This is a genomic window from Methanoculleus sp. UBA430, assembly GCF_002506585.1.
Lineage (GTDB): Archaea > Halobacteriota > Methanomicrobia > Methanomicrobiales > Methanoculleaceae > Methanoculleus.
The window spans coordinates 1-56357 of the sequence record NZ_DAXW01000002.1 but is presented as its reverse complement, the minus strand read 5'-3'; the positions used below and the strand labels follow the sequence as shown (position 1 = coordinate 56357).

The following is a 56357-nucleotide window of genomic DNA, read 5'->3' as shown; positions in this document are numbered from 1 at the left end:
CTCAAACCTGACTGACCCCGGCGTCTGGATCGCAGCGTTCGGGCAGGCCTTCTTCTCGCTCTCCGTGGGCATGGGGATCCTGCTCACCTTCGGGAGTTATCTCCGCAAAGAGAGCCTCTTTCGGAGCGGCATCATCATCGCCGCCGCCGATACGCTGATCGCGATCCTTGCCGGGCTCATAATCTTTCCCCTCGTCTTCACCTCGGGCCTCGACCCCGCGGCCGGGGTGAACCTCGCGTTCGTGACCCTCCCCTCCGCTTTTATCCGGATCCAGTTCGGTATGATGCTCGGAGCGCTCTTCTTCCTCATGCTCTTTGCCGCAGCCCTCACCTCCGCGGTCTCCATGCTCGAGGTTCCCGTGGCGGCGCTGATGGACTCTTACGACTGCCCGAGAAGGCGTGCGACGCTCCTTGTCGTTGCCGCAATCATGCTCCTCGGCCTGCCGTCCGCCCTCAGTTACACCGCCCTGAAGTTCTCAGTCTTCGGGATGCCGTTCCTCGACCTCGCCGATTATGTCTTCGGGACGATCGGCCTCATCGCCGCAGCACTGATTGTCGCCATCGTCGGCGGGTGGTTCATGAACCGCATCCGGATCTGTGCGGAGATCGGCGGGTGCGGATGGCGGCAGAGAGTGTATATGGCGCTCATCCGCTACGGGGTTCCTGCCGTCCTGCTGGTCACGCTGGCAGGCAGTCTCCTTCGGGGTGCAGGATGAGCGGGGCCGCCTTCCCCGGCCCGTACTCCCCGAGAACCCTCGTCGGAGCGTCGGAAAAAGGGTTAAAACTTCGGCACCTGCTCTTCTTCCCGCCTGCTCGCTTCCTCTGCGCGGAGGATCTCAAGGACGTCCTGCATATCGGGAACCGTCGTCGTCGGATACTTCTCGACGAATATGACGCGCTGGAACTCATCGATGACGATGTTTGCCCGCCGGGCATAGCCCTTCGTGCCGTCAAAGACGTCGTACATCTGCGCAACCTCGCCGTGAGGCCAGAAGTCTGCAAGGAGCCGGGTCTGTTTGATGCCGAGACTCTCCGCCCACGCCCGTTTGCAGGGGACGGAGTCCACACTGATGCCGAGGGCAACAGCATCCAGGGCATCGAACGCCTTCCGGTTCGTCTCCAGCGCCTGCATCTGTCGTGCACAGATGCTGGTCCAGGCCAGCGGGTGAAATGAAAGGATAACCCGCTTTCCCGAAAAGCCCGATGAGCGGATCTCGTTTCCGTTCTGGTCGGGAAGCGAGAAGTCCGGTGCCAGTTCGCCAAGTTCGACCATCGTGCATCACCCGGTGAGAATCGGGCCCGTCGATGATAAACATTTCTCATGGTCGACCCGGGTCGTTCCCGGTGCCCGAGGGCTTCATCTGCCCCTCCGCGAATCCCGCAAGTTTAAGACTTCTGCCATTGAGAGTAATACGATGCCCCTGGCTACCGATATCGCGATCATCGTCCTGCTGATACTTGCAAACGGCTTCTTCTCGATGACAGAATTTGCGCTCATCTCTGCGAAAAAGTCACGCCTGCAGAAGAAGGCAGAGGACGGCGATGCCGGGGCGGCGACCGCCCTCAACCTTGCCGAGGACCCGACACAGTTCCTCTCCACCGTTCAGGTCGGGATCACCGTCATCGGGATCCTCTCCGGAGCTTTCGGTGGGGCGACGCTCGCGGGCCCTCTTGCGGAGGTATTCACCGGAATCCCACTGGTTGCCCCATACAGCGGTCCGCTTGCGGTCGTAATCGTCGTCGCCGTCATCACCTACCTGACGCTCGTGATCGGCGAACTGGTGCCGAAGCGGGTGGCGATGAACAACGCCGAACGGATTGCATCGTTGGTCTCGCGCCCGATACGGCTCCTCTCCCTGGCCGCCGCCCCGCTCGTCCGGGTGCTGACCGCCTCGACCGAGGCGATCCTTATGGTGCTCGGGGTGCGCAAGCCCTCGGGCCCGGAGGTTACTGAAGAGGATGTCAGGGTCCTGATCGGTCAGGCCACCCAGGCGGGCGTGTTCCAGGAGGCGGAACAGGATATGGTGGAGAGCGTCTTCCGCCTCGCCGACCGGCGGGTCAGCGTACTGATGACCCCGCGTCCCGACATCGTGGCCGTAGACGTGGAGGATTCCCTCGAAGAGAACTGGCAGATGATGGTGGCGTCGGGGCACATCTACTTCCCGGTCTTCCGCGAGCACCTGGACAACCTGCTCGGCATCGTCTCTGTCCGTGACCTCTGGGCGCGGATGATCGCGGGCGAGACGCCCGACCTTACGAAGGCTATCAAACCCGCCCTCTTCGTGCCCGAGAGCGTTCCTGCGCTCTCGGTTCTCGATGAGTTCAAGACAACCAGAGCGCGGATAGCCCTTGTCACCGACGAGTACGGGAGCATCCAGGGGCTGGTCACCATCCACGACATCATGGAGTCGATCGTCGGCGGCATCCCGTCGACCGGGGAGGTGCCGGAGGGCCAGGTGGTTCGCCGTGAAGACGGGTCGTGGCTTCTCGATGGGATGCTCCCGGTCGACGAGCTCCACGACCTTATCGGCACCGATACCCTGCCCGGAGAAGGGCACGGATACTACCAGACGCTCGGCGGGTTCGTGATGATGTATCTTGAGCGGACACCGAAGACCGGAGACAGGTTCACCTGGAAGAATCTCCAGTTCGAAGTCCTCGATATGGACGGCTACCGGGTCGACAAGGTGCTCATCATGCCGTTGGCCGCCGGCGAGGAAAAAAGTGAGTAGATTTTTACCCGATCTCAACGAGCGTGACGGTGAACGTGAGGTCAACACCTGCAAGGTGGTGGTTCGCGTCGATGGTGACCGCGTCGGGAGATACACCGGCGACCCTCCCGGGCAGCACCTGCCCGCCTGAGAGGGTTATCCCGACCTGGTCTCCGACGGTCAGGTTCTCGCCCCCCGGGATCTCGGCCGGGTCGGCGACAAAGACGAGTTCCTCCCGGTGCGGCCCGTAGGCCTGGTCGACAGGAACATGGATGGTCTTCGTCTCTCCGACCTGCATCCCGACGACACCCGCATCAAACCCGGGGATCACCGCATTGCTGCCGACGACAAACTCGAGCGGCTCACGTCCGGCGGAACTGTCAAAGACCGTCCCGTTCTCGAGTGTTCCGGTGTAGTGGACCCTCACAGTATCCCCGGGCTTCACCACCGCCTGCCCGCCGTCGCTCGCAACGCAGCCTGAGGCAAGGATCAAGGCGCACGCGATCAGGAGGACGGAATACACCTGCTTTCTCCTCATAATTCTCCCCCGCTCTCGAGCGCCTTGCCGAAGCATTCCACTGCCTCTGCAAACCTGCCCTGTCGATCAAGCGCTCTTCCTTTCAGGTACCATGCCCGGGCATGCCGGGGGTCCATCTCCAGGACCTTATCGAAGCATGCGCCTGCCTGATCGTGTCTGCCCAGGTGACCGAGAGCGAGCCCCTTGCAGAGCCAGGTGTGAATGTCCCCACCGCCCAGTCCGATCGCCGTATCGAACGCACTGACGGCATCGGCATGTCGTCCGAGCGTATCCATGAGCATCCCGGTGACGTTCCAGATAGCCGCGTTCTTCGGGTCGATCTCGACTGCCTTCTTGTAACTCATCAGGGCGTCATCGTACCTGCCCGCCTTTTCGAGCACCGCTCCCCGCATAAAGAGAGCGGCGGGGTTATCAGCCTGGATGACGATGATCTTGTCGATCGACCTGACCGCCTCCCCGTAACGGCCAAGATGGATGAGGGCCGATGAGCGGGCATGGAGGGTCTCGATGCTGGCCGGTTCCCGGTCGAGCACCCGCGTATAGACGTCGAGCGCATCCTCGTGCCTGCCGGCCTTCTCGTGCGCCTCCCCGAGTCTCCGCAGGGTGAGGGTATCCGCCGGATCGGCCCTGATCACCTTCTCGAAACATTCCACCGCATCGACGTAACGCCCGAGCCACATGAAGATCTCCCCGCGCCGCTGCCAGGCAGCCCGGTTCTCCGGGCTGGCTTCGATGATGCCGTTGGAACACTCCAGCGCCTCGTCATACCGGCCCATATGCACAAGGGCGCTCTCGAGGGTGTACCACGCCTCAGCGTCGCGCTCATCGCCTTCGAGCACCAGCGCATACTGTCTGATTGCGTCGCCGAACTTCCCGTCCCGCTCAAGCGCCATCCCAAACGCCATTCTCGCATCCCGGTCGTCGGGAGAGATCTTCAGGTAACGCTCGTACGCTTCGGCCGCCTCCTGGTGCCTGCCGACGGCCTCCAGCATATCCGCCCGGATCTTTGTGACCGCCGCATTCGAGGCGTCGGAGGCGAGCACCCGGTCGCAGCACTCGATCGCCTCCTGGTGCCTGCCAAGCCGCGCGAGGGCGACGGCGAGGGCAAAGAAGGCACCGATATCTTCCGGCCGCCCGGCGGTCACTTTCGCATAACACTCCGCTGCATCCGCGTACTGCCCCATCCTCTCCAGGGCCCGGCCCCGGTTAAGCCATGCAAAGAGGTCTTCCGGGTCGGCGAGGGTGACCTGCTCAAACCGCTCGGCGGCCTCCTCGTACCGCCCGAGCGCCGCGAGGGTGATCCCGAGGTTCATCAGGTCTCCCCCGGCATCCGGATTGGCTGCAAGGAGCGTCTCGTAGCAGTCGGCGGCTTCCGCATAGCGCCCGAGACCCTCGAGGATCCGGGCTTTCCGTGTAAGTATCCCGGGACCTGCCTCCGCCACCCGGTTGATGGACTCGAGCGCCTTCTCGTATTGTCCCAGGTGTTCGAGCGCCGTGATTCGGCCAAGGAGGGCAGCCCGATCGGCCGGGGCCCCGAGGAGCGCCCGGTCAAAACAGGCGAACGCCTCCTCGTACCTGCCAAGGTGCATGAGTGCGTCTCCCCGGTTCTTCTCCGCTGCCGTATCCCCGGGGTTGGCCGCAAGAAGGACATCAAACGTCTCCGCCGCCTCTGCATACCGTGAGAGGTGCATCAGGGCATTCCCCTTCCGGTGCAGGGTGTGCGGGTCGTCGCCAGCGGTGTCCCGTACCCGGTCAAGAGACGCCAGGGCATCGTCGTACCTGCCGAGGTCTTCGAGGACGTCCGCTTTCATCGAGCGGGCGGCGATGTTATGCGGCTCTTTCGCAAGAATTACATCAAGGCGACGATTGGCCTCGTCATACCTGCCGAGACGGACGAGTGCGATGCTGCTCTGGAGCAGCGCGGAGGTGTTTCCCGGGTCGGCCTCGAGGAGTTGTTCGAAGTTCTCCTGCGCCTCCGCATAGCGCCCGAGGTTGAGCAGCGCAACCCCCCGGCAGTTCAGGATGATCTCGTTTCGGGTATCGATACTCGACGGCTTCTGCTTCCCGGGACCCCCAGACCCGTCTCTCTCGAAGAGCGCAAGGTCGGTGCCGCTCCCGATCCACTTCATCCCGGTCATCGACTGGTTCTCGAGCACCCGGTCGAACGACCGGATCGCCTCGGCGTACTGGCCGAGGCGGAAGAGCGCCATGCCGCGGGCGTACCACACCTGGCCCTGACCCTGATCGTGCTTCAGGATCTGGTCGAAACTTTTGACCGCCCGATCGTAGCGGCCGAGTGTATCGTAGACCAGCCCCATGGAGTACCGGACCGGGATATGATCCGGATCGGCGAGGGCGACCTTATCAAAGCATTCCATCGCGCCGGTATAGTCTCCAGCCCTGAGGAGGAGTGAACCGCGGTGATACCAGGCAGGCATATTCCCCGGATTGACGGCGACGATCTCTCCATAGCAGCCGGCGGCGTCCCTGAACCGGCCGAGATGCTCGAAAGCCAGGGCTTTGCCGTAGAGTGCGTCGAGGTTGCGAGGTTCCGTATCGAGCACCCGGCCGAACGTCTCGACGGCATCGGGGTAGTCCCCCCGGTACAGGAGAGCAGCCCCTTTCTTTGCGAGCGCATCGGTACTGTCAGGATTCGCCCTGAAGATCCTCTCGAAGGTGGCCGCCGCTTCCCGGAAGTCACCGGCCCGTTCGAGCATCCTCCCGAGTATCTCACGGAGGACGACATTCTCCGGGTCTCCGTCCAGCGCCCGCCTGTAGGCTGCTGCCGCGTCGGCATACCGGCCGAGCCGTTCAAGCATCTCCCCCTGCCAGTAAGAGGCGTCCGTGTCCGCGGGTTTTCCCTCGACGATCTTCGAAAAACATCCTGCCGCCTCCTCATAGTTGCCGGTTCGGGCGAGGGCGTGCCCAAGTGCCCGCAGTGTCCCTGCCTCGCCCGGAGCCGACTCAAGCGCCTTTCTCAGCCAGACCAGGGCTTCGTCGTCCCGGCCGAGGCAGGCGAGCGCCTGACCCATGGAGAGCCGGACCGGGCCGTTCTCCGGATCGATCTTGAGCGCCTTCTCGAAACTCTTCACTGCCTCACTGTAGTTCCCGGCCTCAAACTGAGCGGTTCCCTGCTTTATCGAGGGGTTCGCGTTCTTCCCCTGACCCAGAATATTACCGAAGAAATCCATCCGACACCATCTGCCGTTGCACGTTATATGGTCGTATTTTTCCCGCCATGCATCTCTCGACGGCACGTCCATGTTATGGTGGCCGCGTGTTCGCTAAGAAATAGTGCGTTCGCCACTATTTGAGAAGACCGGTTTGTCCTACGGATCAGCTCCTGCCCGTACTGTTGTCGCGGCCATCGAGAAATGGGTGTCGCCGCGGGAGGTATGCGGTGCTCGCACAAAACCGGGAGAGAGGCAGGTCGGGCCGCCTCAGATATCCAGGATTGGCTCGAACTGCGCCTTGCCGACCGGCCCGTGGAAACTCGTGATCCTTGGGTCCATCCCGCAGACCGGGCATACGTAGTCTTCCGGCAGATTCTCAAATGCAGTGCCTTTCGGGTAGCCACGGAGCGGTTCCCCGCGGTTTTTATCATACACGTAGCCGCAGATCTTGCAGACGTACCTCGTCGGCTCCCAGGGTTCGAACCCCCATGTTCCTATCGGCCCTTTGCCGGTCGCACCGCAGACCGGGCATACGTAGTCCTCCGGCAGATCCTCAAACGCAGTGCCTTCCGGAACGCCCCGGTGGGGTTCGCCCCGTAGCGGCGAGTAGATGTAGTTGCAGTACTTGCACCGGTATCGTTTCACTTTCTCCATACGGATCACGCTCACCCAGGGTGATCACCCTGCGCAATAACCCGGTGAGGGAGGTTCCACCAGATAAGGTTTCCGTGAATACGGGAGCCGGAGGCCGGGGGCTCCTCACTCTCCCGAACCTGCGACAGGGTATCCCCGGGACTCCTCCGGGGAGCGGGAACTACTGCCGCTTGCCGCCCGCGGCAACGCGGAAGAGGAGCGAGAGCGCGAGCATGAGAGCGATCAGGATGCCCCCGAAGAAGAGAAGGAGGGCAAGGCCAAGCCTGCCGATTCCGGACACGGGCACCTCCCCTCGCCACGAGAACCCCGGCGCCCACGCCGTCTGCCCGTTCTCCCCGGCCGCCTGGCTGCGGAACGGGTCATGCGGTGCAAAACTGGCACCTCCCCGGAGGGCGAGGTCGTAGCGCGCCCGGGCGTCCGGGTCGATCAGTGTCTCGTATGCCTGCTGGATGGCGATGAACCGCTCGCTCGCACCCGGGTCCGGGTTGACGTCCGGGTGATACTGTTTCGCAAGGTTCCTGTACGCCGCCCGGATCTCGTCGGGTGCGGCGTCGGGGGAGATGTTTAGGATCTCGTAATAGGTCTCCACAGCAGCCCTCACGCGGTCTCAGTCCGAGGAGACCTCGCCCGTATCCCCGTTCACCGTCACCCGGATGCCGGGGGCGAGACTGGAGAACTCCGGCGGGAGGCGGTCGACCATCGGGATCCCCGCGATGATCGCCCCGACCGCGATGATGGGCTCGGCTTCCGTGTTGATGATCGCCGCAGGAGCACAACCGTTCTGCTTTAACGCGTAGATCACGTAGGATCCGACCGTCGATCCCTTTCCATACGGGAACGCCAGAACGCGCCCGGCGATGGACTGACCCTCGAGCGGATGCTCGCACTCGACGACGGTACCGGTCTCGGGGTCCACACCCGAGAGGAATGATATGGGTTCGGACGAGACGAGGAGGTCCCCGCTCGCAACACCCCTGGATATACTTCTGCCCTGCATCTTCACTGCCACCACATTATAATGTGGTTGGAGATCCAACTATATGAGTAACATGGACGAAACCATTGGCAGCACTCCTGGCAGCGAACACGATATGCTTGCCCTCCAGGTTCAGGATTTAAAGGCACAGATCCTGGATTACAAACTTAAAAATGAGTTGCTCGAAAAGGAACTCCTTCAACTCAGAAAAGAGAACAGCCAGCTCAAGAAGGTGCCGTTGTTTGTTGCCGCTGTGGTCGATGTGCTTGAGAACGGCGAAGTGTATCTCCGGCAGCAGGGTAACAACCAGGAATATGTCACTGTAGTCAACGAAAAACTCCACCGCACCCTCAAACCAGGGATGAAAGTGGCGGTGAACAATACGCTCTCCATCGTCAAGACGATCGGCAATATCTACGATTCGAGGGTCAGGGTCATGGAACTCGACGAACAGCCGAACGTGACGTTCGAGCAGGTCGGCGGCCTGAAAGAGGAGATCGAGGAGGTCAGGGAAGCGGTCGAGTACCCGCTCACGAAACCCGAGATCTACGAGCGCATAGGCGTGGAGCCCCCGAAAGGCATCCTCCTCTACGGCTCGCCGGGGACCGGGAAGACCCTCATCGCAAAGGCGGTTGCGCGCCAGTCGAAGGCACGGTTCATCAGGATGTCCGGAAGCGAGCTCGTCCACAAATACATCGGGGAGGGCGCGCAGCTCGTGCGCGAACTCTTTATCCTCGCCCGCGAACGCGCTCCGGCGATCGTCTTCATCGACGAGATCGATGCGATCGGGAGCATGCGCACCAATGACGGGACCTCCGGCAGCGCCGAGGTCCAGAGAACGCTGATGCAGCTGCTCGCCGAGATGGACGGGTTTGGGAACCGCGGCAACGTCCGGATCATGGCGGCGACGAACCGCATCGATATGCTGGACCCGGCCCTCCTCCGCCCGGGCCGGTTCGACCGGATCATCGCGGTTCCGCTCCCCGACGCCGGAGCACGCCTCGAGATCCTGAAGATCCACACCGCGAAGATGACGCTTGCCGGGAATGTGGACTTGCCCGGGATAGCGGAACTCGCCGGGAACACCACCGGTGCGGAACTGCAGGCGGTCTGCCGCGAGGCCGGGATGTTGGCGATCCGGCGGGACGCCGATGCCGTCGACCAGGCAGACTTCCTCGCGGCGATCAAGAAGGTGAAGCGCGAGGTGGCGATACCCGACAGCCGCATGTATCTCTGATGGGGATTCGTCCATCCCCCAGCATTCAGGAACTCTTATCGCTCTCTCCGGCCCATCAGGTATGCAATGAACGTCCTCCTCATTCAGCCGGAGGGGGTTGACCTCTACGCCACCCTGCTCAAGTCCGAGACCAGCAGGGGAGCTCTTCGTTTTTACCAGCCTGATCGGCTGGTCTACGGCATACGCATCCGGACCGCGTCGCTCGGGAGTGCGCTTGCCCTCGTCTCCGAACTCCGGTGGTATATCCAGCGCTACGTCGAGGAAGTCCTCTTCGAGCCTGAGGAAGGAACCTTCTACTCGTCAGGGCTTGCCCGGCAGATCTACGAGCGGGACGTGAAACCCGCTCACCCGTGGCGGTACCGTTGCCTTTACCGGATCTCCGGGGACCACATGGCGGATACCATATGGATGGACGAGGGCACGACGCCGGAGGCGTATGCCGACCGGACGGAGCCCGACGATACGATGCTCGAGGTCTGGTGCGCCGAAGACGAGTACCCGGCCGGGTAGAGCGGGACGGCAGGAATTGTGCGTCACCGGACTGCGCACCTGCGATGCTCGTGCTCCGGTTCATTAGAACCGTCGCGCGTCCCGGCAGTCACACCCTTCGGCCAGTCGTTCCCCCAAAGGCAATAGCCACCATGGTCCACTGCAGGGGGGGACATGCCGAGGAAAAAGGCCGATCCCGGGGGCAAACCGGGCCCAGCACCAATCCCAGCAGGGTAGAGGTGAAGACCTGGAAATGGGTTTGAACAGATCTCTAAGTTCTGGAAAAACGCGGATTTATCTCCTGAGCCCTGGCGTAACAATGATCGGCCTCATCAGGTTTGCCCGGACTTGACAGAACCTCCCCCTTCATCCACCAGACCACAGCATACTCCGGATTAAGTTCAAGAGCCCTGTCTACGGATGGAAGCACGTCCTGATACCGTCCCGGATTGTAGGGTGCGACACTTTTACCAGGCCAGGCATCTTCAAATTCGGGATCGAGTTCGAGAGATATGTTAAAACATTTCATTGCCTGTTCCCCTCAGGAGGGTATCGACACTCGCGAAGTCGTCCAAGGCGCTTTTCCGGGAAAGACGATATTCGTTTGCATTCCATCGGTGCTCGGGCTCCCGCTCTTCCGCCGGGATGCCCTCCTCATCGCAGAACGCTCTCCTCCTATATAGGGAAAGGGCGAAGATTGATACATGCAGCAGAGCTGGATCGGCGGGGATTTGAGGTTCTCCTACTGTACCGAGCACGACCTCCCCGACATATCCCGGATGCTCGCGAAGGCGTCGGTCTGCAGGTGGATGTTCTTCGGGCCGAACACAGAAGAGGCCACCCGCTCCTATTTCCTCCCCCTGATCGAGGAGATGCAGGCAGCGCTTGCGGAGGGAAGAACGCCGGATCACCATCTGTTCACGGTAAGAATGAAGCGCACCGGGGACTTTGTCGGGCAGTGCGCACTTCTGCCGGTCGATTACAGCCCGAGATCGTTCCTGATCGGTTACCAACTCGACGATACCTACTGGAAAAGAGGTTACGGCACCCTGGCCTGCACCTTCCTGGTCTTCTTCGCGTTCACCGCGCTCGACGGTTACCGGCTGAACGGCGATACCGTCGCAGGTAACATGGCATCGCGGCGGGTGATGGAGAGATGCGGCTTTGTTCTCGAGGGTACCCAGCGGCAATACTGGCATGCCGGGGACGGATATTACGATCGCCTGGTCTTCGGCCTCCTCGCGAGCGATCTAACCCCGGAGCGTCGTTCGGGACTGAGAGAGACGTTCACGGCCGGGTCCCCGGCCATGCATTGATGATGAGTATACTTCTCCGGGAGTGAGAGAGCTGTGAAAAGTCCGGGTGTGCTGCGCGCGTGTGTATCCCGTTCCGATACCCTTTCTCATTACCGCCCCTGCAGGTTTTTTCCTCAACCGCGTGTGAACTACCCCGCGCCTCTCGGGCGGGGCTTCCTGCTTCATTCTCCTCCCCATCGGGAGCGAGTCCACAGGCTCGACGGTGCGTTCCACACCTGCTACTCCAACAAGATTCTGATCTTGGAGAGCGAATTTTTTGATATTGATCGCCGCGTTGATGTCGCGGTCGTGGTGAGTGCCGCAGTCAGGACACACCCATTCTCTATGCGAAAGGGTGAGATCCCGCTTGAGGTATCCACAGGTGCTGCATATCTTTGATGATGGTTCAAACCTCCCGATCTTCAGGAGCGTCTTGCCGTACTTCCGGCACTTGTACTCCAGCATCGTGAAGAACGTGCTCCACGATGCATCGGAGATGCTCCGGGCAAGGCAATGGTTCTTCTGCATACCGGCGACATTCAACGATTCCACTGCTATCGCTTGGTTCTCGCTCACGATTCGATTAGAGAGGTTGTGCAGGAACTCGTTCCGCTGGTTGGCGACCTTCTCGTGGCACCGGGCAAGTTGCTGGATCGCCTTCTTCCGATTCTTCGATCCTTTTACCTTCCGGGATACTCGCTGCTGCAATACCTTCAGGCGCTGGAGAGAGTTTTTCAGGAACCGGGGGTTCTCAACCTTCTCCCCGGTCGAGAGGGTGGCGAAATCGGCCAGGCCAACATCAATCCCGAGCGTCGTATCCAGAGCAAACGGTACCGGTGCGGGTTCGGGTTTCCCGTCATCGACGAGGATACTGATGAACCATTTCCCGGTCGAAGTCACCGAGACCGTTGCATACTTCATCTTCCCGGTGAATGTCCGGTGGAGAGTTGTCTTGGCCTCACCGATTTTCGGGAGTTTGATCTGACCTCGCTCGAAATCCACGGTGTAATGCTGGGGTACCTGAAAGGACTGTACCGGATTCTTCTTTGACTTGAACCGGGGAAACCCTTTCTTCTCGCGGAAGAACCGGGTGAAGGCATTGTCGAGGTTCTTGTTGGCACTCTGGAGTGATTGAGAGTTGACCTCCTTGAGCCACGGATGCTCTTCCTTGAAGGCGGGAAGGCGGGTGTTCAGGTCAAAGCAGGAGAGTTTTTGACCTTCCTGTTCGTATGCCCGGATCTTTTGTTCCAGAGAAGAGTTATACACAAACCGACAGGCATGGATGTGCTGCAGGAGGGATGCAACCTGCTCCCGGTTGGGATACATCCGATACTTGTAGGCTTGAAGCATACAAGTATTACGTGTCTTTATAATAATATCTATTTTCAGGTAATTCGTCGGGAATATGACGAAGAGGCTCCGCTTTCATCCCCGGCCTTCAGGCCGGGGTCTTCTCGCTCCGCCCCTTCAACCCCGGAAGATAAATCGCCCGGCTCCACTTCGTATGAGCCCGTTATTGTTTCGGGGCTCTACGAGGTGGCGACGAATGGTGAACATGGGACGGGGAAGAACCCTGCCGGATAATAACGTCCATAAGGAACTCCAGCACACTTCAGATGAGGAAAAATCCATGTCCGTACCCGATCTCTCCCTCGAAACCACCGTAGGTCCGCTTACGCTCAAGAACCCGTTCCTGCTCGCCTCGGGTCCGCCGACCGCATCGGGCGAGCAGATCCGGCGCGCGTTCCGGCTCGGCTGGGCGGGTGCGGTCACGAAGACCATCGTCCCGGATGCGATGGAGATCCAGGATGTTTCACCCCGTTTTGCAGCCTGGAAAGACGAGAGTTCTGGACTCCTCGGCTTTGAGAACATCGAACTCTTAAGCAGGAAGGATGAGTCCTACTGGTCCGGGGAGATCGCCGCCATTCGGAGGGAGTACCCGGACAGGGTCCTCGTTGCGAGCATCATGGCCTCGCCCGATCCGGAAGAATGGCAGGAGTTCGCCTGCACCGTGCAGGACGCCGGGGCGGATGCGATCGAGCTGAACGTCTCCTGTCCCCACGGGATGCCGGAGCGGGGGGTCGGTGCGGCCATCGGGCAGCACGCCGACCTGGTCCGCGAGGTGACCCGGGCGGTGCGGAAGGTCGCCGCGGTTCCCCTGATCGTCAAGCTCACCCCCAACGTGACGGATATCATGCCGGTTGCCGCGGCCGCGGTCGACGCCGGGGCCGATATCCTCTCGGCCATCAACACGGTCCAGTGCCTCATGGGCATCGACCTCGATACGCTCGAACCGCGCCCCTCGGTTGCCGGGGCGAGCACCTACGGCGGGTACTCGGGGCCCGCGGTGAAGCCGATCGGCCTAAAGGTGATCTCGCAGATTGCCCGGGAGCTCCCGGTCCCTCTCATGGGGATCGGCGGCATCTCCCGGTGGCAGGACGCTGCCGAGTACATAGCGGCCGGGGCGTCGGCGGTCCAGGTATGTACGGCGGTGATGTGGGAAGGGGCAGGGATCGTCCGTGAGATGGATAGAGGTCTGTCGGGATACCTTGCAGAGAAGCAGTTTGCGGGAGTCGGGGCACTCAGGGGCCGCGCCCTCCCCCGCATCGGGACACATGCATCCTTATCGAGGAGCATTTACCGGTTTGCAGCCGTAGGATTCCCCGAGCGGTGCATATCCTGCGGCCGGTGCGTGACGGCCTGCCGCGACGGGGGATACCATGCGGTATCGATAGTCGACCAGCGCGTCGCGATCGAGAGAGATCGGTGCGACGGGTGCAGCCTCTGTTCCCACGTCTGCCCGGAAGGCGTGATCGTCATGCTGCCCGGTTTGTAAACGGGTGCGGCTCACCCATAGCGCCACCCGGGTGTCGGACCATCAGCCCCGTCAGGACTCGTATCGCGTAGGGCAGCCGCTTTAACAGAAAAAAGGGATTGCATCAGGCGAGATACTGCATCTCTGAGGGATTGATCGCGACGGCCAGAGCGTATCGCTCGATTATGAGCCCCAGTTCTGAGAGAAACTTTGCCGGGTGTCTCCTCACCGGATTCAACACGACGTGCGCAAAAAAGGAAACGCCCTTCAGGCGAACATCTCGCCGAAGGTCGTGTGGAAGTGGTGGCGGTCGAAGTCCACCGAGAGTTTGTCGATTGCCTTCATGAAGTCGTCGCTGTTGACGGCGTCGCGTTCCATCCTGATGGCGAACATGCCCGCTTCCATACATATTGCCCGGAGGTCGGCGCCGTTCTTCCCCTCGGTGAGCCGGGAGACCTCCGAGAGGTTGACGTCCTTGTCAAGGTTCATGTGCAGGGTATGGATCTGCAGGATCGCAAGCCTTCCTGCGTGGTCGGGGAGCGGTATCTCGATCATCCGGTCGAACCGGCCCGGGCGGAGGAGGGCGCGGTCGAGGATATCGATCCGGTTCGTGGCGGCGATGATCTTGACGTCCCCGCGGTTGTCAAAACCGTCCATCTCCGCGAGGAGCTGCATCAGCGTCCTCTGGACCTCCCGGTCCCCGGAGGTCGTCGAGTCGTTCCGGTGTGCACCTATCGCATCGATCTCGTCGATGAAGATGATTGACGGCGACTTCTGCTTCGCGAGGTCGAAGAGCTCCCGGACCAGGCGGGCCCCCTCGCCGATGTACTTCTGCACCAGCTCCGAGCCCACCACGCGGAGGAAGTGTGCGTTCGTCTGGTGGGCCACCGCCCGGGCGAGGAGCGTCTTTCCCGTGCCGGGCGGGCCGTAGAGCAGCACGCCCTTCGGCGGGGAGATGCCGACCTTCTCAAAGAGTTGCGGCTTTGTCAGGGGGAGCTCGACAGCTTCCCTGACCTCTTCTATCTGCGGTTCGAGGCCGCCGATCTTCCCGTAAGTCTCCTCCGGGGACTCGACCAGTTCCATACCGTAGATCTGCGCGTCGTAGCTTGTTGGGAGCACATCCACTATCGCCAGGGACTGCTGGTTGAGCGTGCATCTCACACCCGGTTTGAGGAGATCGGGGTCGATAAGTTGTGACGTACGGACTAAAAATCGTGGCCCTGCGCTGCTGCGCACAATCACCCGGCTGTTGTCGATAACGTCGGTAACGGTCCCGATCACGAGAGGAGGGCTTCTGAGCTGTTCGATCTCGCTCTTGAGTTTTCTGAGCTCGCGCTCGTAACGGATCTTCTGGGTCTCAATATATCGTTTTTCGGACTCCATCTGACGGAACTGCTCGCGTAGCTCCAGGTTTCGGTTTTCGAGGTTTGTAATCCGTTCCAGGAGATACTGGTAGATGTCTTCACCGGTATCCTTCTCTGGCGCCTGCCGAACGATATCTCCCATGGGTCTCCTCGAATAATTATATAGGTTAAAATGAATATAAAGTTGTTTGCGAGACTTATGCAGTGTGAACTATGCGGCGCTCCCATACAAGGACCGTCGAAAACCATCCAGATCGAAGGTGCAGAACTCTGTGTCTGCCTCCGATGCGCAAAACACGGTACAGAAGTCCAGCAACCGCGACGAAGGGGTGCCCCGCAGACGAAACCGGGTGTCGCCGTTCCACAGGCCCGGAGGAGGCCGCGGGACGTCTTCGACCTGATGGAAGGCGAGCTCGTCAGCGATTACGCCGACCGGATCCGGGTCGCCCGTGAAGGGAAAGAATGGTCTACGCTCGACCTTGCACAGGCAATCAGGGAGCGCGAGCTCCTCGTCAAAAAGATAGAGAAGGGAGACCTCATCCCTGAAGACGACGTCCGGCGAAAACTCGAGAAAGCTCTCGATATCAGGCTGATTGACTCGGCCGAAGACAGCACCTCCGTCGGCGGGCCGGGACGGGTGACCATGACCGTCGGCGACGTTATATCGTTCAAGAAGGGCCGGAAGTAAGACCCTCTTCCATATTTTTTCCCCGGGGACCGGTTCGTCCCGGATTCTCTTCATGCACGAAGATCCGGCATATTTTTATACTTGCACGCGTAACAACATACCTAATGCGTGGTGAATGTTTTTTCGCCGGTGAATGTTTTTACCTCGGCTAACGAAGTAACCACCCCCGCAGGAGCAACCAGCCAGTTTTTTATCGCCGATGTCCGTAATTTCGGAGCGGCAGCGTTCTATCGCTATTTTACCCCGTTTTAAATCATTCCCGGGATGACGGTAATCGCTCAAATCCGGGAGGATCTTGATTATGAGAGGAAAAGAGATTCGTCTGGAACGTATCATGGATCGAAATACCGGCAGGACCATCATCGTGCCGCTCGACCACGGCGTGACGCTCGGCCCCATCCCGGGGTTGGTCGACGTCGGAAGGACCATCGACCTCATCGCCGAAGGGGGGGCGAACGCGGTGATCGGTCACGTGGGGCTTGCACTGCACGGGCACCGTGGGCATGGACGGGATGTCGGCCTGATCATGCACCTCTCGGCGAGCACCAGCATCGGCCCGGACCCGAACGAGAAGGTGCTCGTGAATACCGTCACGAACGCCCTGAAGATGGGCGCCGACGGTGTCTCGGTGCATATCAACGTCGGGGCCGACTCCGAGGCACGGATGCTTACAGACCTCGGGCGGGTCGCCGTCGAGTGCATGGAGTGGGGGATGCCGCTCCTTGCGATGATGTACCCGAGGGGCAGGAAGGTCGCGGACGAGCACGACATTGAATGCGTCAAACTCTCCGCACGGGTGGCCGCTGAACTCGGCGCTGATATCGTCAAGACCGTCTACACCGGCGATGCGGACTCGTTCCGGGAGGTGACGCAAGGGTGCCCGGTGCCGGTCGTGGTCGCAGGAGGCTCGAAGACCGACGAACGCGCGATCCTCGACCTCATCGAGGGCGCGATGGAAGGAGGAGCCGCCGGGATATCGATCGGGAGGAACGCCTTCCAGCACCCGGCACCCGACCGCTTGATCCGTGCCGCGGCGGTGATCGTCCACGAGGGGCGGTCGGCAGAAGAAGCGATGGAGATTCTGAGGACGTGAGAAGATGATAGGCAAAGAGATCCGCCTCGAGCGGATAATGGACAGAAACACCGGCCGCGCCGTGATCATCCCGATGGACCACGGGTTCACGATGGGCCAGATCGAGGGGCTCTGCAACATGACCAAGACCGTCAACGCGGTGAGCGAAGGGGGAGCAAACGCCATCGTCCTTCACAAGGGGATGGTGAAGGGAGGACACCGGAAGCACGGGAAGGATATCGGCCTCATCGTGCACCTCTCCGCAAGCACATCGATGAACCCGGACCCGAACGATAAGGTGCTCGTCTGCACCGTGGAGGAGGCGGTCGCGCTCGGCGCCGATGCGGTCTCGATCCACATCAACCTCGGCGCCCCGAACGAATCAAGGATGATCGAGTCGGCGGGCGCGGTGGTGCGGGACTGCAACCGCTGGGGGATACCGCTCCTGATCATGATCTACCCCCGCGGCAAGGGGATTGACCCGACCTCGCCGCAGGCGATCGGACACTGTGTCCGGGTGGCCGAAGAGCTCGGGGCCGACCTGATCAAGACAACCTACACCGGCGACCCGGAGACATTCCGCCGGATCACCGCGGCCTGCTCGGTGCCGGTGATGATCGCCGGCGGCGAGAAGGGTGGGGACCTCGAGACGCTTACGACCATCCGGGACGCCATCGGGGCGGGCGCGGCGGGTGTCTGCATGGGGAGGAACGCCTTCCAGCGCGAAGACCCCGGCCGGTTCATAGGCGCGATCGCGCGGGTGGTGCATGGGGGCGTAAGCCCCGCCGAGGCACTGGGGACGGAGCGATGAAGCAGTTCTGGGTCGATATCAGGCCGTGGAGGAAGAATCTTGCGACCGCCGCGATCGAGAGCGGTGCCGACACCCTGGTGGTGGACGACGCAGAGCACGTGCGGGAACTCGGGCGAGTGACGACCGTCGCAGAGAACGGCGACCTCGTCCCGGGAAAAGACGTCTTCGAGATCGAGATCGTCGATAAGGCGACCGAAGAGGAGGCGCTCCGGCTCGCGGCCCGGGGCCCTGTCATCGTCCGGACACGGGACTGGACGGTCATACCGCTCGAGAACCTCGTTGCGCAATCGAGCCGGATCATCGCCGCGGTCACGAACGCGGATGAGGCGACGCTCGCCCTGACCGCCCTCGAGCGCGGGACGGCAGGAATCCTCCTCTCGACCGACGACCCGGCGGAGATCCGGCGAGTTGCAGAGACGGTCGCCGGCGCCGGCGCAGCGGTTCCCCTCACGACGTTCGAGGTGACCCGGATCGTCCCCGTCGGAATGGGAGACCGGGTCTGTGTGGACACCTGCTCCCTCCTCACCGACGGGGAGGGGATGCTCGTCGGCAACACCTCCTCGGCGTTCCTGCTCGTCCACCCCGAGACCCTGGAGAACCCCTACGTGGCGCCGCGACCGTTCCGGGTGAACGCCGGGGCGGTGCATGCCTACATCCTCCTCCCCAACGGGAAGACGGCATACCTCGCCGACCTCGCGATAGGCGATACGGTGCTCGTTGCGGAGCATACCGGCGCGACCCATGATGCGGTCGTCGGCCGGGTGAAGATCGAGCGCCGCCCCCTCCTCCTCGTCGAGGCGAAGGCCGGCGACGCAACCGTGAGCCTGGTCCTCCAGAATGCCGAGACGATCCGGCTTGTTCGAGAGGACGGGTCGGCCGTATCGGTTGCGAACCTCGCGGTAGGCGACAGAGTGCTCGGCAGCATCGCGGAGGGCGGGCGGCACTTCGGCATCGCCGTCGCCGAGACGATCCTGGAGAAGTGACGGCGATGCTTGCAGGTATCATCGGCGGCACGGGGCAGATGGGGCGGTTTTTTGCGGGAGTCTTTGAGGAAGCCGGCTGGGAGGTGATCGTCTCAGGGACGAAGACCTCCCTCACCAACCGGGACGTCGCGGAGATGGCGGACCTCGTCATGGTCTCGGTGCCGATCCACGTCACCGTCGGGGTGATCCGGGAGGTCGCAGGGTTATTGTCGGAGGAGCAGGTCTTCTGCGACCTGACGTCCCTCAAGGTCGAACCGGTCCGTGCGATGCTCGAATCGCGCGCGGAGGTGATCGGGCTCCACCCGATGTTCGGGCCGGGCGCCGCATCGCTCCGGGGCCAGACAATCGTCGCGACGCCGGCCCGGTGCGGGCCTGAGACCCTCGAAGGCCTCCTCTCCATCTTCCGCGACCAGGGGGCGGCGATCACCCTCTCGACGCCTGAGGCCCACGACCGGATGATGGCGGTGATCCAGGGGCTCACTCACTTCATAACGCTCGCAAAGGCGGAGGCCATCCGCCGGACCGGTACCGACGTCGGAGAGACCCTGTCGTTCACGAGCCCCGTCTACCGGATCGAGCTGGGGTTCGTCGGGCGCCTCCTCGCCCAGGACCCCGGGCTTTACGGCGACATCCTCCAGATGAACCCGGTCGTCCCGGAGGTGCTCAGCGAGTTCGAGGAGGTGGTCCGGACGCTCCGCGCGATTGTGGAGTCCGGCGATGACGAGCGATTCCAGGCGTTCTTCACAGAGAATGCTGCTTACTACGCCTCATACCTCGGCGCCGCGACGGCAGAGACGGACGACCTCATCAACCATGTGGTGAACCGATGACCGTCGCAACACTCGGGCCGCCCGGGACGTTCAGCCACGAACTCGCCGCCGCACTCTATGGTGACGATATCGAACTCCTGCCGACCATTCGCTCGATCATCGAGCGTGTGGCGAGCGGCGCGGCAACTGGCCTCGTGCCGATCGAGAACTCGGAGGCCGGCGGCGTGGGGGAGACGCTCCAGGGGCTCCTGGAGTTCGGCGTCTCCATCACCGGAGAGGCCTACATGCCTGTCCGGCACCACCTCGCGGCCCGCGGGGAGCCCACACGCCTCTCGGTCATCTACGCCCACCCGCAGACGCACGAGCAGTGCTCCATCATCCTCGACCGCCTCGGTGTCGAGGTCGTGCACACGAGCAGCAACGCCGCAAGCGCGGTCGCAATGCAGAGAGACGAGGACGCCGGTGCGGTCGTCCCGGAGATGGCGGCGACGATCTACGGTCTTCCCGTCGTTGTCCGGGATATCCAGAACAGCAGGGAGAACACCACCCGATTCGTAGAGATATCCTCAGTTCCCCGCGCTTCCGCGGGATGCACGAAGTGCAGCCTCCTCGTGGACCCTGATACCGACCGGGTCGGCCTCCTCGCCGATATCCTCGGAGTCTTCGCCCGGCGCGGGATCAACCTGACCCGGATCGAGTCGCGGCCGTCGCGGCGGGGCATCGGGAAGTATGTCTTCTTCATCGACCTCGAGGTCTCGGAAGGGTTGCAGGAGGCAAGGGAGGAACTCAAAAGCATGACCAGTGTCAGGGAACTCGGATGCTACGCCCGCATGGAGGTGCCGGGTATATGATCGTCAGGGTATCGCAGACCGGACCGGTCGATGCGATGTTCGAGGCTCCGCCCTCCAAGAGTTACACCCACCGGGCGCTGATAGCAGGAGCGCTCGCCGCGGGAAAAACGCGTATCGAAGGGCCGCTGCGCGCTGTCGATACGGAACTGACCGCCCGGGGGCTCGATACCCTCGGCGTATCTCTCGAGTGGCTGCCGGGGAAGATTGCCGTCACCGGGTGCGGCGGCGCCTTCCCGGCGGCGAGAGAGGTCACCATCGACTGCGGGAACTCCGGGACGACGCTACGGCTCCTCGCCTCGGCGGCGCTCCTCTCGCAGCACCCGGTGGTGCTGACGGGGAGCCCGAGGATGCTCGAACGGCCGGTCGGCCCCCTTGCCGGGGCGCTCCGCACGCTCGGCGGGGAGGTCACGTTCACCGGTGAGCCCGGTTACCCGCCCATCCGCATCTCCGGCAGGCTCCGCGGCGGGAAGGCAGAGATCGACGGGAGCGTAAGCAGCCAGTTTATATCGTCCATCCTGATGGCGGCGCCCTACGCGGATAACGATGTGGAGCTCGCGCTCCCGGCAACCCCGGCCTCGCGGTCCTACCTCGATGTGACCGCGGACGTGATGCTCCGGTTCGGCGCCCGCCTCGATCGGCGGGGCTACGACTGGTTCCGGGTGGAGAGCGGCGTCCCCTACCAGGGGAGGGCTTACCGGATCGAGGGCGATTACTCATCGGCTTCCTACCTCTTCGCGGTCGCGGCCGTCTGCGGGGGGCGGGCCACGGTCACAGGCTTGAACCCGGCGTCGGTCCAGGGTGACCGCCGGTTCCTCGATGCCCTCGAGGCAATGGGGTGCCGGGTCACCGCAGGGAGAGACGTGGTGACGGTGGAGCGAGCGGACGACCTTGCCGGGATCGAGATCGATATGTCCTCGTCCCCCGACACCGTCCAGACGCTCGCGGCGGTGGCGGCAGTCGCAGCGTCGCCGACGACGATCACCGGGACGGCGCACCTGCAATACAAGGAGAGCGACCGCGTCGGGGTGACGGCGGATACCCTCCGGAGGATGGGGGCAGGAGTCGAGGTCGGGGAGAACTCCCTCACGATCACCCCCGCGCCCCTCCACGGCGTCGCCGTCGACCCGCACGACGATCACCGGACGGCGATGGCGTTTGCCGTGCTCGGCCTCGCGGTCGGGGGTATGGCGATCCGTGACCCCGAATGCGTGGAGAAGTCCTTCCCCGGCTTCTGGGAGGCGCTCTACAAGGAGGGCCTGCTGTGAAGGTCGCCCTCACCGGATTCCGGGGGACCGGAAAGACATCGGTCGGCCGCATCCTCGCGAACAGCCTCGGGCTGCCGTTCTTCGATACCGATGCGCTGGTGGAACAACTGGTAGGGATGCCGATCCCGGAGATATTCCGGCAACACGGGGAGGCCGGCTTCCGCGCTCTCGAGCGGGAGGTGATCGCGTCGCTTTGGGATGTGGAGGGCGTGATCAGCACCGGCGGGGGGGCGGTCATGGACCCGGCAAACGTCGCGGACCTCCGGCGGCACGGCAGGGTCTACCTCCTCTCGGCCGCGCCCGAGATAATCGTTGAGCGGATCGCCGGGAGCAACCGGCCGGGGCTGACCGACCTCTCGCCGGCCGAGGAGGTGCGCACGCTCCTCGCCCAAAGGAAGAAGGCATACATCGGTGCGGCCGATACCTGCATCGATACCGGCACCCGCCCGCCCCGCGAGGTCGCAGGGGTGATCCTCCGGCAGATTGCCGGGGAGGACGGCATCTCTCCCGGAGAGAGACGTGACCGCGACACCCTCCTTGAGCGGTTCGGGCTAGTGGCCCTGCGGGATATGCTCGAACGGGACCCAGGCCTCCGGGTCTGCGCCATCGCCGGCCACCCGTGCGCTCACAGCAGGAGCCCGCTCCTCTACAACCGGCTCTTCGAAAACTTCGGGATGCACTACCATTACACCCTTCTTGAGTGGCCGGACGCGGCGACGATCGTCCGCCTTGCCTCCCTCCTCCCGCTCAAGGGCTTATCGGTCACGATCCCGTTCAAGACTGACGTGATGCGCCACCTCGACGAGGTCGACGAGCACGCAGCGGCGATCGGGGCGGTGAACACCGTGGTGCGGTGCGGTGGAAGGCTGTACGGCCATAACACCGACTGGGTGGGCGTGCGGGCCCCGCTCGCCCACCGGCGGGGCGCCCGGGCGGTGGTCCTCGGCGCGGGGGGTGCGGCGGCCGCGGCAGTCTACGCCCTCCTCTCGCTCGATATGGACGTGACGGTGCTTGCCCGACGGCCGGAGGCAGCGAGGACGCTCGCCGACCGGTTCAGGTGCCGGTGGGGGGCACTGGAAGAGTTCAAGGGGAGCGACGCCGATGTTGTGGTACACACGACCCCGGTCGGGATGGAGCCCGATACCCGGAGCCTGCTTACCCCCTGCGACCTCGAGCGGAAGACGACCGTATTCGACCTCGTCTACACACCGCCGGCAACGCCCCTCATCAGGGCGGCAGGGGAGGCCGGGTGCGAGACGATACCCGGCACGGAGATGTTCGTCCACCAGGCGGCGGAGCAGTTCCGGCTGATCACCGGGATCGCGGTGACGCCTGAACTCGTTCGGGAGATGCTTGCATGAATACGTTCGGGAGAAACTTCAGGTGCACGACGTTCGGCGAGAGCCATGGGTTGGCGGTGGGTGTGGTCGTCGACGGCTGCCCGCCGGGGGTCGCCCTCACGGAGGCGGATATCCAGCCTTACCTCGACCGGAGGCGGCCGGGGAAGAGCCCGCTTGAGTCCGGGAGGCAGGAGGCCGACCGGGTGGAGATCCTCTCGGGGACATTCGAGGACAAGACGACCGGCGCCCCGATCGCGCTCGTCGTCGCCAACCGTGACGTCCGGTCGGAGGACTACGACGCGCTCCGGGACGTCTTCCGGCCGGGGCACGCGGACTACACCTGGCAGGCGAAGTACGGGCTCCGCGACCACCGGGGCGGCGGGCGGAGTTCGGGTCGCGAGACCCTTGCACGGGTCGCGGCAGGCGCCGTCGCAATCCGTTGCCTTGAGCCCCAAGGCATCGCGGTCCGGGGGAGGGTCGTCGAGGTCCACGGCGCGACAGAGCCGGCAGCGATGGAAGAGGAGATCCGTGCTGCCCACGATGCCGGCGATTCCGTGGGCGGGATCGTCGAGGTGACGGCTGCCGGGTGTCCGGCGGGCCTCGGGGATCCGGTATTCGGGAAGCTCGATGCTGCCATCGCCGGGGCGATGATGGGGATCGGCGCGGTGAAGGGCGTCGAGGTAGGTGAGGGGTTCGCCGCCGCCCGGCTCTACGGGAGTGAGATGAACGATCCCATTCGCGAAACCGGGTTTACGAGCAACCACGCGGGTGGCGTCCTCGGCGGGATCAGCACCGGGCAGGAGATCGTCGTCCGGCTCGCCGTCAAGCCGACGCCCTCGATACGCCGGGTCCAGCAGACCGTCGATACGGCCGGGGCGGAGCGGGAGATCTCGGTCGGGGGGAGGCACGACCCCTGCATCGCGCCACGGGTGGTCCCGGTCGCGGAGTGCATGCTCGCGCTTGTCATCATGGATGCGATGCTTGAGCAGGCGAAGTACCGGGGGCTGGGTGCGACGGGCTGGAGGGCCGGAGCTTGAGCACCGCAAGGTGCGAGGTGTGGCGGTTCGTTAGGACGGCGCTTCATACTCCCGGACAGACCACCCGGTCGCGCGATCAACGGACCAGCCGGGAGGCCACTACCTTCTTCGCCGCTCATGGAGCCTGCCGTCGCCGGTCACCAGGCAGGTCTCGCACCGGACCGTAGCGGCAAGAAAGAGGGCGTCGTAGACCGTGATCCCGTGGCTGCACGCCAGATCGTATGCCGCGGGCATCAGGTCACGAGCCGGACCACGTGGCCGTGAGATCGACTATAGTACAATCCTCCACGATCTCATTGCTCTCTGTGTGATCCTCTCCGGGAAGAAGACCGCTGCGATGATGCCGCGAGTCCAGCACAAGGCTATCGGAGATCGCGATCCTCCCGGATCGGATCTGCGCCAGGAGGCCCTTCGCCTGAGGAGCGATGGGCTTCCCGTGCCAGGAGTTGGGCCTTGCGTCTTCTTCGTACCGACCGCTCGATGAAGGTGCAAACCTCATCCTGCCATGCCGGGATTGTCCAGTCCGTCGATCATCTTTCGGACCCGGGAATCGATACGGATGCTGAAAACAGAAGTTGTAGACATACTATCACGTATCCGGTTCTGATACGTGAAGGGGATCGTGAGATCTTCCATACTCACTTCAGCAGATCCGCGAGCTGCCGCATCTCCCGGATATGGTACTGCCCTTCGGCCGTCGGGGTGCCGGCATGGCAGAAGACGAACTCCGACCCGAAGAGGGGCAGGACTGCGCGGGCAGAGCGGAACTCGGCGCCCATGATGCTTGTACAGATAGGTTTCTGCGCCCGGTGGGTGAACGTGACGAGTTCGACCAGGTCGTCCCGGGTCCGGGGTTTCACGACGATCTTCGGGATGTCGCCGTAGGACCTGAGCAACTCTTCGATCTTTCCGAGCTCCGGCAGGGTGGGCATCTCTGCCGTGTGCAGCGAAGCGAGGATCTGGACACCCTGGCTCTTGATGAACGGCGCGTGGTCCCGGCAGCGCGCCTCCACGTCAACGAGATCGACGTATCGCGCTATCGGCTCGATGATTCGGGCCCAAAGAGCGGCGTCCCCGACGAACCGCCCTCCCTCCTCCCTGCTCCTGAGCGTGGCAATCAGGGGGATGGCGGTCTTCTCCCGGATCGCACGGACCTGGTCCAGCAGGTCTCCCTCCATCCGGTCGAGCCTGACCTCGATGAACGTCGGGTTGTACTCCACCACCTCGTCGATAACGCCGGCATCCTCCACAGAGACGACGATCTTCATACGCACCGGAGTATAATCGCTCCATCATTTAAATATCTGCCCGGTCATTCCCGTCAACTCCTCCCCACCGCACCGCAACGTTCCAGCATGGCGGCGACTACCTCGTCAAAGACCCCCGGCAGCCGTTCCCGGAGCCCTTCCACCCCGGCCTCCGTGACCCCACCGCCGGTCGCAACCTCCCCGATCAGGTCCCCCGGCGCCTTGCCGGTCTCCCGGAGGTAGGCGGCCGTGGCCGCGACCATCTCCGTTGCAAGCACGAGCGCCCGGTCCGGCGGGAGTTCGCTCGCACGGGCTGCCGCGCCGGCCAGTTCCTCGATGATTGCGGCGAGCAGTCCCGGCCCGCAGCTCGAGAGGAGCGTGGCCGCCGTGAGGTCCGCCTCTCCGACGCGCATCACGTTCCCGATGGACGAGAAGAGCCCCTCCACCCGGCGGGCGTCATCCTTCCCCACCCGCCGCCCGTGGCAGACTAGCGTTGTCCCTTTCCCGATCGCGGAGGTGACCGTGGGGATGACGCGGGTGACCGGCCCCGGATATAGCCCCTCAAGGTCTTCAAGGCTGACGCCGGCCGCGAGCGAGACGAGGTGCTCCCCCCTGGAGAGCACCGGCACGATCTCGCAGAGGACCTCCCGGATCTCCTGCGGCCGAACAGCGAGGATGATCGTGCGGCACCGCCGGGCGAGTTCCCTGTTCGTCTCCGCGATGCTGATCCGGGGCCATGCGCCGGCGCAAATGTCCCGGCTCTCCCGGCTCCGGGACGCGACCACGATCTCGCCGGGACAAAGCGCCCCCGACGAGAGGAAACCCTTCACCAGCATCCTGCCCATGTGCCCGTAGCCGATAACTCCTGCGCAGTCCATACTCCTCTCCACATCGTCTTCTTTCCCAAAAAGGATACCCGCCGCCGGGGTGGAGTATATAGGCCGGCCGGGCGAATGGTATCCAACAGATGCCGCACGATCATCACCCGGGATCCGGGTCACCGGAACTGCTTGCGCCGGCCGGGTCGCCGGAGGCCCTGTCCGCAGCGGTCGCCGCCGGCGCCGACGCCGTCTACCTCTCGGGGAGGCGGTTTGGGGCCCGGCACTACGCTGCGAACTTCTCCGACGAAGAACTCCGTGCTGCCGTCGATTACGCGCATCTCCGGGGGGTCAGGGTCTACGTCACGGTAAACATCCTCGTCCGGGAGACCGAACTCCCCGACGTGGCCCGATACCTTCTCTGGCTCTACGAGACCGGGGCCGATGCCGTCCTGGTGCAGGACGCCGGGGTGGCATCGCTCGCCCGGGAGGTTGTCCCGGACCTCCCCCTCCACGCCTCGACCCAGATGACGATCCACAACCGCGAAGGCGTTCTCCGGGCCGCACGGGAGGGGTTCTCCCGCGTGGTCCTGGCCCGGGAACTCACCCTCCCCGAGATTGAGGGGATTGCGGAGGTCCCGGGGGTCGGTATCGAGGTCTTCGCCCACGGTGCGCTCTGCTACTGTTACTCGGGCCAGTGCCTCCTCTCCTCGGTGATCGGGGGGCGGAGTGGGAACCGGGGGATGTGTGCCCAACCGTGCAGGAAACCCTACCGGCTCGTGACCGCCGAGAAGGATGACTACGGGCGCCCGAGGGACCTCCGGGCCGTGTCCGAAAAGGACCGTTACCTCCTCTCGACGCGCGACCTCGCGGTCTACCCCTGCCTCGACCGCCTCTCGTCTGCGCCGGTGGCGTCGCTCAAGGTTGAGGGGAGGATGCGGTCGCCGGAGTACGTCGCGACGGTGGTGAGCATCTACCGGCACGCCCTCGACGCGATCGCCGCCGGGGAGGCCTGGTCACCCTCGAGCGAGGAGATGCGCGACCTTGCCCTCGCGTTCAACCGGGAGTTCACGGAGGGTTACATCCTTGGCGCCTCTGATATTATGGCCCGCGACCGGCCAGGGAACCGGGGCGTCCTCCTCGGCACGGTCACTGGGTACGACTCGCGGAGGCAGGAGGCGACCGTTCGCCTCGTCGGCGACCTCGTGCCCCGCTCCGGCGACGGGCTGGCGTTCTGCACGGACGACCCCGAAGAGGATATCGGCGCGGTCGTCCGTGGCACCCCCGCCGTCCGGCACGCCACGGTCCGCCTTTCGGTCCCCGCGCCGGTGGGGGCGGGTGCCCGGGTATTCCTGACGAAGAGCGCCGATCTCGAGGAGCGGGCAAAACAGATCATGGCAAAATCCCTGCCGCAGGTGCCCATCGACGTCACGGTCATCTGGGAGGACGGCACGCCCTGCCTGGAGGGTGTCCTCACACAGAACAGCAACGAACTGCTCCGAGTGCGCTACCGTCCCGACCTCCGGATGGAGCCGGCACGGAACCGGCCGCTCACCGGGGATCAGATCGCGGAGCAGTTCGAAAAGACCGGGGGAACGCCGTTTACGGTCGGGAATCTGGACCTCCGCTACCCGGGCGGGCTTTTTGCGCCGCTCGGGGAGTTGAACCGGGTCAGGCGTTCATTCTTAGAAAGGGTCGAGGAGGCCGTCCTCGCCGCATACCGCCCGGGACCGGATGCGGTGCAGGCAGCCCGGGAACGGACCGAAACGGCGATCGCAGGCCTGACGCAGACGGAGAAGCCGGGACGAGAGAGACGACTTCCATCGGTCTCGGTCTACACCGACACCCTTGCGGGTGTAGCGGCTGCCGTCCGGGGCGGCGCCAGAACCGTCTATATCGAGGACGCCGACCCTGGAATCCTCAAAGAGGCCGCCGCCGTCTGCCGGGATGCGGGTGCCGACCTCGTCTGGAAGTGGCCGTCGATCACCCGGCAGGGGTTCCTCGACGCGGCGGCAGCCCTCCTCCCGTCGCTCTACGGCACAGGGGTCCGCGGCGTGATGGTGGGCGGGATGGGGGCTGCGGACGCGGTCCGGCAGGCCGAACCCTGCATGGACCTCTACGGCGCCGCCGGGCTGAACGTCTGGAATCACCGGACCGCCGGGGAACTTGCGGCGCTCTTCCTGCGCTGCACGGCCTCCCCCGAACTCCCGGCCGCCGACCTCGCAGGGCTCGCGGCGGCGGTTGGGGACGCTCCCGGACTCGAGGTGCTCGTGCAGGGGAACATCGAGGCGATGGTGACCGAGGACCGGCTGACAGCGGCGGTCGGGGCCGACCGCTTCATCGGGCTTGAGGACCAGAAGAAACGTGTCTTCCCGCTCCGGTGGGACGGTGAGGGACGGATCTATATTGCAAACGCCGTCGAGACCTGTCTCGTCGACCACCTGCCCGATATCATCGCAATGGGTATTTCCGCCGTCGCCATCGATGCACGAGGCAGGGGACCCCGCTACGCCGGGGAGATGACCGGCCTCTACCGGGCAGGGATCGAGGCCGTGGGCCGGGGTGAGGCCGGCATCCTCCCCGCGCTCAAGGATGAGGCGAAACAACGGGCACTCGGGGGTATCACCGGTGGGCATTTCACCCGGGGGCTCTCGAGGTGAGCATCCCCACAAGTTAATATCAGGGGAAGCAATCTATCAGTCAGACGTGATGGATAATGGTTTCACCGTTGGTTCTGGTCAATCTCAAGACCTATAAGGAGGGAATGGGCAGCAACGCTCACCGGATCGCCGCTGCAGCCGAGACCGTGGCAGAAGAGAGCGGCGTCGTCATCGGTGTCGCCCCGGTCTTCACCGAGCTTCACCCGATGAGCCACCACTACGCAATCCCGGTCTACGCCCAGCACATCGATGCGATCGCCCCCGGCGCTCATACCGGTCATATTCTCCCCGAGGCGGTCCGGTCGGCAGGCGCACGCGGCACCCTGATCAACCACTCCGAGCGCCGCCTCACCCTGGCCGATATTGGGGCCTGCGTCGAGATCGCACGAAGGCTCCACCTCGAGTCGGTCGTCTGCACGAACAACGACTCAACCAGCGCGGCGGCGGCGTCGCTCCGGCCTGACTACGTGGCGATCGAGCCCCCGGAACTGATCGGGAGCGGCGTCTCCGTCTCGAAGGCCGACCCGGGGATCATCGAGCGGTCCGTCAACGCTGTTTTGGCGGTGAACCCGGACGTGAGGGTCCTGACCGGGGCGGGCATCCAGTCCGGTGAATGCGTCAAGATTGCCGTCGACCTCGGGACAAGCGGTGTCCTCCTCGCGTCGAGCGTGGTCAAGGCCGATGACCCCGAGGCGGTCCTCCGGGATCTGGTCTCGCTGTTGTAAAAGAGTGCCTACGTTATCAGCGATATCAGGTCGTGCTTGGTGATGACACCCTGCACCTCTCCTTTATCGAGCACGATGATCGCGTGGCTGTGATGCAGGAGGTGGACGAGCGTATCGATCGGCGCCATCGGGGGGACCGTCGGGAACCCGGGCTCCATATAATCCTGCACCAGCCTCCGGTGCGTCTGGTGGAGACCGCCTTCTTCCATGGCGTTCATGATTGCCGACTCGGATATGCACCCGACGGGCACCCCGTTCTCGAGCACCGGCAGCTGGGAGATGCCGTTCTGTCCCATGATCTCGACGGCACGGCCAACGGGGTCGTCCGGGGCGACGGAGAGGACGGGAGCGTTCATCACGTCGGCCGCTGTGATCGCCGAGTGCTCCGCCGCCCGCAGGACTTCCACGATCCTGGCAAGCGTACTCACCCTCGGATCCACGCTCCCTGCCTCGATCCGCGCGACCATGGACTGGCTGATTCCGGCCATACGGGCTACATCTGCCTGCTTTAAGCCCATACGGAGCCTTTTCTCCCGCAGTTCGGCCGGGGTGGGTATCTCCATCTTATTACTATAGGTAATTTTTTTATATATATCTGTCTCCGGAACACAGCGACTATGACGGTACCGCGGCCCGTTCCCCTCGCCGGAGCAGGTTGATATAGCGCAAGGTTTCATGGGATGATATGGCCACGAACATTGAAGAGCAGCAGACCGTCCTTCTCAAGGTCAGGGAGATCCTCTCGACCTACCACACCCGGGACGCCGTCCGGGGCGAACTTGCGTCCCTCGGGTTCGTCGTCAAGGCGGAGCACGGGAACGTCGTATCCATGGAGAGTGCGCCTGCCGAGATCTTCGTCCAGCTCTCTGTGAATGACCAGGACGAGATCGTCGATTCACACGTCGTGACGTTTGAGGAGATTGAGTTAAAACCGGAGAAGAAAGACTGAGAACCGTATATTTACGTTCCGTCGAGAAGAACCTGCACGGGCAGGGAGTGGGAGGAGTAAGCCTCCTTCTGTTCTGTGCGGCATTCAGCTGAGCGCCATACCTGGGCGGATACCAGACTATCCATCTGCCCTATTCTGGCTTGCACCCGCAGGGATTCACCGTTTCATCGTTTCCCGCCGCTACGTTCAACGAGTTATCGCGCGGGGAAACCCGCGCTTCTCGCCCCCCGAGGGAGGCTCAGTCGTTTCATCACTGACGGCGGGCCGTGTCGTTTCTGTTTCATTGCCGTGACTCTCGCCACCCGCACTTGCATGCGGCTGCGTATCTGGCCGGTGGGAGGACTTTCCTCAGCAGCACAGGATGTGCCACCGTCGGCCGCACTCTCCCTCTCCCATATAATATTTTGCAGTGAGAATATAAAGCTGTACGGGTACCCCATCCCGGACTTGCCCCAGTCGTCCGGCACCGTGGACCCCCCGTGAAGCCTTCCGGATCGACCGCGCATATCCCGGGTCAGAGATAGATATATATGCTCGCCCCCGGTTTTTACCCCCTGGCGTTATAACCATGGGGGGGAGTGAGGTATCTACACAGCTGGAGCTGGCGGCAATCTTCGCGGCGTTCGTTGCCATCACAACGCTCTTTTCGTTCGTCTCGCTCGGGGCGGGATCATTGAACGGCGAGTCATCGCCCGGTACGGGCGCGTACCCGGTTCTGACCGCGGGCGAACCGCATCTTGCGATGGTGGGGAGAGTCACCGGCTCCTCGTCGGTCCCGGAACTCTCCGGTATCTCTATCGACACCCTTGCCTTTGCCGTCGCGAATACCGGGGAGGACGGGGCCGTCGACCTCTCCCGGACCAGCGTAACGGTCATGGCAGGGGATTACCTCGAGGTTCTCAGGCTGTCCGGAGACACCACTCCGGGGCCGGACACGTGGACGGCAGCACTGCTCCGGGACGGAGATGGGAATGGTGACGGGGGCACGCTCCTTCCCGCCGGCGAGGAATGCACGGTACATCTCCGTCTCGACCGCCCCGTCCCTGCCGGAGAGGCCCTGACCGTCAAGGTGCGCCTTGAAGGGGACCTGCCCTGCTCGATCACCGGACCGGTCGGGGTTCCCGGCGCCGGCACCGCCGCCTCTTCTGCTCCGGAAGACTAAAAGTATTCAATCTCATACGACCCATTTTGATGGAAATGCTGACCCCGGAAGAAAGCAGAACGGCAGTTCGACTGGCACGGAACGCCATCGAGAAAGCCGTCGGCGGTGAACGGATGGTGCTGCCTGCTCTTCCCCCAATCTTTGGGGAGAAGCGCGGCGTCTTCGTCACGATCAAGCGGGGGGGGAACCTCCGCGGATGCATCGGCCTCCCATACCCGATAAAACCGCTCGGCGAAGCGATCGTCGAGGCGGCCGTCTCGGCTGCTCTTGAGGACCCCCGGTTCCCGCCGGTATCGCGGTCGGAACTCGCCGACCTCGATCTCGAAGTGACGGTGCTCACCGTGCCCCGGCCGCTCGAGTGCCCGCCACAGGAGCGTCCCGCTTGCGTCGAGGTCGGGAAGCACGGCCTGATCGTCAGCGGCCTTGGGACAGGAGGTCTCCTCCTCCCGCAGGTCCCGACCGAGTACGGCTGGACCAGCAGGGAGTTCCTTGACCAGACCTGCGTCAAGGCCGGGCTCCGGCCCGGGTGCTGGAGACGCAACGATGTCGCCGTGCAGACCTTTGAGGGGCAGATATTCGAAGAAAAGGCGGTTTAACCCGAATGGCAATTACGTTTGAGGTCCTACACAAAGATATCGCGGGAAGGGTCGGCAGGCTCAGGGTGAACGAGAAGACGGTCCGGACGCCTGCGCTCCTTCCCGTCGTCAACCCCCACCTCCCCCTGGTAACGCCCCGCGAGATGCAGGAGATGGGCGTCGAGGCCCTGATCACGAACGCCTACATCTTCAGGCGAAGCACGGAGTATCACGACCGGGCGCTCGAGGAGGGGCTTCATAAGGTCCTCGACTTCGACGGCGCCATCATGACCGACTCCGGCTCGTTCCAGCTCTCCGTCTACGGCGAGGTCGAGGTGAGCAACCAGGATACGCTCGAGTTCCAGCAGGCAATCGGGAGTGATATCATCGTTCCCCTGGACATCCCTACCCCGCCGGACGCGGGCAGGGAGCGGGCGGAGCGGGAACTCGCGGTCACCATGGAGCGGCTCAGGGAGGCCAGAGAACTCTTCCCCGACGCGAACCTCGCCGGGCCGGTGCAGGGCGGCATCTTCACCGACCTCCGCGAGGAGGCCGGACGGGCCGTCCAGGACCTCGACCTCGCCTTTTGCCCGATCGGCGCCGTGGTGCCGCTGATGGAGAACTACCGTTACCGGGAACTGGTCGAGGTCGTCCTCGCGGCCAAACGCGGCCTCTCCCCGGCGACCGCCGTCCACCTCTTCGGGGCGGGCCACCCGTCGATGTTCGCCCTCGCTGTCGCGATGGGCTGCGACCTCTTCGACTCGGCCGCATACGCTCTCTTCGCCCGGGAAGGGCGCTACATCACCCCGCACGGGAGCTTCAAAATCGACGAACTCGCGGAACTCCCCTGCCCCTGCCGGGTCTGCCGCTCGATGACCGCCGACGAACTCCGGAAATCCGGGGACCGGGAGCGGCTGCTCGCTCTCCACAACCTCTACGTCAGCCTCGCGGAGATCGCCCGCATCCGGCAGGCGATCCAGGACGGGACCCTCTGGGAACTCGTCGACGAGCGGTGCCGGAGCCACCCGCGGCTGCTCGACGGTTACCGGGAACTCCTCGCCCACACGGCCGACCTCGAACGCGACGACGCCGTCTCGAAGCGCCGGTTCTTCTACCGGGGCTCGGAGAGTTGCCGGAGGACGGAGGTGCTCCGGTTCCACGAGGTCATCGGCCGGATCTCCGTCGGTGAGCGGGTGCTGGTCTCGTTCGACGGGAACGGGGCGCCCGGGTTCGATACGGTGCTGAACTTCAAGCCCCCCTTCGGGCCCTACCCCACGGAACTCGCGGAGACGTTCCCGGTCGGCCAGAGTGAGGTTCCGGAGTGGGACGACGATATGGTCCGGTCGGGGTGCGCCGGGATCCGGGCCCTGATGGAAGCGCACCCGGAGAGCCGGTTTGCCGTCCGGTGCGGCGAGGATTGGGTGCGTCTCATCCAGGAAGAGGTCCCCGGTGCGGAGGTGCTCTATGAGCAGGTATGAGGCGGTGAAGCGCGACGGCCTCGCCCGGATAGGGACCTACGTGGAGGGGGAGACGAGCGTCTCCCTCCCCGCAGCGCTCGATACGGACGCCCTCTTCCCCGCACTCCGCGAGCGCCCGTTCTCGAATGTCCCGCTCGGTGCGGATGAGGCGTTCGTCCGCGACTACTTCTCGCCCGGAGAGGGGCAGCCGGTGGCCGTCCACCCGCTCGCCGCCCCGGCGGAATCCGGCGACTGCGTCCTCGTCGCAAACTGGCATACGGCGCAGAAGAACCCCCGGAACTACGCGGCGTGGCTTGCCGCCCTGAAGGAGAGCCTCCCGCCGGACACCGCGTGGTACGCCCCGGCATCGGCGCTCCCCTCGACCGCCTGCCTCCTCGTCTACTCGGGCTTCGACCTCTTCGACTACCGGGGGGTCGACCTCGCCTCCGCGCAGAAGAAGTTCTGCCTCCCCGAAGGCGAGTTCCCGGCAACACTCATGGAGACCGGGGTCTGTGGGTGCGAGGGCTGCCGTGAGGGCGACCTTCTGCGGCACAACCGTCTCGCGCTCGACCGCGAACTCGCCCTTGTGCGCCACTACATCGAGTCGGGACAACTCCGGGAACTGATGGAGGCCCGGTGCCGTGCGGACGCCGCACAGGTCGGCATCCTCCGGTTCCTCGACCGGAACTACGAACTCATGGAGCGTTCCCTCCCGGTGGCGCGGGCGGTTCCGATGCGGGCAAACACCTCTGAATCGCAGAACCGCCCGGAAGTCCGGCGGTTCGCCGACCGGGTGATCGAGCGGTTCGTCCCGACCAGAACAGACGTCGCGGTTCTCCTCCCCTGCTCGGCGAGGAAGCCCTACTCCCTCTCCCGGAGCCACAAACTCTTCATGAACGTCGTGGACCGAAGGGCGCACGAACTGATCGTCACCTCGCCGCTCGGTCTCGTTCCGAGAGAACTCGAGCGGGTCTACCCGGCGGGTCACTACGACGTGCCGGTGACCGGCTACTGGGACCGGGAAGAGTGCGCCTTCATCGCCGATATCCTCATCCGCTACTTCGCCGCGCACCCCTACCGCAGGGTGATCGCCCACCTCGACGGCGGCGCGCTCACCGTCGCACAGATGGCGGCAGAAGCCTGCGGGTTCGACCTCGAGGTGACCTGCCAGGGACACCCGACGGCGCCCGCCTCGCTCCGGGCCTTAAACGACGCCCTCGAGGACGAACGGCGGATGCAGGCCGACACCGTCCGGGGCACGGTCTCCTGGCAGTTTGCAACGGATATCAACACCAGAGGCCTCCAGGTCCGGGGCAGGAGCATGCAGATGGCGGTCCTCCGCGGAAAGCAGCAGCTCTTCAGCATCGATGCCGGGACCGGACTCTTCCGCCCGACGTTCGAGGGCTGGGGCCTGATACCGGAGGGCTACCGGGTCAAGATCGATGCCTTCGTGCCGCAGGGCGACGTCCTTGCGCCGGGGATCACGGACTGCGACCCCCGGATACGGGAAGGCGACGAGGTGCTGGTGGAAGGACCGCTCGCGGTCGCCACCGGGAGGGCGATGATGGGGGCGGACGAGATGCTCCGGTCAAAGCGCGGGGTTGCGGTGAGAGTGCGGAAGACGAAGAAGATCGCGGAGTGAGGGGGTCGGGGGGTTTAGCCCCTCGGGGCTCATGTTTTGTGGCGGTTGGACCTGAAATCGCTGCAGGACGTCTTTTTTTATCTACGACATTAAGTCAACACGGTCAAGTGAACATAAGGCCCGGTACAGTGGATCGTGGGAGTATCGCCATTGGGGGTGGCGGCTCGCGGGGAGGGGGCATGCCCCCTCCCCTGTCTCTACCAGACATGAAAGATACCTGTAGCCCCCGCCCCAGGGGGCGGGGGCAGTGCGTGGTGATAAATGATGTTCCGGCAGGAACGGAGTTTGAGCACTGCCGGGTGCGCAGTCCAGTGGAAATCCGTGTGATGGCCTATACAATTCCCGTGGTCATTGCATCTCTGCCCTCTACATCGCAGAGAGCGTCGCAACTAATCAAAAAGAGGCTGTGTATCTGCCCTGAAATACCCAAAAACCTCTTACTTCTTCGGGACGAGCTTCACCGCCGTCCCGTAGGCGAGGAGCTCCGCCGCGGTCGCCATCGTCTGAGAAGTCGTAAAGCGGATATTCACGACGGCGTCGGCCCCGAGGTCGCGCGCGGTGTTGACCATCCGGTTGTAGGCCTCGGTCCGGGCATCGGTGAGCATCGATGTGTACTCCTCGAGCTCGCCGCCGACCAGGCTCTTTAAGCCCGCCATGACGTCCTTTCCCACGTTCTTTGTCCGTACCGTGTTGCCGAAGACCACGCCGAGGACCTCCCCTACGGCGTAGCCCGGTACTTCTGCAGTCGTTGTCAGTATCATATTTCATTCACTTCTTGATCGCTTCGATGGTCTCCTCGCGCCCCCGCCATATGATCAGCGCGACGCCGATCAGGATGAGCGGGATGCCAAAGAAAGGAATGAGCAGTGCAAGAACCACGCCGATGACGATCAGCGCGATCCCCCAGCGTACCGCACTCTGCATATTGTACCCATGCGACGGGTGGAGTGATAACCGTTCGTGTTTCTGGTCAGGTTCCTGACCGGGCTTCCGGATCTTCGGAGGATTATTCCGGCGCACGGAGACCCCAACTTTATATAAGACAGGTGAAGTAAAGAGGCTGGAGCCACAATATGTATGAAATGTTCGGATGCACCTCGACGTTACGATCGACCGGCACCGTCAGGAGTGAAGCAGTTGTATAAGGTGGAATCAGCGACCCGACTCGCCGATCGGGTATACGAATACTGGATATGCGCGCCGCAGGTGGCGCAGCACGCACGGGCAGGGCAGTTCCTCATCGTTCGCCTCCACGACGCGGGTGAGCGGATACCGCTCACCATCTCTGCCGTCAGGGGAGACGCCGTCCGGGTGATCTTTATGACCGTCGGCAAGACGACCGAGGAACTTGCGACGCTCCGCGCGGGCGATAGGATCAAGGACGTCGTCGGCCCGCTCGGGAAACCGAGCGATATCGAAAATTACGGCACTTGCTGCGTCATCGGCGGCGGTGTCGGGATCGCGAGCACGCCCCTCATCGCTAAGGAACTAAAAAATGCGGGCAACTACGTCATCGGGATCATCGGGGCGAGAAGCGCCGATCTCCTCATGCTCGAGGACGAGCTGCGGGAGGTTTGTGACGAACTCCACATCACGACCGACGATGGGAGCAAGGGCGTTCACGGGTTCGCAGCCGATGTCTTGAAGAAACTGCTCGCAGAGAGGACGATCGACCGGGTCTGGATCATCGGCCCCGCCATCATGATGAAGGTCACCGCCGGCGTGACGGCTCCCTACGGGGTGAAGACCTACGTAAGCCTCAACCCGATCATGGTCGACGGGACGGGGATGTGCGGCTCCTGCAGGGTGACCGTCGGCGGGGAGACGAAGTTTGCCTGCGTCGACGGCCCTGAGTTCGACGCCCACCAGGTCGACTTCAACGAACTGATGCAGCGGCAGCGGATCTATACCGGGCAGGAGAAGGTCTCGCTTGAGCGGTTCGCGGAGCACCGGTGCCGGTGCAGCGAAGGGGGCGGCCACCATGAGTGACCGGCCGGCCGACGTCCGGATCCACGACTTCAAGGAAGTCGATAGCGGCCTCTCCGCCGCTGAGGCCATCGCCGAGGCGGAACGGTGCCTCCAGTGCAAAAAACCGTTCTGCATAAAGGGCTGCCCGGTCTGCATCGACATCCCGGCATTCATTCGGGAGGTCGCGGACGGGAACTTCCCCGCTGCCGCACGGGCGCTCAAGGAGCAGAACATGCTCCCCGCCATCTGTGGCCGGGTCTGCCCGCAGGAGACCCAGTGCGAGGGCGTCTGCATCCTCGGCAACAAGGAGACGGCGATCCGGATCGGTGCGATCGAGCGGTTCGTGGCCGACCGGGAGCGGGAGAACGGCGCCGAACTCCCGGAGGTGGCAAGGCCGACCGGGAAGCGCGTGGCGGTCGTGGGCTCCGGCCCGGCCGGGCTGACGGCCGCGGCCGAACTCGCCCGCGCCGGCCACGCCGTCACGATCTTCGAGTCGCTCCACGAGGCCGGCGGTGTCCTGGCCTACGGTATCCCCGCGTTCCGGCTCCCGAAGGATGTCGTCAATGCCGAGATCGACCAGGTGCTCGCCCTCGGTGTCCGGTTGAAGAAGAATCACCTCGTGGGAAGAAGCGTCAGCGTCGACGAACTCCTCGGCTACGACGCGGTCTTCCTCGGGACCGGAGCGGGGCTTCCCGCGTTCATGTGCATCCCCGGTGAGAACCTGAACGGGGTCTACTCCGCAAACGAGTTCCTCACCCGGGTGAACCTGATGCGCGCCGATGCGTTCCCCGAGTCCGACACCCCGGTCCTGCACGCCACCCGCGTCGCGGTGATCGGCGGCGGCAACGTCGCGATGGACGCGGCGAGGGTTGCGCGCCGCCAGGGGGCGAAGGTCTCCCTGATCTACCGTCGGGGCGAGGAGGAGATGCCGGCACGGAGGGCTGAGGTTCTGCACGCGAAGGAGGAGGGGATCGAGTTCCTCACCTGTACGAACCCGATCCGGATCCTCGGCGAGCAGCACGTCACCGGTGTCGAGTGCGTGAAGATGTCCCTCTGCGGCATCGACGCGAGCGGTCGCCGGTCCCCGGAGCCGATCGAGGGGAGCGAGTTCACCCTCGACGTGGATATGGTCGTCCAGGCGATCGGCACGAGCCCGAACCCGCTCCTCGTCTCCCTGATCCCGGGGCTCGAGCGCGCACGGAAGGGCAACGTCGTCGTCGACGAGAACGGCAGGACGTCCATCCCCCACGTCTACGCCGGCGGTGACATCGCTACCGGTGCAGCGACGGTGATCGAAGCGATGGGCTCGGCGAAGCGCGCGGCGGCTGCGATCAACGCGATGCTGAAGGGCGAATAACCACTTTTTCCCGGGGCTGTCCGGGGTTTGGTCCGGGATCGGGCCAGGTTGAGCCAGATCCCGGTGATCGCGCCGCCCGGTCACTCCCCGACGCAGGAGACGTAGAAGATCCGGCGGCCGTCCTCCGTCACGACGTCCACCCCGTGAATCTCGCTCTCGAACCCGGGAAAGAGGGTATCGAAATCCTGCAGGGAGACGAGGTAGTCGACGATCGCCCGCGTAGCCGAACTGCACCGCTCCCCCGGCATGATGACCGGAATACCGGGCGGGTAGGGGACGACCATCACCGCGACCGTCCGCCCCTCGAGTTCGCTTACCGGCACCGGCGTCACATCGCCCCGCACCAGGTGACGGTAGGCCTCCGCCGGCGTCATCGCCGCCTCAGGCAGCGTTGCGTAGACGCTCCTGATGGTCTCCGTGATCGACTTGTCCCGGAGGTAGCCGTGCATCTCCCGGCAGAGGTCGGCGAGGCCACGTCCGGCATACCGGGCGGGGTGCTGGCGTACCAGGTCGGGGAAGACCTCCTCAAGCGGGCTGTTGCCGTCGTAGAGGGCCTTGAACCGGAAGAGTTCCGCAAGCAGCGTCCCGGACTTGCCCTTGGTGATCCCGAGCGTGAAGAGGACCAGGAACGAGTAGTACCCGGTCTTCTCGACGACGATCCCGCTCTTCCGGAGATACCTCGTGACGACGGCCGCCGGTATCCCCCACTCCTCCATCTTCCCGCCCGGCCCGATCCCCGGGGTGAGGACCGTCACCTTAACGGGATCGAGCATGGCATACCCCTCCTCGATACCGTCGAAACCGTGCCAGGCATCGTGGGGGTCGAGCAGCCAGCAGCCGGCACGGTCCCGGAGCAGCAGGTCGTCCGCCTCCCCGAGCGGTTGTTCTGCCTCCTCGTCCATGATGCAGTCGGGCTGCCAGACGGTGAACCACCAGTAGTCCTCCCCGGACCGGCTGCCCGCCCGGATCTCCTCGGCCACCGTCACCATCTTCTTCCGGAATACGATCGCCTCCTCGATCGTCTCCTCGACCAGAAACTTCCCCGAGTGCCCGGCCATCATCCTGGCGGCGACGTCGAGCGACGCGATGATGGTGTACTGGGGGGAGGTCGAGGTGAACATCATGAACGCCTCGTTGAACCGCGGGTGGTCGACCGGTCCCCGGCCTTGCCTGACGTGGAGCATCGAACCCTGCGAGAATGCGGCGAGGACCTTATGGGTCGATTGGGTGGCAAAGACCGTCGGTCCGGCGGCTTCCGCCCGGTGCATCCCAAACCTTCCAGCGTAGAGGGGGTGGAACTTTGCGTAGGCGGACCATGCCTCATCGTAGTGGAGATACGGGACCACGCCTTGCAAGTGCTCCTCGATCCTCTCTGTACTGTAGCAGATCCCATCGTAGGTGGTGTTCGTGATCACGGCCATCCTGACTGTCCGTGATGGTAGGTCCTCGATGAGCGGGCAGTCCCGGATCTTCTCCTCGATGACTTCAGGCAGGAATTCGCGGCTGTGGATCGGCCCGATGATCCCGTACTCGTTTCGGGCCGGTATGAGGTAGACCGGGACGGCACCGGTCATGATGATCGCGTGCATCACGGACGCATGACAGTTCCGGTCCACGAGGACGATGTCGCCGGGGGTGACGGTCGCAAGCCAGACGATCTTGTTCGCAGCCGACGTGCCGCCGGTGACAAAGTAGGTCCGGTCGGCCCCGAAGACCTCCGCGGCTTTCTTTTCCGCCTCCCCGACGACGCCGGAGTGCTCCAGGAGCGAGCCGAGATCCGGTACCGATGCCGAGAGATCGGCCCTGAGAGCGTTCTCGCCGAAGAAGTCGTAGAATATCCGGCCCGGGGCGCTCTTGAGGAACGCGACACCGCCCATGTGCCCCGGCGTGTGCCAGGAGTAGCGGTACTCCTCGACGTAGTCCATCAGCCCCTGGAAGAACGGCGGGAGGACGTCGGCGAGGTAGTTCTTTGCCGCCCGCTTGATGTGACCGGCGATGAAGCCTGGGGTGTCCTCAAGTTTCCAGATGTAGCCGTCGATCCGGGATATGACAGAGAGAGGTATGGCGGAGATCGCCAGTTTCTCGGTGTTCAAGAATATCGGAACTTTGGGGTTTCGTTCCCGGATGAGGGTGATGACGTCTCGCGCGGTGAACATGCCGTCCACGGGCTCGGGGGTGAGTTCCCAGTCAATGATGATGCAGCTCACGTGCGGGTGCGAAAGAAACGCGTGGACCCCGTCGCGAGCGGTCAGCGCCTCGATGACGGGGAAATCTTCCTTCTTCAGTTCTTTCACGATCTCCCGCGACGACCGGCCCTCTGCGGTATCCGAGTGCAGTTCGTCGTCGATGATGAGAACGGGAAACTCTTCCAGGTAGTCCATACGGCCACACTTCCTGAAGGTGATCGGGAGGGGTCGCTTTAGAACGTTGTGGTCGGGAGGCTTTCATCCGGGTTCGAACGATGTCACCCGAGCTCTCCGCAAGAGGCCGGTCGGGAGCCGTCTTTGTGCATATCCGCACCGTCCTTACAGCGAATCCATCGACGCTCACGCTAGAACCCCGCTACGCGGCAGGTGTTCTTCCTGTTTGAGGGTCCCCGGGGTCCCGGGACCCTCCACTCTTTCCCGGGAGAGAATGCGCGTTGGCGACCGGAGTACCGGGCGCGAGAAGAAGCGGAACCTCGAAAGATATTCCGGATTGACGACATTTATATACGCAAACGGCCATTTAGCACTGATGACAGGCGAGGGCTCAAATTCACCTTCGGTCTGTCTGGGATTTGACATTCATTATCCCTGCTGCCTGAATCCCGGATTTCGACCAGATACGGTGAAGGGAAAGAGAAATCTGAAGGATAGTTACTTCAACCCGGACGCGAAGGAAGACTTCGGAAGGGTCATCGACCGGTCCTTCACGCCGGCGACGGAGATCCTCCTCGATCTTCTCGATGACGGGCTGAAGTGCGCCGTCAGCATCTCCGGGGCGGTCGTGGAGCACCTCGAAGCGTGGTATCCCGGGACACTCGAACTCCTCTCCTGCGTGGCAACCCACCGGAACGTCGAAGTCCTGGGGGCGACCTACTACCACAGCGTCGCCGGTCAGTTCTCCGACCTCGCAGAGTTCTCGGACGAGGTCCGTATGCACTGCGACCTGATGAACGAGCACTTCTCAGTCACGCCGACCACGTTTGCGCACACCGACTATCCCATCACCCCAGCCACCGCAAGGGCGCTTACCGGAGCCGGGATTCGTGCGGCCATCATCGAGGGGAGCGAGGGGGCCGGGGCGGAGAGGGACCCGAACTACATCTACACCTATCGCGATCTTCCCGTCCTCGTCACCCATTGCGATCTCTCCGATGACATCGCCGTGCGGTTTCCGTGGCGGGAGTGGGACCGGTGGCCACTCATGGCCGACCGGTACGCAGGGTGGGTCGCCGCCTCCCCCGGCGACTGCATCACGCTCTTCCTCGACTATCGCGTCTTCGGGGACGCCATCGATTCTGCGACCGGCATCCTCGAGTTCCTGCGGGCGCTCCCGTCCGCCCTCGCCGCGGAGGGGATAACGACCGTCCACCCGTCGGAGGCTGCCCGGGCGACGCCGCACGGGGAGATCGGGAAGACCGCCGCGCCGCCCGGCCCGCAGGGCTGTCAGAGGACCATCCTGCAGCAGTCCGCCCTTGAAGCACTCGAGCAGGCCGGCGGTCTGGTTACGGACCCGGAGGTCTGGCGCTGTCTCCTCGATACGGACCATATCCGCAGGATGGCCATGCGCTCGGTCTCGTGCGGAAGACCGCTTCACGCCGTCAGTCACCAGGCGACCTACGACCACTTCGCCTCGTTCATGCGGATCCTCTCGGACGCCGAGGAGCGATCGTCCGCGTCCACCCGGTTCCCGAGTGCCGCTCTCGCGCTCCGGTGCGTCCCGCCGGAGAAGGCGTTCTCCTTCTCGTCGCACGAGCGACCGGTCGGGTACGCCGCCCACAGCCTCCAGGAACTCGCGAGCATGCTCGAGTTCGTTCCGGACGACGTCATCCGCTACCACGTCGAGCGGGAAGACTTCTCCCGGTGGATCGACCAGGTCATCGGCGACGGAAAACTGGCCGGGAAGATCCGGAGTGTCTCGGACCGCATCCGGCTTCAGTCGACGATCCAGAAGAGGATAGGGAAATTATGGAAACGCTTAAGCTAGCATTTTTCTGCTGGGAATCACTCCACTCTACGTTCAAGGTGGGCGGGCTTGCGCCGGCGGCGACCGAGCTCGCCGAGAACCTCGCCCGGATGGGGCACGAGGTCCACTTCTTCACGCGGGGAGAGGGGGGCGACGCGACGATCAACGACGTCCACTACCACTACTGCCTTCCCTACGGTGACAACATCGTCGAGTACTGCAGGACCATGAGCACCATGCTCGTAAAGGCCTTCCGTGCCTGCGACACCCCGGCGTTCGACATCCTCCACTTTCATGACTGGCACGTCGTCGAGGCGATGCACCTCCTCCGCGACCGGAACACCGTCTTCTCCTACCACTCCACCGAGTACGGGCGGCACGGGGGGAATTTCGGCGGCTGGTGGGAGTTCCAGGAGATCTCGGGGAAGGAGTGGTATGGGGGCTACATCGCAAAGACGGTCACGACCGTCTCGAACTCGACGAAGACCGAGGTGATGTGGCTCTACAACGTCCCCGAATGGAAGGTCACCGTCGTCCCGAACGGGATCGATCCTGCCGCCTACCGCACCATGGTCGACCCGGGCGAGGTGAAGAAGCACTACGGCATCCACCCGCTCGCGCCCGTCGTCCTCTTCGTCGGCCGCCTCACCTACCAGAAGGGCCCCGACCTCCTGATGCAGGCCATACCCCGGATCCTCGCCACGCGCTGGGACGTGCAGTTCCTCTTCGCCGGCACCGGGGATATGCGCGGCTACCTGGAGGGGATGGCGCACGGTCTCCCGGTCCAGTTCCTCGGTTACGTCGCCGCTACGGAACACGTCCGGCTCTTGAACGCCTGCGACCTCGTCGCGATACCGAGCAGGAACGAACCCTTCGGGCTCGTCCTCACGGAGGCGTGGAGTGCGGAGCGCTGCGTCGTCGCGACCGACGTCGGGGGGCTCTCGGAGAACATCGACAATTACATAAACGGCATCAAGGTGCCCGTCCGGCCGGACTCGATTGCCTGGGGAATCTGCCACCTCATCGACGACCCGGCCTACATGCAGCGGCTCGGGAAGGCCGGGCGCCGGAAGGTGATGGAGAAGTTCAGGTGGAGCGTCGTCATGGAAAGGATGCTTGGCGTCTATAAGAAAGTCCTCTCCGGCAGCCTTCGATGACGACCGGCGAGGAGGATGAACTCATGCAGCAGGCGCTATCGGATATCACGAGGACCGGGAGCCTCATCACCGACTACGACGTCTACCTCTTCCGGCAGGGGAGCCACTCCCGCCTCTACGAGAAGCTGGGGTCGCATTCCGCCGTCTCCGGCGGCGTGCAGGGAACCTTCTTTGCGGTCTGGGCGCCGAACGCCGCGGAGGTCTCGGTCATCGGGGACTTCAACGGGTGGGAAACGGGCAGAGACCCGCTCCTGGCACGGAGCGACGACTCCGGCATCTGGGAAGGGTTTATACCGGATATCGGCCACGGGGCGCTCTACAAGTACCGCATCAAGAGCCGGTACAACAATTACATAGTAGATAAGGGCGACCCATTCGCGCATTTCTGGGAGATCCCGCCGAAGACCGCATCCATCATCTGGGACCTCGCCTACCCCTGGCGGGACCGGGGGTGGATGCGCTGCCGCGAGGAGCAGAACTCTCCCGATGGACCGATATCCATCTACGAGGTGCATCTCGGGTCGTGGCGGAAGGTACCGGAGGAAGAGAACCGGTCCCTGAGTTACCGGGAGGCAGCGACCGAACTTGTGGACTACCTGCTTGAAACCGGGTTCACGCACGTCGAGTTCCTCCCTGTCATGGAGCACCCGTTCTACGCCTCCTGGGGCTACCAGACGCTCGGTTACTTCGCCCCCACGAGCAGGTACGGCACGCCGGAGGACTTCATGCACCTCGTCGACTCTCTCCACCAGCGCGGGATCGGGGTGATCCTCGACTGGGTGCCGTCCCACTTCCCCGCCGACGGCTACGGGCTCTCCTACTTCGACGGCACCCACCTCTACGAACACGCCCTCCCGGGCCAGCGCTACCACCCCGAGTGGAAGAGTTATATCTTCAACCTCGGGAGAAACGAGGTCCGGTCGTTCCTCACCAGCAGCGCCGCCTTCTGGCTTGACCGCTACCACGCGGACGGCCTGCGGGTGGACGCGGTCTCCTCGATGCTCTACCTCGATTACGCCCGGAGCGCCGGGGAGTGGATACCGAACGTCTACGGCGGGAGGGAGAACCTCGAATCGATAGGGTTCCTCCGGAAGGTGAACGACACGGTCCACGCGAACTTCCCGGGCGTCCTCGTCATCGCCGAGGAGGCGACCTCCTGGCCGGGGGTGACCGCCCCGACCGCGACCGGGGGGCTCGGGTTCGACCTGAAGTGGAACATGGGCTGGATGCACGACACGCTGGACTACTTCGTGCTCGACTCGGTCTTCCGGAAGTACCGGCCCGACCTCCTCACGTTCAGCATATGGTACGCGTTCCGGGAGCGCTACATCCTCCCGCTCTCGCACGATGAGGTCGTCCACGAGAAGGGTTCGATCGCAGGAAAGATGCCCGGCGACGAGTGGCGGAAACGGGCGAACCTCCGGCTCCTCTATGGGTATATGTTCACGCACCCGGGCAAGAAACTCCTCTTCATGGGCGATGAGTTCGGGCAGTGGTCGGAGTGGAGCCACGATGCCGGGCTCACGTGGCACCTCCTGCAGTATCCTCCTCACCAGGGGACCCTCCAGTGGGTCACCGACTTAAATCATCTCTACCGCCGGGAGCCCGCCCTCCACGAGCGGGACGCCGACCCGAGGGGATTCGAGTGGGTCGACTTCTCGGACGTGGAGAAGAGCATCGTCACCTACCTCCGGCGGGGGCTCTCGGCCGACGACGTCGTCCTCGTCGCCTGCAACGCCACCCCGGTCCCGCGCTACGGCTACCGGGTCGGCGTCCCGTTCGGGGGATTCTGGGAGGAGGTGCTCAACAGCGACGCGATCGAGTATGGGGGGAGCGGTGTCGGGAACCTCGGGGGGGTGGAGGCGGAGCAGGTCCCGGCGCACGGCCGGCCGTGGTCCCTTCCGCTCACCCTGCCCCCGCTCGGTGCGGTCATCTTCACCCCGGAGGGGGCGTGACGATGGACCGCGCCGTCTGCATCCACGGCCACTTCTACCAGCCGCCGCGGGAGAACCCCTGGATCGGCGAGGTCGAGGTCCAGCGGTCGGCCGCTCCCTACCACGACTGGAACGAGCGGGTGACGGCGGAGTGTTATGAACCGAACACTGCCGCACGCCTCCTCGACCCGGACGGCCTGATCGCGGAGGTCATGAACACCTACTCACGGATCAGTTTCACGGCCGCCCCGACGCTGCTTGCCTGGCTTGAGCAGCACCGCCCGTCGGTCTACACCGCGATCGTCGAGGCCGACCGGGAGAGCCGGAAATGCTACGCCGGTCATGGGTCCGCGATCGCCTGTTGCTACAACCACATCATCATGCCGCTCGCGACCCGGGAGGAGAAACGGGTCCAGGTCGTCTGGGGGGTCCGCGACTTTAGAGCCAGGTTCGGCCGCGAGCCCGAAGGGATCTGGCTGCCGGAGACGGCGGTCGATCTCGAGTCCCTGGACCTGGCGGCAGAGGCCGGGATCCGGTTCACGATCCTCGCACCGCACCAGGCCGCAAAGGTGCGGAGGATCGGGACGGAGGCCTGGACGGATGTCTCCGGCGGCCGGGTCGAGACGCGGATGCCCTACCTCTGCCGCCTCCCCTCCGGGCGGAGTATCGCGGTCTTCTTCTACGACGGCGGTATCGCCCACGACATCGCGTTCGGCGACCTGCTCAATGACGGGCGACGGTTTGCCGGGCGGCTGCTCGATGCGTTCTCGTCCGGGAGGGACCGGCCGGAACTCGTGCATATCGCGACCGACGCCGAGACCTACGGCCACCACAAAAAGTTCGGGGATATGGCGCTCGCCTGCTGTCTCCGCACCATCGAGAGGAGCCGGGACACAAGCCTCACGGTCTACGGCGAGTACCTCGCCGCCCACCCGCCTACGCACGAGGTCATCGTCCGGGAGAGGACGTCCTGGAGCTGCGTACACGGCGTCGAGCGGTGGCAGCAGGCGTGTGGGTGCCACAGCGGGACGCACCCGGGGTGGTCGCAGGCATGGCGCGAGCCGCTCCGGGAGGCGGTCGTCAGGGTCCGGGACGCCATCGCCCCCCGGGCGGCGGAGGTGCTCGCGACCCTCGTCCGCGACCCCGCGGCGGCCCGGGAGGATGCCGTCGGCCTCGTCCTTGCCCGGTGGTCCGACGAAGCCGTGACGGCGTTCTTCTCGCGCCACGCCCTCCGCGACCTCTCTCCCGGTGAGCGGCGGCGGGCCCTGGGGCTCCTCGAGATGGAGCGGCAGGTGATGCTGATGCAGACGAGCTGCGGCTGGTTCTTCGACGATATCACGGAGCCGGGGAGCGTCCAGGTGATGCGGCACGCGGGCCGTGCAATGGACCTCGCCCGGCAGACCCTCGGCCTCGACCTTGAGGCAGCGTTCATCGATACCCTCCGCCGGGCCCGGACAAACGACCCGGAGTACGCGACCGGCGCGAATGTTTACGAGGCCGGGGTCCGGCCGCGGGCGTTCGACCCCGCCCGGATCGGGTCAGGGGCCGCCCTCTACGCGCTCTTCGATCTCGAACCCCCCGCGGTCGCGTCGGGGATGTACGCCGTCGACGGGGACTGGCGCTACCGGTCGGATGCCGGCGGCCGGCGCCGCATCCTCGGGACCGTCCGGGTCCGGTCCCGGGCGACGGGGGAGGAAGCGCTCTTTGATGCGGTTGCGCTCTTTTCCGGGATGGATCAGGTCGCCGTCGGCGTGCGCGAGCCCGGCGGCGAGGAGGCGCTCCGGGCGGTCTGGGAGGGGGTGATGGGCGCCGACCCGGCCGGGGCGGTATCCGCCTCCTTTGCCCGGGTCTACACCGCGCCCGACCTCTCCAACGAGGAACGATGGGCAATCGCCCGCCGGATTGCTCCCGGGATCGGGCGTGCCATCTGCGCAGTCTACCGGGACGCAAGCCCGCTGCTCTCGGTGCTTGAGGACCTCGGGATCCCCGAGACGGGAGGCACCGCCCTTCTCCGGGAGCACGCCTCCAGTGAGCGGCTGCGCTCGCTGATCGAAACGGGCTGCCCCGATCCGGACGGTTTTCAAGCACTCGTGAGGGGTCTCGGGGCGCCTGACCTCGTATCTCTCGGGGAGGCGGCGAGCCGGCGGATCGAGGCCTCCGCGAGGGCGGCGGCGGCCCGGCCCGGGGACCCGGTGCCGCTTGAGGAGATCGTCCGTATGGTCGGGTGCGCGAAGGGAGCAGGGCTCCCGCTCACCCTCTGGGAGGGCCAGAACCTATGTATCGAGATGCGCAACAACTATGCCTTAATGCAGGAACGGGCCGGGCGGGGCGAAGGGGATGCACAACGGTGGACGGAAGCCTTCAGGAGGGCGGCGACATGCCTCGGTGTGAGGGTGGCATGAGGAGGGACCGGGCATGAACCGGCGGGGCAGCGGGGTCCTCCTCCACATAACGTCCCTGCCGTCGACCTACGGGATCGGCGACCTCGGTCCGGCGTCGCACCGGTTCGTAGACCTCCTCGCCGGTGCCGGGCAACGCTACTGGCAGATCCTTCCCCTCAACCCGACGTGCCCGGCGTTCGGCAACTCGCCCTACCAGGGCGTCTCGGCGTTTGCCGGGAACACCTGGCTCATCAGCCCCGAGCAGATGGTCGCAGACGGCCTCCTCGGGCCGGAGGATATCCGGGACCCACCCGATTTCCCCGCAGGGCGGGTCGACTACCCCGCGGTCCTTGCCTACAAGAACAGCCTCTTCGACCGGGCGTTTGCGCGGTTCAAAGAACTCGGGGAGGACTTCCGCTACAAAGAATTCGTCGCCGACAATGCCTCGTGGCTCGACGACTACGCCATCTTCGTCGCCCTCAAGGACCGGTTTCCCGGGAAGGTCTGGGGCGACTGGCCGCCCGATATCAGGGACCGGCACGAAGACGCTCTCCGGGGCTACGGCACGGAGCTCGCGGACCCGATCCTCCGGGAGAAGTTCCTTCAGTACGTCTTCGATCGGCAGTGGCAGGCGTTCAAGAACCATTGCCGCGAGCGCTCCATCCAGGTCATCGGGGATATACCGATCTACCTCACCTACGATAGCGTCGACCTCTGGGCGAACCCCGGGCTCTTCAAACTGGACGAACAGAAGAAACCGGCCGCAGTCTCGGGCGTCCCCCCGGATATGTTCAGCGCGACCGGGCAGCTCTGGGGAAACCCGGTCTACAACTGGGATGCGCACCGCGAGAGGGGATTTTCGTGGTGGAAGAGCCGGATCGACCGCACCCTCGCTCTCGTCGACCGGCTGCGCCTCGATCACTTCCGGGGGTTCGTGCAGTTCTGGGAGGTCCCCGCCGGGGAGGCGACCGCGGAGAACGGGCGCTGGGTCGATGCGCCCGGCCGGGACCTCTTCACCCTGTTTATGCGGAGCAGGCCGTGCCTCCCCATCATCGCCGAGGACCTTGGCTACATCACTTCCGACGTCCATGAGATGATGGCCCACTTCGGGTTCCCGGGGATGAAGATCCTGGTATTCGGCTTCTCCGGCGACGTCGCGGGGAACCCTCACGCTCCCCACAACATCACAAGGGACTGCGTCGCCTACACGGGGACGCACGACAACAACACCGTCCGGGGATGGTTCGAGCACGGGGTCTCCGGCGACCAGAAGGACCTCATATTCCGTTACATCGGGGGGCCGGTCGGCACCGACCAGATACACCGGATCCTCATACGGTTCGCGATGCTCTCCCCTGCGGACACCGTGATCGTCCCGATGCAGGACATCCTCGGCCTCGGGGAGGAGGCGCGGATGAACCGGCCGGGCACGCCGGAAGGGAACTGGGAGTGGCGGCTCCGGCCGGAGCAGATGGGGGAGGAAGGCCTCCGGGAGTTTGCCGGGGTCACGAGGATATACGGGAGGGGGTGAGAGAGCGGCCCCTGCATCGGGGGAGATCCCGCCCTCTCCGCTTCCGGGACGAAAATGCCACGTGCCGGAAGGTTTTCCGGTTCCCGTCCCCTTCAAAAAGCTTCATGGTTGCTGTTTTTCCATTTTTTTCAATGGTTTGCAAAAATCCGTAAACATATATAATAATAAACACGGAAAGTACATCATTCAATTGGGGACAGAATTCATGGGGGATTCACTACACGATCAGTTTGACCACGTTCCGGAACGGATCTCCGGGCTTGTTGACCTCGCATACAACCTCTGGTGGAGCTGGAACTCGGAGGCCCGGATACTCTTCAAGCAGGTGAACCAGCAGGCATGGAAAGCAAGCGTCCATAATCCGGTCCGGATGCTCCGCGAGATACCGGCCGAGTTCCTGAACCGGGCGGCAGAGAATCCCGCCTATCTCCACCGCTACGACATCGTCATGCGCCGGTTCAACAGATACATGACCGCCAACGGGACCTGGTTCTCACAGGAGTTCCCCGACCACCCGGCACTGCCGATCGCCTACTTCTCGGCCGAATACGGGCTCCACCACTCACTTCCCTTCTACGCGGGGGGGCTCGGATTCCTCGCCGGCGATCACTTAAAAGAGGCAAGCGACCTCGGTCTCCCGATGGTTGCCGTCGGGTTCATGTACTCACAGGGCTACCTGCACCAGCATATCAACCCCGACGGCTGGCAGGAGGGGATCACTGAACCGGTCGACCGCACCGCAGCGCCGATCACCCGGGTGCTCGATGCGACCGGCGAAGACCTGGTGGTCCGGGTCCCGCATATCGACCCGCCCATCTACGTCTCCGTCTGGAAGGTCCAGGTCGGCAAGGTGCCGCTCTACCTCCTGGATACGGATATCCCCTGTAACGACTCCTATAATCGGGGCATATCCTCCCGGCTCTACACGGGAGACCTGGAGCAGCGCCTCCGCCAGGAGATCGTCCTCGGCATCGGCGGGAGAAAGGTGCTCCACGCACTCGGCATCGAGTACGCGGCGGTGCACTTGAACGAAGGCCACCCGGCGTTTGCGCTGCTCGAGCGTATCCGGGAGCGGGTCGAGCGGGGGATGGACTTTGACGCGGCGCTCCGCGCGGTGCAGGCGACATCGATCTTCACCACACATACGCCCGTTCCGGCAGGCCACGACGTATTCCCCGTCGACCTCATCGACCGTTACTTCAGGACTTACTACCCGGCGCTCGGCATTGACCGGACCCGGTTCCTGCAACTCGGCGTCCACCCCGAAAACCCCGGTGCAGGCTTCAACATGACCGCGTTCGCCCTGCGTGCGTCGGCGCACCACAACGGGGTCTCGCGCGCGAACGGGACCGTCACCCGACAAATGTGGAACTGCCTCTGGCCGGGGCTGCCGGAGACGACGGTGCCGATCGACCACGTCACGAACGGCGTCCATCTCCCGACCTGGTTGAACCACCGGGTCAAGGACCTCTACGACCGGTACATCGGGCCGACCTCGCCCGACTGGCTCTCGGAGCACGACGACCCGATGGTCTGGGAACTCATCGATGAGATTCCGGATGACGAACTCTGGAAGATCCATACCCACCTGAAGGGGAAACTTATCAACCGGATTCGGGAGCGGCAGCGGATCAAGTGGGCGGCACACAGCGGAGGGGCGTCGAATCCTGCGGCCGAAGGGGCGTTCCTCAACCCCTCCGTCCTGACGATCGGATTTGCCCGGCGGTTCTCGACCTACAAGCGGGCGCACCTCGTCTTCGAGGACCTGGACCGCTTGAAGCGCATCCTGAACAACCCCTGGTGCCCCGTCCAGATCGTCTTCGCCGGCAAGGCCCACCCGAACGATAACGAGGGGAAGCGGGTGCTCCAGAAGATCTACCGTTACGCGCAGCAGCCCGAGTTCGGGGGACGTATCGCGTTCGTCGAGGACTACGGCGAGCAGGTGGCGCAGTACCTGGTACACGGCGTCGATGTCTGGCTGAACAACCCGCTGCCCCCGATGGAGGCGAGCGGAACGAGCGGCATGAAAGCGTCGTTAAACGGCGTCCTCAACCTCTCCATCCTTGACGGCTGGTGGATAGAGGGCTACAACGGCAGGAACGGGTGGGCGTTCGGGGACGAGGCGGCCCCCTGCAAGGAGCAGAATGCCGTCGATGCCACGGCAATCTATGATATCCTGGAAACGGAGGTCGTCCCACTCTACTACAACCGCTCCATCGACGATATCCCCCACGGCTGGGTGAAGATGATGAAGGAGTCGATCAAGAGCAACGCCCCCCGGTTCTCGTCCCGCAGGATGGTGAAAGAGTACGTCATCCGGTATTACCCGGCGCTCCTGAAGAGTGCCGGCGCGGAGTGTGCCCGGACTCCAACGGCGGCAAAACCCTGGCCGCCGACCTGGAAACCGCGGGTCCAGGGAAGGGCCGGAGAAGGGAGCAAGTGAACTTCTTCTCTTCACCAACCGCACCCAGAAAAAAAGGTCCTATCTGGTCGGATTGATAGGGCCGTATCCCACTGGTGCCTGTGCAGGTATGCAGCCTACATGACTTCGCCGAGGGCCTTGCTCACGTCTGTCGCGGATCTGAACTCCCTGTCCCGGATCCTCTGCAGGATATCAAGCACGTCACCGGGCGCACCGTTCTTCTGCGCCAGGCTGATGACCTCGCGTATGCCCGCAGGGTAATCCATGCCACGGAGGTATCTCTGCACCTCAGCCGCGCTGACAGCTGTGGATCTGCTGACTGATCTCCCCTCAAAGCCTTCGCGTGACGATCTCTGCCCTGATTCGATCTCAGACCCGGCCATCGCCTTGCTGACATCTATCGGCGAGTGGTAGGTCTGTTCGGGCAGGCCGGCAAGGGTCTCCATGATATCATTGTCCGCGTTGTTCGCCCTTGCCTGATCCAGCAGGTCCTGCCTGTTTGCCGGGTAATCCACCCCGGCCAGGTACTTCTCAACCATCGCCGGGTTCACCTTGAACCTTGCCTCTGCCACTCATGTCACCTCCAGTGACGGCGGGTGAATAGCAAAGATATTATAAAAAACCTACTATAAATGTTGCCGCCCATGCCGGCGCTGCAGGCCCGCCTTACAGCATACGGATAACTCCGGATGACAGAACAACGGTTCTATTTCGGGAGCGATGCCGCAGGGGACAGTGGAATGGCACCGGAGGGCGGCAGCAGGCGGATCCGGGGCGCGGAGAAGCGTAACCCCTGCTCCGCACCGGGGGTTGGAGGTTCACTACATGACTCTCGTGATCGCATTCATCGGAGAATCGGGCGCAGTAATGGCAGGGGATATGCGGGAGATTGCGTTTATGGGGGATGATTCCTGCATCGAAAAACTGGAGTGCGAACTCTACGACGGCTCGCTCGCCTCCGATAACGACCTCGCAAAGCGGGCTGCTGAGATCGGCGTGACAATCCGTATCCGGGACGATAAGGCCAAGGTCTCGCAGCAGGACGGAGTGCTCGTCGGCGAGGTGACCGAGACCGAGGGAGCGAGCGCCCGCTGCAGGAGGCTGTATGCTACGAGAGGGAGTTACACGATCGCGGAGATCGTCGATTCCCGGCTACAGGTAACGCAGAGGGGCAGGGCAAGCAACTTTGTGGTGCTGGGAAACGATACCGCACAGCGGATAGCCGACCAGTGCATCCGGGAGGCGTGGGACGGCGGAACACTTCAGGATGCCATACGGCTCATCATGCTCACCATGCAGATAACGGCAAGCTTAACGGCATCGGTGAGCAGAACGTTTGTCCTGGTGCATACCGATCTCTCGGCCGACCTCGCTCATGCTATCGATCGGGACTCCCGGGGACAATCTGTCGTCAGGAATGAATGAAGTCAGGATTGTGCCGAACCGGGTAAAACGTACGTCCGCTCCCGGGATCTACCCGAGTGCGGGAGCCTTCCGGAGAACGGTCGAGAGACTGTCTCCTTAGATACGTAGAGATGTTTACTGGCTGAGGTAGTTGTGCCTCTTGAGCCAGTCGACCTGGGGTCTGATGTAGCGGTAGACGATATCGCACTTCTCGTCCTGGAAACTCCAGGGGACGACAATCAAGAGGTCGCCTTCGCGTATCCAGAGCCGCTTCTTGATCTTGCCCTTGATCCGCCCGGTGCGTGTGACGCCGTCCTCGCAACGGACGCGTATGTGGTTTGCCCCGAGCATCAGGTCGGCCCGGGCGAATATCTCCCGGTTTCGCTTCTTCGGCAGCCGTACTCGTACAATCTCTTCAGTTTCGTTATTATGTGATCCTCGTGAATTCGTCAGTTAATCAACTCCATGACAGGCGGCGACGCAAGACCCCTCCCGTATATTATCCTAGAGGTGTATATCAATGACCCCAGCCAGCATTAAAGTATCTATCCCGGGAACACCTGCACAACCGGGAGCCGGCGGGGAGAGTCGGCCGTATGTAGGGTGCTCTGGGTGGGGTTTGAATACCGACACCCGGGACCCGCGCGGATGCTTGTTCCCGGGGACTACGGGTATTACTCTGCCGAAGCGGGTTCAGGTGCCGGATGCAACGACCTCCCGGAGAGACATCGCGAAGAAAGAACCGGTCTGGAACGGGATTCGGGGCGTGAAACGTGGTTAAAGAAGGTGTAACCCAACCCCCGGGTGGGCGCCCGCATCGAGGGTGGTGTCCCGGACTGCTGCCCGGGTTTTCCGCCGAAGAATAATTAAGGTTTGAACGTACATGTGTGACGAGGATCTTTGAATGGAAAGCAGCAAGCTGTACGTCGGTAACCTCACCTACTCGGTAAATGAAGAGCAGTTGAAAGACCTGTTTAGCCAGTACGGGACGGTAAGTGACGTCAGAGTCATCGAACGCAAAGGGTTCGGGTTTGTCGAGATGTCCAGTCCCGAAGAGGCTGAGGCAGCAAAGGAAGCCCTGAACGACACTGTATTTGAAGGCCGTACCTTAAAGATAGACGAGGCCCGGCCCCCGAGACCGAGAAGTGACTTCAACCGGTATTAAGGTACTTTCTGGAAGAACAGTACTCTAAATATCTCCCTTTTTTAACGATTCGGGGTTCAAGGGAACCTCATCTCTGATTGACCGACACGCATGGCTACGCCGTGTGTCTCAACTGATCGTTCCGGTGCGGCCGCCTATCCCGGAAGGGATGACAACGTTCAGGAACGGCCAATCACCTCTTGTTCCCTCGATAAGAAAGGAGAGATTGACACTCTCCCCGGCTAAAGCCGGGAGATTCTTGTTTCGTTGACCGGGACTTGCACCGCTGGAATTGGCGGTGTAGCGGTCCCAATCTCCACAAGCGTCGATTCGGGTGTGCCCCACCCTACGGATGCTCGTTTCAGGATATTTTGTGCGGCGTTCAGGTCCCGGGGGACTGTGTAGCCGCAGACCGGACAGGCATGGGTCCGCTGCCAGAGATCCTTCTTCTCCCGATGCCCGCAGACGAAACAGTCCTGCGTCGTATAAGCCGGCTCGATCAGATGCACATACTTACCAGCATTCGCAGCTTTGTAGCGTATGAACTCTCTTGCTTTGTACCACGCGAGTCGAAGCCTCCGGCTTCTCCCGCTCCGGCCCTCCGGCCCATCACGGCATCGAGAATAGACCTGGATCTGCCGCGGAGTTTTGCCTCCAGCGATTCGACCATCGGTTTGATGGTCAGGTGTTCCAGAGCGATGCAGTCGTAGTTATCGACATAATACCGGCTCCACTTGTGCAGGAAGTCGGTTCTCCGGTTCTCGACCTGTTCGTGGATCCGGGCAACCCGGACCCGCTGCTTCCGGCGGTTCCGGCTCCCCTCCACGGTCTGAGATAACCTCCTCTGGGCCCGGCGGAGCCTCTTTGCGGCCATCCTGACATTGTGCGGGTGCGGGAAGACCTTGCCGTCAGTGTCGGTGGAGAAGTTCTCCAGGTTCAGGTCGATCCCGACCGCCCGGGTGCCGGTCGTCAGCTCGGGGGTGTCGGGGGTCTCGGAGATGATCGCCACGAACCATTTGTGGGCCGGGGTGTGCTTGATCACGATCTGCTTGATCCGTCCCGGTACCGGTCGGCTGAGTTCGATCCGCATCTCCCCGATCTTGCTCAGCCGGAGCCGGTTGCCCATGAGCTTGAATCCGGTTTGCTCGTAGATCATCGAGTGGACCCACTTCTTTCGGAGTTTGCCGACTTTCCTCCCCTTTTCCTTCAGTTTTCTGAGAGCACGGAGGTTGTGGACGATCTGCTGGACGACGTTCTGCAGCACTTTGCTGTGGACTTCTTTCAGCTCGGGATACTCGGCTTTCAACTTCGGGAGACAGGAGTCCTGATAGACCTTGTTCTCAAGGCACCAGTTCCGGACAAAGGCACACCTCGCAAACCCGGTGAACAGCCGTCCCTCCACCTTCTGCGAGGGGTAGATCCGGTACCGGGTGACGTGCCGCATTCCAGACTCCAGAGGTCTATGAGTGCTCATCCGGCTATAAGGTAACTCCTGCGGGGTGAAAGTGAACGGACCAAGGGGGGCAATTCATCCCCACGGCTCAAGCCGGGGGCTTGCTTGCACCCCTTGAACCCCGGATCTGTAA

General features: G+C 63.6%; 52 protein-coding genes and 1 other RNA gene (1 of these 53 running past the window's edge). 32 read left to right on the top strand and 21 right to left on the bottom strand.

The features are described 5' to 3' along the window. A protein-coding gene (locus BRA49_RS01585) for a sodium-dependent transporter (protein WP_292382851.1) crosses the window boundary here: on the top strand, window positions 1–715 show its 3' portion. 587 nt of this gene lie to the left of the window's left edge; the window shows 715 of its 1302 coding nt (coding positions 588–1302); the start codon falls outside the window, past its left edge; it ends in the stop codon at window positions 713–715. Window positions 716–777: 62 nt separating this feature from the next. On the opposite strand, the gene BRA49_RS01580 is transcribed toward BRA49_RS01585, so the two are convergent. Further along, window positions 778–1272, bottom strand: a complete 495-nt coding sequence (locus tag BRA49_RS01580; protein ID WP_292382849.1) for a redoxin domain-containing protein — start codon at window positions 1270–1272, stop codon at window positions 778–780. 142 nt (window positions 1273–1414) lie between these two features. Here BRA49_RS01580 and BRA49_RS01575 point away from each other — a divergent pair, with 142 nt between their 5' ends. Then, window positions 1415–2731 carry a hemolysin family protein gene (locus BRA49_RS01575; RefSeq protein ID WP_292382848.1) on the top strand — a complete coding sequence of 439 codons (1317 nt, stop codon included), beginning with the start codon at window positions 1415–1417 and terminating at the stop codon, window positions 2729–2731. Window positions 2732–2735: 4 nt separating this feature from the next. On the opposite strand, the gene BRA49_RS01570 is transcribed toward BRA49_RS01575, so the two are convergent. The 5 genes from BRA49_RS01570 to BRA49_RS01550 form a co-directional block, all read right to left on the bottom strand. Beyond that, window positions 2736–3248: an FKBP-type peptidyl-prolyl cis-trans isomerase gene (locus BRA49_RS01570; protein WP_292382846.1), complete on the bottom strand. Its 513-nt coding sequence runs from the start codon at window positions 3246–3248 to the stop codon at window positions 2736–2738. After that, window positions 3245–6439 carry a tetratricopeptide repeat protein gene (locus BRA49_RS01565; protein ID WP_292382844.1) on the bottom strand — a complete coding sequence of 1065 codons (3195 nt, stop codon included), beginning with the start codon at window positions 6437–6439 and terminating at the stop codon, window positions 3245–3247. The genes BRA49_RS01570 and BRA49_RS01565 overlap by 4 nt, the downstream gene beginning before the upstream one ends. Before the next feature lie 249 nt (window positions 6440–6688). Beyond that, on the bottom strand, window positions 6689–7075 hold the full coding sequence (locus BRA49_RS01560) for a rubredoxin (RefSeq protein WP_292382842.1): 387 nt from the start codon (window positions 7073–7075) through the stop codon (window positions 6689–6691). A 160-nt stretch (window positions 7076–7235) separates the two neighbouring features. Then, on the bottom strand, window positions 7236–7664 hold the full coding sequence (locus tag BRA49_RS01555; protein ID WP_292382840.1) for a J domain-containing protein: 429 nt from the start codon (window positions 7662–7664) through the stop codon (window positions 7236–7238). Window positions 7665–7682: 18 nt separating this feature from the next. Next, a complete protein-coding gene (locus BRA49_RS01550; RefSeq protein WP_292382839.1) occupies window positions 7683–8072 on the bottom strand; it encodes a DUF126 domain-containing protein in 390 nt (129 codons plus the stop codon). Window positions 8073–8115: 43 nt separating this feature from the next. Here BRA49_RS01550 and BRA49_RS01545 point away from each other — a divergent pair, with 43 nt between their 5' ends. After that, window positions 8116–9288, top strand: a complete 1173-nt coding sequence (locus BRA49_RS01545; protein WP_292382837.1) for a proteasome-activating nucleotidase — start codon at window positions 8116–8118, stop codon at window positions 9286–9288. 66 nt (window positions 9289–9354) lie between these two features. Next, window positions 9355–9798, top strand: coding sequence for a DUF5804 family protein (locus BRA49_RS01540; RefSeq protein WP_292382835.1), 444 nt, complete (start codon window positions 9355–9357; stop codon window positions 9796–9798). 250 nt (window positions 9799–10048) lie between these two features. Here the strand turns inward: BRA49_RS01540 and BRA49_RS01535 are convergent, their stop codons facing one another. Continuing rightward, window positions 10049–10306, bottom strand: a complete 258-nt coding sequence (locus tag BRA49_RS01535; protein ID WP_292382833.1) for a tetratricopeptide repeat protein — start codon at window positions 10304–10306, stop codon at window positions 10049–10051. 175 nt (window positions 10307–10481) lie between these two features. Here BRA49_RS01535 and BRA49_RS01530 point away from each other — a divergent pair, with 175 nt between their 5' ends. Continuing rightward, window positions 10482–11093, top strand: a complete 612-nt coding sequence (locus BRA49_RS01530; protein ID WP_292382832.1) for a GNAT family N-acetyltransferase — start codon at window positions 10482–10484, stop codon at window positions 11091–11093. Here BRA49_RS01530 and BRA49_RS01525 read toward each other — a convergent pair. After that, window positions 11028–12398 (bottom strand): RNA-guided endonuclease TnpB family protein, encoded by a 1371-nt coding sequence (locus BRA49_RS01525; protein WP_292382915.1) that lies wholly within the window; start codon window positions 12396–12398, stop codon window positions 11028–11030. The two genes, BRA49_RS01530 and BRA49_RS01525, sit on opposite strands and share 66 nt — an antisense overlap. A gap of 304 nt (window positions 12399–12702) precedes the next feature. Here BRA49_RS01525 and preA point away from each other — a divergent pair, with 304 nt between their 5' ends. Continuing rightward, window positions 12703–13908, top strand: a complete 1206-nt coding sequence (gene preA, locus BRA49_RS01520) for an NAD-dependent dihydropyrimidine dehydrogenase subunit PreA (RefSeq protein ID WP_292382830.1) — start codon at window positions 12703–12705, stop codon at window positions 13906–13908. A 246-nt stretch (window positions 13909–14154) separates the two neighbouring features. On the opposite strand, the gene BRA49_RS01515 is transcribed toward preA, so the two are convergent. Next, complete coding sequence (locus BRA49_RS01515; protein WP_292382828.1) at window positions 14155–15393, bottom strand: proteasome-activating nucleotidase; 1239 nt, start codon at window positions 15391–15393, stop codon at window positions 14155–14157. 57 nt (window positions 15394–15450) lie between these two features. On the opposite strand from BRA49_RS01515, the gene BRA49_RS01510 reads away from it, so the two are divergent. The 9 genes from BRA49_RS01510 (at window position 15451) to BRA49_RS01470 (ending at window position 24068) form a co-directional block, all read left to right on the top strand. After that, window positions 15451–15939 carry a multiprotein bridging factor aMBF1 gene (locus BRA49_RS01510; RefSeq protein ID WP_292382826.1) on the top strand — a complete coding sequence of 163 codons (489 nt, stop codon included), beginning with the start codon at window positions 15451–15453 and terminating at the stop codon, window positions 15937–15939. A 301-nt stretch (window positions 15940–16240) separates the two neighbouring features. Next, on the top strand, window positions 16241–17032 hold the full coding sequence (locus tag BRA49_RS01505) for a 2-amino-3,7-dideoxy-D-threo-hept-6-ulosonate synthase (RefSeq protein ID WP_292382825.1): 792 nt from the start codon (window positions 16241–16243) through the stop codon (window positions 17030–17032). Between the two features lie 4 nt (window positions 17033–17036). Further along, window positions 17037–17822 (top strand): 2-amino-3,7-dideoxy-D-threo-hept-6-ulosonate synthase, encoded by a 786-nt coding sequence (locus BRA49_RS01500; protein WP_292382823.1) that lies wholly within the window; start codon window positions 17037–17039, stop codon window positions 17820–17822. Beyond that, entirely contained in the window at window positions 17819–18805 is a 987-nt protein-coding gene (locus BRA49_RS01495; protein ID WP_292382822.1) for a 3-dehydroquinate synthase II, read from the top strand. The genes BRA49_RS01500 and BRA49_RS01495 overlap by 4 nt, the downstream gene beginning before the upstream one ends. Window positions 18806–18810: 5 nt before the next feature. Continuing rightward, on the top strand, window positions 18811–19635 hold the full coding sequence (locus tag BRA49_RS01490) for a prephenate dehydrogenase/arogenate dehydrogenase family protein (RefSeq protein WP_292382820.1): 825 nt from the start codon (window positions 18811–18813) through the stop codon (window positions 19633–19635). Next, a complete protein-coding gene (locus BRA49_RS01485; protein ID WP_292382819.1) occupies window positions 19632–20426 on the top strand; it encodes a prephenate dehydratase in 795 nt (264 codons plus the stop codon). The genes BRA49_RS01490 and BRA49_RS01485 overlap by 4 nt, the downstream gene beginning before the upstream one ends. After that, window positions 20423–21691, top strand: coding sequence for a 3-phosphoshikimate 1-carboxyvinyltransferase (gene aroA / locus BRA49_RS01480; RefSeq protein ID WP_292382818.1), 1269 nt, complete (start codon window positions 20423–20425; stop codon window positions 21689–21691). Before BRA49_RS01485 ends, aroA begins: the two co-directional genes overlap by 4 nt. After that, window positions 21688–23052: a shikimate dehydrogenase gene (gene aroE, locus BRA49_RS01475; protein WP_292382817.1), complete on the top strand. Its 1365-nt coding sequence runs from the start codon at window positions 21688–21690 to the stop codon at window positions 23050–23052. The genes aroA and aroE overlap by 4 nt, the downstream gene beginning before the upstream one ends. Further along, complete coding sequence (locus tag BRA49_RS01470) at window positions 23049–24068, top strand: chorismate synthase (RefSeq protein WP_292382816.1); 1020 nt, start codon at window positions 23049–23051, stop codon at window positions 24066–24068. Before aroE ends, BRA49_RS01470 begins: the two co-directional genes overlap by 4 nt. A gap of 99 nt (window positions 24069–24167) precedes the next feature. Here the strand turns inward: BRA49_RS01470 and BRA49_RS01465 are convergent, their stop codons facing one another. The 3 genes from BRA49_RS01465 to BRA49_RS01455 form a co-directional block, all read right to left on the bottom strand. After that, window positions 24168–24302 carry a hypothetical protein gene (locus tag BRA49_RS01465; RefSeq protein WP_292382815.1) on the bottom strand — a complete coding sequence of 45 codons (135 nt, stop codon included), beginning with the start codon at window positions 24300–24302 and terminating at the stop codon, window positions 24168–24170. Window positions 24303–24706: 404 nt separating this feature from the next. Next, the gene (locus BRA49_RS01460) at window positions 24707–25336 is read right to left on the bottom strand and encodes a type I 3-dehydroquinate dehydratase (RefSeq protein WP_292382813.1); all 630 of its coding nucleotides are present in this window, start codon (window positions 25334–25336) and stop codon (window positions 24707–24709) included. A gap of 53 nt (window positions 25337–25389) precedes the next feature. Beyond that, window positions 25390–26193: a pyrroline-5-carboxylate reductase family protein gene (locus tag BRA49_RS01455; RefSeq protein WP_292382812.1), complete on the bottom strand. Its 804-nt coding sequence runs from the start codon at window positions 26191–26193 to the stop codon at window positions 25390–25392. An 89-nt stretch (window positions 26194–26282) separates the two neighbouring features. On the opposite strand from BRA49_RS01455, the gene BRA49_RS01450 reads away from it, so the two are divergent. Together BRA49_RS01450 and tpiA are read left to right on the top strand one after the other, a co-directional pair. Next, the gene (locus tag BRA49_RS01450) at window positions 26283–28793 is read left to right on the top strand and encodes a U32 family peptidase (protein WP_292382811.1); all 2511 of its coding nucleotides are present in this window, start codon (window positions 26283–26285) and stop codon (window positions 28791–28793) included. Window positions 28794–28849: 56 nt separating this feature from the next. Next, window positions 28850–29518, top strand: a complete 669-nt coding sequence (tpiA, locus tag BRA49_RS01445) for a triose-phosphate isomerase (RefSeq protein WP_292382810.1) — start codon at window positions 28850–28852, stop codon at window positions 29516–29518. 8 nt (window positions 29519–29526) lie between these two features. Here the strand turns inward: tpiA and BRA49_RS01440 are convergent, their stop codons facing one another. Beyond that, window positions 29527–30081, bottom strand: coding sequence for a CBS domain-containing protein (locus BRA49_RS01440; protein ID WP_292382809.1), 555 nt, complete (start codon window positions 30079–30081; stop codon window positions 29527–29529). 122 nt (window positions 30082–30203) lie between these two features. On the opposite strand from BRA49_RS01440, the gene BRA49_RS01435 reads away from it, so the two are divergent. After that, window positions 30204–30467 (top strand): hypothetical protein, encoded by a 264-nt coding sequence (locus tag BRA49_RS01435; RefSeq protein WP_292382808.1) that lies wholly within the window; start codon window positions 30204–30206, stop codon window positions 30465–30467. Window positions 30468–30512: 45 nt separating this feature from the next. Here BRA49_RS01435 and rnpB read toward each other — a convergent pair. Beyond that, window positions 30513–30859, bottom strand: an RNA gene (rnpB, locus tag BRA49_RS01430) — RNase P RNA component. 176 nt (window positions 30860–31035) lie between these two features. Between rnpB and BRA49_RS01425 the strand changes: the two genes are divergently transcribed. From BRA49_RS01425 to arcS, 4 genes are read left to right on the top strand one after another with little or no spacing between them, the layout of a single operon-like run. After that, window positions 31036–31629, top strand: a complete 594-nt coding sequence (locus BRA49_RS01425; protein WP_292382807.1) for a hypothetical protein — start codon at window positions 31036–31038, stop codon at window positions 31627–31629. 29 nt (window positions 31630–31658) lie between these two features. Next, the gene (locus BRA49_RS01420) at window positions 31659–32225 is read left to right on the top strand and encodes a TIGR00296 family protein (RefSeq protein ID WP_292382805.1); all 567 of its coding nucleotides are present in this window, start codon (window positions 31659–31661) and stop codon (window positions 32223–32225) included. Between the two features lie 5 nt (window positions 32226–32230). Beyond that, a complete protein-coding gene (gene tgtA, locus BRA49_RS01415; protein ID WP_292382804.1) occupies window positions 32231–33682 on the top strand; it encodes a tRNA guanosine(15) transglycosylase TgtA in 1452 nt (483 codons plus the stop codon). Then, window positions 33669–35303: an archaeosine synthase subunit alpha gene (gene arcS, locus BRA49_RS01410; RefSeq protein ID WP_292382803.1), complete on the top strand. Its 1635-nt coding sequence runs from the start codon at window positions 33669–33671 to the stop codon at window positions 35301–35303. Before tgtA ends, arcS begins: the two co-directional genes overlap by 14 nt. Before the next feature lie 437 nt (window positions 35304–35740). Here the strand turns inward: arcS and BRA49_RS01405 are convergent, their stop codons facing one another. Both BRA49_RS01405 and BRA49_RS01400 read right to left on the bottom strand, forming a co-directional pair. Next, a complete protein-coding gene (locus BRA49_RS01405; protein ID WP_292382801.1) occupies window positions 35741–36064 on the bottom strand; it encodes a YbjQ family protein in 324 nt (107 codons plus the stop codon). Between the two features lie 7 nt (window positions 36065–36071). Then, window positions 36072–36227 (bottom strand): hypothetical protein, encoded by a 156-nt coding sequence (locus BRA49_RS01400; protein WP_292382799.1) that lies wholly within the window; start codon window positions 36225–36227, stop codon window positions 36072–36074. A 213-nt stretch (window positions 36228–36440) separates the two neighbouring features. Between BRA49_RS01400 and BRA49_RS01395 the strand changes: the two genes are divergently transcribed. Together BRA49_RS01395 and gltA are read left to right on the top strand one after the other, a co-directional pair. After that, window positions 36441–37292 (top strand): sulfide/dihydroorotate dehydrogenase-like FAD/NAD-binding protein, encoded by an 852-nt coding sequence (locus tag BRA49_RS01395; protein ID WP_292382797.1) that lies wholly within the window; start codon window positions 36441–36443, stop codon window positions 37290–37292. Continuing rightward, window positions 37285–38628: an NADPH-dependent glutamate synthase gene (gene gltA / locus BRA49_RS01390; protein ID WP_292382795.1), complete on the top strand. Its 1344-nt coding sequence runs from the start codon at window positions 37285–37287 to the stop codon at window positions 38626–38628. Before BRA49_RS01395 ends, gltA begins: the two co-directional genes overlap by 8 nt. An 80-nt stretch (window positions 38629–38708) precedes the next feature. On the opposite strand, the gene BRA49_RS01385 is transcribed toward gltA, so the two are convergent. Then, window positions 38709–41009: an Orn/Lys/Arg decarboxylase N-terminal domain-containing protein gene (locus BRA49_RS01385; RefSeq protein WP_292382793.1), complete on the bottom strand. Its 2301-nt coding sequence runs from the start codon at window positions 41007–41009 to the stop codon at window positions 38709–38711. Between the two features lie 253 nt (window positions 41010–41262). On the opposite strand from BRA49_RS01385, the gene BRA49_RS01380 reads away from it, so the two are divergent. The 6 genes from BRA49_RS01380 to glgP all read left to right on the top strand — a co-directional run bounded on the left by BRA49_RS01380 (window position 41263) and on the right by glgP (window position 52244). Continuing rightward, window positions 41263–42819, top strand: a complete 1557-nt coding sequence (locus BRA49_RS01380) for an alpha-amylase (RefSeq protein ID WP_349680893.1) — start codon at window positions 41263–41265, stop codon at window positions 42817–42819. Beyond that, window positions 42801–43955 (top strand): glycosyltransferase family 4 protein, encoded by a 1155-nt coding sequence (locus tag BRA49_RS01375; RefSeq protein ID WP_292382790.1) that lies wholly within the window; start codon window positions 42801–42803, stop codon window positions 43953–43955. The genes BRA49_RS01380 and BRA49_RS01375 overlap by 19 nt, the downstream gene beginning before the upstream one ends. A 23-nt stretch (window positions 43956–43978) precedes the next feature. Then, entirely contained in the window at window positions 43979–45910 is a 1932-nt protein-coding gene (gene glgB / locus BRA49_RS01370; protein ID WP_292382789.1) for a 1,4-alpha-glucan branching protein GlgB, read from the top strand. Between the two features lie 2 nt (window positions 45911–45912). Further along, window positions 45913–48291 carry a DUF3536 domain-containing protein gene (locus BRA49_RS01365; protein ID WP_292382913.1) on the top strand — a complete coding sequence of 793 codons (2379 nt, stop codon included), beginning with the start codon at window positions 45913–45915 and terminating at the stop codon, window positions 48289–48291. Window positions 48292–48304: 13 nt separating this feature from the next. Next, a complete protein-coding gene (gene malQ / locus BRA49_RS01360) occupies window positions 48305–49801 on the top strand; it encodes a 4-alpha-glucanotransferase (RefSeq protein WP_292382787.1) in 1497 nt (498 codons plus the stop codon). Between the two features lie 205 nt (window positions 49802–50006). Beyond that, the gene (gene glgP / locus BRA49_RS01355; protein ID WP_292382785.1) at window positions 50007–52244 is read left to right on the top strand and encodes an alpha-glucan family phosphorylase; all 2238 of its coding nucleotides are present in this window, start codon (window positions 50007–50009) and stop codon (window positions 52242–52244) included. Between the two features lie 95 nt (window positions 52245–52339). On the opposite strand, the gene BRA49_RS01350 is transcribed toward glgP, so the two are convergent. Then, window positions 52340–52795 (bottom strand): DUF2795 domain-containing protein, encoded by a 456-nt coding sequence (locus BRA49_RS01350; protein ID WP_292382783.1) that lies wholly within the window; start codon window positions 52793–52795, stop codon window positions 52340–52342. A 253-nt stretch (window positions 52796–53048) separates the two neighbouring features. On the opposite strand from BRA49_RS01350, the gene BRA49_RS01345 reads away from it, so the two are divergent. Continuing rightward, window positions 53049–53648 carry a DUF2121 domain-containing protein gene (locus BRA49_RS01345; RefSeq protein WP_292382781.1) on the top strand — a complete coding sequence of 200 codons (600 nt, stop codon included), beginning with the start codon at window positions 53049–53051 and terminating at the stop codon, window positions 53646–53648. Between the two features lie 114 nt (window positions 53649–53762). Here BRA49_RS01345 and eif1A read toward each other — a convergent pair whose 3' ends face one another. After that, entirely contained in the window at window positions 53763–54080 is a 318-nt protein-coding gene (gene eif1A / locus BRA49_RS01340; protein WP_292382911.1) for a translation initiation factor eIF-1A, read from the bottom strand. A 451-nt stretch (window positions 54081–54531) separates the two neighbouring features. On the opposite strand from eif1A, the gene BRA49_RS01335 reads away from it, so the two are divergent. Then, window positions 54532–54792: an RNA recognition motif domain-containing protein gene (locus tag BRA49_RS01335; protein WP_292382779.1), complete on the top strand. Its 261-nt coding sequence runs from the start codon at window positions 54532–54534 to the stop codon at window positions 54790–54792. Between the two features lie 221 nt (window positions 54793–55013). On the opposite strand, the gene BRA49_RS13575 is transcribed toward BRA49_RS01335, so the two are convergent. Continuing rightward, window positions 55014–55280 (bottom strand): zinc ribbon domain-containing protein, encoded by a 267-nt coding sequence (locus tag BRA49_RS13575; RefSeq protein ID WP_292559375.1) that lies wholly within the window; start codon window positions 55278–55280, stop codon window positions 55014–55016. Continuing rightward, on the bottom strand, window positions 55271–56215 hold the full coding sequence (locus BRA49_RS01330; protein ID WP_292382778.1) for an RNA-guided endonuclease InsQ/TnpB family protein: 945 nt from the start codon (window positions 56213–56215) through the stop codon (window positions 55271–55273). Before BRA49_RS01330 ends, BRA49_RS13575 begins: the two co-directional genes overlap by 10 nt. Between the last annotated feature and the right edge of the window lie 142 nt (window positions 56216–56357).

What these genes read in the sequence shown, in the direction of transcription:
- BRA49_RS01510 (WP_292382826.1), top strand. Translation starts at nt 15,451, where the DNA reads ATGCAGTGTGAACTATGCGGCGCTCCCATACAAGGACCGTCGAAAACC.
- BRA49_RS01565 (WP_292382844.1), bottom strand. Translation starts at nt 6,439, where the DNA reads ATGGATTTCTTCGGTAATATTCTGGGTCAGGGGAAGAACGCGAACCCC.
- gltA (WP_292382795.1), top strand. Translation starts at nt 37,285, where the DNA reads ATGAGTGACCGGCCGGCCGACGTCCGGATCCACGACTTCAAGGAAGTC.
- BRA49_RS01525 (WP_292382915.1), bottom strand. Translation starts at nt 12,398, where the DNA reads ATGTATCCCAACCGGGAGCAGGTTGCATCCCTCCTGCAGCACATCCAT.
- BRA49_RS01420 (WP_292382805.1), top strand. Translation starts at nt 31,659, where the DNA reads ATGGAAATGCTGACCCCGGAAGAAAGCAGAACGGCAGTTCGACTGGCA.
- BRA49_RS01560 (WP_292382842.1), bottom strand. Translation starts at nt 7,075, where the DNA reads ATGGAGAAAGTGAAACGATACCGGTGCAAGTACTGCAACTACATCTAC.
- BRA49_RS01345 (WP_292382781.1), top strand. Translation starts at nt 53,049, where the DNA reads ATGACTCTCGTGATCGCATTCATCGGAGAATCGGGCGCAGTAATGGCA.
- BRA49_RS01515 (WP_292382828.1), bottom strand. Translation starts at nt 15,393, where the DNA reads ATGGGAGATATCGTTCGGCAGGCGCCAGAGAAGGATACCGGTGAAGAC.
- BRA49_RS01400 (WP_292382799.1), bottom strand. Translation starts at nt 36,227, where the DNA reads ATGCAGAGTGCGGTACGCTGGGGGATCGCGCTGATCGTCATCGGCGTG.
- BRA49_RS01460 (WP_292382813.1), bottom strand. Translation starts at nt 25,336, where the DNA reads ATGAAGATCGTCGTCTCTGTGGAGGATGCCGGCGTTATCGACGAGGTG.
- BRA49_RS01435 (WP_292382808.1), top strand. Translation starts at nt 30,204, where the DNA reads ATGGCCACGAACATTGAAGAGCAGCAGACCGTCCTTCTCAAGGTCAGG.
- BRA49_RS01500 (WP_292382823.1), top strand. Translation starts at nt 17,037, where the DNA reads ATGATAGGCAAAGAGATCCGCCTCGAGCGGATAATGGACAGAAACACC.
- BRA49_RS01490 (WP_292382820.1), top strand. Translation starts at nt 18,811, where the DNA reads ATGCTTGCAGGTATCATCGGCGGCACGGGGCAGATGGGGCGGTTTTTT.
- BRA49_RS01365 (WP_292382913.1), top strand. Translation starts at nt 45,913, where the DNA reads ATGGACCGCGCCGTCTGCATCCACGGCCACTTCTACCAGCCGCCGCGG.
- preA (WP_292382830.1), top strand. Translation starts at nt 12,703, where the DNA reads ATGTCCGTACCCGATCTCTCCCTCGAAACCACCGTAGGTCCGCTTACG.
- BRA49_RS01545 (WP_292382837.1), top strand. Translation starts at nt 8,116, where the DNA reads ATGAGTAACATGGACGAAACCATTGGCAGCACTCCTGGCAGCGAACAC.
- BRA49_RS01505 (WP_292382825.1), top strand. Translation starts at nt 16,241, where the DNA reads ATGAGAGGAAAAGAGATTCGTCTGGAACGTATCATGGATCGAAATACC.
- BRA49_RS01330 (WP_292382778.1), bottom strand. Translation starts at nt 56,215, where the DNA reads ATGCGGCACGTCACCCGGTACCGGATCTACCCCTCGCAGAAGGTGGAG.
- BRA49_RS01335 (WP_292382779.1), top strand. Translation starts at nt 54,532, where the DNA reads ATGGAAAGCAGCAAGCTGTACGTCGGTAACCTCACCTACTCGGTAAAT.
- BRA49_RS01455 (WP_292382812.1), bottom strand. Translation starts at nt 26,193, where the DNA reads ATGGACTGCGCAGGAGTTATCGGCTACGGGCACATGGGCAGGATGCTG.
- BRA49_RS01495 (WP_292382822.1), top strand. Translation starts at nt 17,819, where the DNA reads ATGAAGCAGTTCTGGGTCGATATCAGGCCGTGGAGGAAGAATCTTGCG.
- BRA49_RS01385 (WP_292382793.1), bottom strand. Translation starts at nt 41,009, where the DNA reads ATGGACTACCTGGAAGAGTTTCCCGTTCTCATCATCGACGACGAACTG.
- BRA49_RS01380 (WP_349680893.1), top strand. Translation starts at nt 41,263, where the DNA reads ATGCGCGTTGGCGACCGGAGTACCGGGCGCGAGAAGAAGCGGAACCTC.
- BRA49_RS01540 (WP_292382835.1), top strand. Translation starts at nt 9,355, where the DNA reads ATGAACGTCCTCCTCATTCAGCCGGAGGGGGTTGACCTCTACGCCACC.
- malQ (WP_292382787.1), top strand. Translation starts at nt 48,305, where the DNA reads ATGAACCGGCGGGGCAGCGGGGTCCTCCTCCACATAACGTCCCTGCCG.
- BRA49_RS01570 (WP_292382846.1), bottom strand. Translation starts at nt 3,248, where the DNA reads ATGAGGAGAAAGCAGGTGTATTCCGTCCTCCTGATCGCGTGCGCCTTG.
- aroA (WP_292382818.1), top strand. Translation starts at nt 20,423, where the DNA reads ATGATCGTCAGGGTATCGCAGACCGGACCGGTCGATGCGATGTTCGAG.
- BRA49_RS01580 (WP_292382849.1), bottom strand. Translation starts at nt 1,272, where the DNA reads ATGGTCGAACTTGGCGAACTGGCACCGGACTTCTCGCTTCCCGACCAG.
- BRA49_RS01535 (WP_292382833.1), bottom strand. Translation starts at nt 10,306, where the DNA reads ATGAAATGTTTTAACATATCTCTCGAACTCGATCCCGAATTTGAAGAT.
- BRA49_RS01550 (WP_292382839.1), bottom strand. Translation starts at nt 8,072, where the DNA reads ATGCAGGGCAGAAGTATATCCAGGGGTGTTGCGAGCGGGGACCTCCTC.
- BRA49_RS01440 (WP_292382809.1), bottom strand. Translation starts at nt 30,081, where the DNA reads ATGGAGATACCCACCCCGGCCGAACTGCGGGAGAAAAGGCTCCGTATG.
- BRA49_RS01575 (WP_292382848.1), top strand. Translation starts at nt 1,415, where the DNA reads ATGCCCCTGGCTACCGATATCGCGATCATCGTCCTGCTGATACTTGCA.
- BRA49_RS01470 (WP_292382816.1), top strand. Translation starts at nt 23,049, where the DNA reads ATGAATACGTTCGGGAGAAACTTCAGGTGCACGACGTTCGGCGAGAGC.
- BRA49_RS01485 (WP_292382819.1), top strand. Translation starts at nt 19,632, where the DNA reads ATGACCGTCGCAACACTCGGGCCGCCCGGGACGTTCAGCCACGAACTC.
- glgB (WP_292382789.1), top strand. Translation starts at nt 43,979, where the DNA reads ATGCAGCAGGCGCTATCGGATATCACGAGGACCGGGAGCCTCATCACC.
- BRA49_RS01405 (WP_292382801.1), bottom strand. Translation starts at nt 36,064, where the DNA reads ATGATACTGACAACGACTGCAGAAGTACCGGGCTACGCCGTAGGGGAG.
- tgtA (WP_292382804.1), top strand. Translation starts at nt 32,231, where the DNA reads ATGGCAATTACGTTTGAGGTCCTACACAAAGATATCGCGGGAAGGGTC.
- arcS (WP_292382803.1), top strand. Translation starts at nt 33,669, where the DNA reads ATGAGCAGGTATGAGGCGGTGAAGCGCGACGGCCTCGCCCGGATAGGG.
- glgP (WP_292382785.1), top strand. Translation starts at nt 50,007, where the DNA reads ATGGGGGATTCACTACACGATCAGTTTGACCACGTTCCGGAACGGATC.
- BRA49_RS01465 (WP_292382815.1), bottom strand. Translation starts at nt 24,302, where the DNA reads ATGCCCGCGGCATACGATCTGGCGTGCAGCCACGGGATCACGGTCTAC.
- BRA49_RS01530 (WP_292382832.1), top strand. Translation starts at nt 10,482, where the DNA reads ATGCAGCAGAGCTGGATCGGCGGGGATTTGAGGTTCTCCTACTGTACC.
- BRA49_RS01425 (WP_292382807.1), top strand. Translation starts at nt 31,036, where the DNA reads ATGGGGGGGAGTGAGGTATCTACACAGCTGGAGCTGGCGGCAATCTTC.
- BRA49_RS01375 (WP_292382790.1), top strand. Translation starts at nt 42,801, where the DNA reads ATGGAAACGCTTAAGCTAGCATTTTTCTGCTGGGAATCACTCCACTCT.
- tpiA (WP_292382810.1), top strand. Translation starts at nt 28,850, where the DNA reads ATGGTTTCACCGTTGGTTCTGGTCAATCTCAAGACCTATAAGGAGGGA.
- BRA49_RS01450 (WP_292382811.1), top strand. Translation starts at nt 26,283, where the DNA reads ATGCCGCACGATCATCACCCGGGATCCGGGTCACCGGAACTGCTTGCG.